This is a genomic window from Methylobacterium sp. 37f, from assembly GCF_023093475.1.
Classification (GTDB): domain Bacteria; phylum Pseudomonadota; class Alphaproteobacteria; order Rhizobiales; family Beijerinckiaceae; genus Methylobacterium.
The window spans coordinates 1-57,671 of sequence record NZ_JAGHKN010000021.1 but is presented as its reverse complement, the minus strand read 5'-3'; the positions used below and the strand labels follow the sequence as shown (position 1 = coordinate 57,671).

General features: G+C 64.9%; 33 protein-coding genes and 2 pseudogenes (1 of these 35 running past the window's edge). 18 read left to right on the top strand and 17 right to left on the bottom strand.

Translation table 11 applies throughout. The features are described 5' to 3' along the window. The 7 genes from J7U37_RS15150 to glgB all read left to right on the top strand — a co-directional run. Positions 1 to 426, top strand: the final stretch of a protein-coding gene (locus tag J7U37_RS15150) for a trehalose-6-phosphate synthase (protein ID WP_247636253.1). 996 nt of this gene lie to the left of the window's left edge; only the last 426 of its 1,422 coding nucleotides appear in the window; its start codon lies beyond the left edge, outside the window; the stop codon is at positions 424 to 426. 68 nt (positions 427 to 494) lie between these two features. After that, positions 495 to 2,594, top strand: a complete 2,100-nt coding sequence (gene glgX, locus J7U37_RS15145) for a glycogen debranching protein GlgX (protein ID WP_247636252.1) — start codon at positions 495 to 497, stop codon at positions 2,592 to 2,594. Positions 2,595 to 3,011: 417 nt separating this feature from the next. Then, a complete protein-coding gene (treZ, locus tag J7U37_RS15140; RefSeq protein ID WP_247636251.1) occupies positions 3,012 to 4,814 on the top strand; it encodes a malto-oligosyltrehalose trehalohydrolase in 1,803 nt (600 codons plus the stop codon). Further along, positions 4,814 to 9,715 carry a malto-oligosyltrehalose synthase gene (locus tag J7U37_RS15135; protein WP_247636250.1) on the top strand — a complete coding sequence of 1,634 codons (4,902 nt, stop codon included), beginning with the start codon at positions 4,814 to 4,816 and terminating at the stop codon, positions 9,713 to 9,715. Before treZ ends, J7U37_RS15135 begins: the two co-directional genes overlap by 1 nt. A 172-nt stretch (positions 9,716 to 9,887) precedes the next feature. Next, entirely contained in the window at positions 9,888 to 13,268 is a 3,381-nt protein-coding gene (locus J7U37_RS15130) for a maltotransferase domain-containing protein (protein WP_247636249.1), read from the top strand. A 172-nt stretch (positions 13,269 to 13,440) separates the two neighbouring features. Then, positions 13,441 to 16,698: a maltose alpha-D-glucosyltransferase gene (gene treS / locus J7U37_RS15125; protein ID WP_056188401.1), complete on the top strand. Its 3,258-nt coding sequence runs from the start codon at positions 13,441 to 13,443 to the stop codon at positions 16,696 to 16,698. Next, positions 16,699 to 19,005 carry a 1,4-alpha-glucan branching protein GlgB gene (gene glgB / locus J7U37_RS15120; protein ID WP_247636248.1) on the top strand — a complete coding sequence of 769 codons (2,307 nt, stop codon included), beginning with the start codon at positions 16,699 to 16,701 and terminating at the stop codon, positions 19,003 to 19,005. Between the two features lie 215 nt (positions 19,006 to 19,220). Here glgB and glgA read toward each other — a convergent pair whose 3' ends face one another. Continuing rightward, entirely contained in the window at positions 19,221 to 20,726 is a 1,506-nt protein-coding gene (glgA, locus tag J7U37_RS15115) for a glycogen synthase GlgA (protein ID WP_247636247.1), read from the bottom strand. A 948-nt stretch (positions 20,727 to 21,674) separates the two neighbouring features. On the opposite strand from glgA, the gene J7U37_RS15110 reads away from it, so the two are divergent. Continuing rightward, the gene (locus tag J7U37_RS15110) at positions 21,675 to 24,152 is read left to right on the top strand and encodes a glycogen/starch/alpha-glucan phosphorylase (protein ID WP_247636246.1); all 2,478 of its coding nucleotides are present in this window, start codon (positions 21,675 to 21,677) and stop codon (positions 24,150 to 24,152) included. Between the two features lie 144 nt (positions 24,153 to 24,296). Here the strand turns inward: J7U37_RS15110 and J7U37_RS15105 are convergent, their stop codons facing one another. From J7U37_RS15105 to coxB, 14 genes are all read right to left on the bottom strand, one after another. Then, on the bottom strand, positions 24,297 to 25,241 hold the full coding sequence (locus J7U37_RS15105; protein ID WP_056188389.1) for a hypothetical protein: 945 nt from the start codon (positions 25,239 to 25,241) through the stop codon (positions 24,297 to 24,299). Positions 25,242 to 25,303: 62 nt separating this feature from the next. Then, the gene (locus J7U37_RS15100) at positions 25,304 to 25,693 is read right to left on the bottom strand and encodes a hypothetical protein (protein WP_056486648.1); all 390 of its coding nucleotides are present in this window, start codon (positions 25,691 to 25,693) and stop codon (positions 25,304 to 25,306) included. Positions 25,694 to 25,779: 86 nt separating this feature from the next. Continuing rightward, the gene (locus J7U37_RS15095) at positions 25,780 to 28,611 is read right to left on the bottom strand and encodes a sensor domain-containing phosphodiesterase (RefSeq protein WP_247636265.1); all 2,832 of its coding nucleotides are present in this window, start codon (positions 28,609 to 28,611) and stop codon (positions 25,780 to 25,782) included. A gap of 274 nt (positions 28,612 to 28,885) precedes the next feature. Then, entirely contained in the window at positions 28,886 to 30,181 is a 1,296-nt protein-coding gene (locus J7U37_RS15090; RefSeq protein WP_056188381.1) for a pitrilysin family protein, read from the bottom strand. A gap of 6 nt (positions 30,182 to 30,187) precedes the next feature. Then, positions 30,188 to 31,600 carry a threonine synthase gene (gene thrC / locus J7U37_RS15085; RefSeq protein WP_247636245.1) on the bottom strand — a complete coding sequence of 471 codons (1,413 nt, stop codon included), beginning with the start codon at positions 31,598 to 31,600 and terminating at the stop codon, positions 30,188 to 30,190. 66 nt (positions 31,601 to 31,666) lie between these two features. After that, positions 31,667 to 32,083: a DUF4864 domain-containing protein gene (locus tag J7U37_RS15080; RefSeq protein WP_247636244.1), complete on the bottom strand. Its 417-nt coding sequence runs from the start codon at positions 32,081 to 32,083 to the stop codon at positions 31,667 to 31,669. Positions 32,084 to 32,167: 84 nt separating this feature from the next. Further along, complete coding sequence (locus tag J7U37_RS15075) at positions 32,168 to 32,932, bottom strand: SURF1 family protein (RefSeq protein WP_247636243.1); 765 nt, start codon at positions 32,930 to 32,932, stop codon at positions 32,168 to 32,170. Positions 32,933 to 32,934: 2 nt separating this feature from the next. Continuing rightward, the gene (locus J7U37_RS15070; RefSeq protein WP_247636242.1) at positions 32,935 to 33,303 is read right to left on the bottom strand and encodes a DUF983 domain-containing protein; all 369 of its coding nucleotides are present in this window, start codon (positions 33,301 to 33,303) and stop codon (positions 32,935 to 32,937) included. Positions 33,304 to 33,448: 145 nt separating this feature from the next. Then, positions 33,449 to 34,306, bottom strand: coding sequence for a cytochrome c oxidase subunit 3 (locus J7U37_RS15065; protein ID WP_056188364.1), 858 nt, complete (start codon positions 34,304 to 34,306; stop codon positions 33,449 to 33,451). Between the two features lie 136 nt (positions 34,307 to 34,442). Further along, positions 34,443 to 35,054 (bottom strand): cytochrome c oxidase assembly protein, encoded by a 612-nt coding sequence (locus J7U37_RS15060; RefSeq protein WP_247636241.1) that lies wholly within the window; start codon positions 35,052 to 35,054, stop codon positions 34,443 to 34,445. Between the two features lie 26 nt (positions 35,055 to 35,080). Further along, on the bottom strand, positions 35,081 to 35,254 hold the full coding sequence (locus tag J7U37_RS15055; RefSeq protein ID WP_056188357.1) for a hypothetical protein: 174 nt from the start codon (positions 35,252 to 35,254) through the stop codon (positions 35,081 to 35,083). Then, positions 35,251 to 36,201, bottom strand: coding sequence for a heme o synthase (locus J7U37_RS15050; protein ID WP_056188354.1), 951 nt, complete (start codon positions 36,199 to 36,201; stop codon positions 35,251 to 35,253). Before J7U37_RS15050 ends, J7U37_RS15055 begins: the two co-directional genes overlap by 4 nt. Before the next feature lie 165 nt (positions 36,202 to 36,366). Further along, entirely contained in the window at positions 36,367 to 37,998 is a 1,632-nt protein-coding gene (gene ctaD, locus J7U37_RS15045; RefSeq protein WP_056188350.1) for a cytochrome c oxidase subunit I, read from the bottom strand. An 88-nt stretch (positions 37,999 to 38,086) separates the two neighbouring features. Beyond that, complete coding sequence (gene coxB, locus J7U37_RS15040) at positions 38,087 to 38,926, bottom strand: cytochrome c oxidase subunit II (RefSeq protein WP_247636240.1); 840 nt, start codon at positions 38,924 to 38,926, stop codon at positions 38,087 to 38,089. Between the two features lie 314 nt (positions 38,927 to 39,240). Between coxB and J7U37_RS15035 the strand changes: the two genes are divergently transcribed. The 6 genes from J7U37_RS15035 to J7U37_RS15010 all read left to right on the top strand — a co-directional run bounded on the left by J7U37_RS15035 (position 39,241) and on the right by J7U37_RS15010 (position 46,457). Next, entirely contained in the window at positions 39,241 to 40,149 is a 909-nt protein-coding gene (locus tag J7U37_RS15035) for a LysR family transcriptional regulator (protein ID WP_056188346.1), read from the top strand. Positions 40,150 to 40,314: 165 nt separating this feature from the next. Next, the gene (locus tag J7U37_RS15030) at positions 40,315 to 40,788 is read left to right on the top strand and encodes a formate dehydrogenase subunit gamma (protein WP_056188344.1); all 474 of its coding nucleotides are present in this window, start codon (positions 40,315 to 40,317) and stop codon (positions 40,786 to 40,788) included. Continuing rightward, entirely contained in the window at positions 40,785 to 42,344 is a 1,560-nt protein-coding gene (locus J7U37_RS15025) for a formate dehydrogenase beta subunit (RefSeq protein WP_056188341.1), read from the top strand. Before J7U37_RS15030 ends, J7U37_RS15025 begins: the two co-directional genes overlap by 4 nt. A gap of 13 nt (positions 42,345 to 42,357) precedes the next feature. After that, complete coding sequence (fdhF, locus tag J7U37_RS15020) at positions 42,358 to 45,219, top strand: formate dehydrogenase subunit alpha (protein WP_056188338.1); 2,862 nt, start codon at positions 42,358 to 42,360, stop codon at positions 45,217 to 45,219. Beyond that, on the top strand, positions 45,206 to 46,075 hold the full coding sequence (gene fdhD, locus J7U37_RS15015) for a formate dehydrogenase accessory sulfurtransferase FdhD (protein ID WP_247636239.1): 870 nt from the start codon (positions 45,206 to 45,208) through the stop codon (positions 46,073 to 46,075). Before fdhF ends, fdhD begins: the two co-directional genes overlap by 14 nt. A gap of 91 nt (positions 46,076 to 46,166) precedes the next feature. Then, positions 46,167 to 46,457: a formate dehydrogenase subunit delta gene (locus J7U37_RS15010; protein WP_056188332.1), complete on the top strand. Its 291-nt coding sequence runs from the start codon at positions 46,167 to 46,169 to the stop codon at positions 46,455 to 46,457. Positions 46,458 to 46,517: 60 nt separating this feature from the next. On the opposite strand, the gene J7U37_RS15005 is transcribed toward J7U37_RS15010, so the two are convergent. After that, positions 46,518 to 47,411 (bottom strand): hypothetical protein, encoded by an 894-nt coding sequence (locus J7U37_RS15005; protein WP_247636238.1) that lies wholly within the window; start codon positions 47,409 to 47,411, stop codon positions 46,518 to 46,520. Between the two features lie 621 nt (positions 47,412 to 48,032). Here J7U37_RS15005 and gltB point away from each other — a divergent pair. Together gltB and J7U37_RS14995 are read left to right on the top strand one after the other, a co-directional pair. After that, a complete protein-coding gene (gltB, locus tag J7U37_RS15000) occupies positions 48,033 to 52,748 on the top strand; it encodes a glutamate synthase large subunit (protein WP_247636237.1) in 4,716 nt (1,571 codons plus the stop codon). A gap of 210 nt (positions 52,749 to 52,958) precedes the next feature. Continuing rightward, a complete protein-coding gene (locus tag J7U37_RS14995; RefSeq protein WP_247636236.1) occupies positions 52,959 to 54,389 on the top strand; it encodes a glutamate synthase subunit beta in 1,431 nt (476 codons plus the stop codon). Positions 54,390 to 54,555: 166 nt separating this feature from the next. Here J7U37_RS14995 and J7U37_RS14990 read toward each other — a convergent pair. Further along, a pseudogene (locus tag J7U37_RS14990) lies at positions 54,556 to 55,927 on the bottom strand (IS3 family transposase). A 91-nt stretch (positions 55,928 to 56,018) separates the two neighbouring features. On the opposite strand from J7U37_RS14990, the pseudogene J7U37_RS14985 reads away from it, so the two are divergent. Together J7U37_RS14985 and istB are read left to right on the top strand one after the other, a co-directional pair. Continuing rightward, positions 56,019 to 56,684 (top strand): annotated as a pseudogene (locus J7U37_RS14985) (IS21 family transposase); the annotation flags it as partial. Between the two features lie 11 nt (positions 56,685 to 56,695). Then, positions 56,696 to 57,427 (top strand): IS21-like element helper ATPase IstB, encoded by a 732-nt coding sequence (gene istB / locus J7U37_RS14980; protein WP_247636235.1) that lies wholly within the window; start codon positions 56,696 to 56,698, stop codon positions 57,425 to 57,427. Positions 57,428 to 57,671: the final 244 nt, after the last annotated feature.

The following is a 57,671-nucleotide window of genomic DNA, read 5'->3' as shown; positions in this document are numbered from 1 at the left end:
AACTGGACGCCGATCCAGTACGTCACCAAGGCCTATCCGCGCCCTGTCCTGGCGGGCCTCTATCGTGCGGCGCGGGTCGGGCTGGTGACGCCGATGCGCGATGGCATGAACCTTGTCGCCAAGGAATACGTCGTCGCTCAGACCGAGGAGGATCCTGGCGTCCTCGTGCTGTCGAAATTTGCCGGTGCCGCGCGACAGTTGCCCGAGGCTCTTCTGGTCAATCCCTACGACCGGTTCGAGGTGGCGGAAGCGATCCGGACGGCGCTCTACATGCCGCGTGGCGAGCGTCTGGAGCGGTGGAAGCCGATGTTGGAGCGCATGACGCGCGAGGATGTCGATTGGTGGGCCCGCAACTTCATGGTGGAGCTCGAGAATTTTCGGACGATCGAGCGTGAGCCACCTCGCACGGCGGCCGCTGCGGAATGATCATCCGGCGTCGTCCTTCGGCGCCTTGAACCCGGGACGGCACCAACTTCTTGATGGCTACGGATAACATGATCGGCGTCGAAGACGGCGTGCCGGCGCCGTTCGGCGCCCATTTCGATGGGCGCGGCGTCAATTTCGCGCTCTTCTCGCAGCACGCGACAGCCGTCGATCTCTGCTTGTTCGACCACGGCGAACGCCATGAGACGCGCCGCATCCGCTTGCCCTGTCGAACGGACGACGTCTGGCACGGCTACCTGCGCGGCGTCTTCCCCGGGCAACTCTATGGCTACCGCGTCCACGGACCCTGGGACCCGGCGAACGGTCATCGGTTCAATCCCGCCAAATTGCTGCTCGATCCCTATGCGCGGGACATTCAGGGACGAATCCGCTGGCACGATTCGCTCTACGGCCACCGGCGGGGGGTTCAGCGGCCCGACCAGATCGATCGACGCGACAGCGCGGCGTTCATGCCCCGGGGTATCGTGACACCGCCGGAAGTTCCCGACCTCGCCGTCAGCCCAGTCCGGCGACCCTTGTCGCAGACCGTCATCTACGAAGCGCACGTCAAGGCCCTCACTCAGACCCACCCGGACGTTCCGGAAGCGGCGCGGGGTACCTACGCGGCCCTGGCCCACCCGGCGATCATCGAGCATCTGCTGAAGCTCGGCGTCACGGCGATCGAGTTGCTGCCGATCCAGGCCTTCGCCGACGATCGGTTCCTGGTGGAAAAGGGGTTGGTCAACTTCTGGGGCTACTCGCCGCTGAACTACTTCGCTGCAGACCCGCGCTATCGCGGGCCAGCCGGCATCGGGGGCCTGCGCGCCGCCATCCGGGAACTCGCAGCCGCCGAGATCGAGGTGATCCTCGATGTCGTCTACAATCACACGGCGGAGGCCGATCACAGCGGCCCGTCCCTGTCGTTCCGCGGCGTCGACAACGCCAGCTACTACAAACTCGATCCGAGCAATCCTCGCGACACACTCGATTGCACCGGGTGCGGCAATACCCTGGACCTCGACCATCCGCGCGTCATGCAGTTGGTCCTCGATTCCCTGCGCCATTGGGTGACCGCTTACGGGGTTGCGGGCTTCCGTTTCGATCTCGCGAGCAGCTTGGCGCGCAACCCGCATGATTTCAGCGCAAAGGCCGCCTTCTTCCAGGCCGTCGCCCAGGACCCGATCCTGGCGCACGTCAAGATGATTGCAGAACCCTGGGACATCGGTGCCGGCGGCTATCAGCTCGGTGGTTATCCCCGAGGCTGGAGCGAGTGGAATGACCAATTCCGCGATAGCATCCGGGGTTTCTGGCGTGGGGATCGCGGAACGCTCGCAAAAGTCACACAGGGACTCTCCGGTTCACGCGAGATCTTCGCCGCCTCCGGTCGCTGGCCCCTCGCCAGCATCAACTTCGCGGCGTCCCATGACGGCTTCACCCTGGCGGATGTCGTCGCCTACGAGGAGAAGCACAACCTCGCGAATGGCGAGGACAACCGTGACGGACACGGGCATAACCTCTCTCGCAACTACGGAGTCGAGGGTGGAACTGACGATCTTGCCATTCTCAACCTGAGGAACCGCCAGAAGCGCAATCTCCTGGCGATGGTGTTCCTGGCTCAGGGTGTTCCAATGCTGCTGATGGGCGACGAGCGATCCCGCAGCCAAGGCGGCAACAACAATGCCTATGCGCAGGACAACGCCACCAGCTGGATGGATTGGGAGACCGATCCCGACCCGAGCCTCGCCACGTTCATCGGCAACCTGACACGGCTTCGCCGGGAGCAACCGGCGCTTCGCCGTCGGGCCTATCTCACCGGTGCGTTCACCGAGAGCGAATCCCTGCGCGACGTTCACTGGCTCGCGCCCCAGGGGGCAGAAATGGGGGATCAGGATTGGGTCGACCCTGAGCGCCAAACATTCGGGATGCAGATCGGCAATGATCTACCGCAGGCCGATCGGCTCCTGATCCTGGTGAACGCGGCCGATACGCCGTGCGACTTCACCTTGGCGCCGGTCATCGGCGGGCCGTGGACCCTGATCTTCGATACCACCCGTCAGGCTGGGTCCGTGCCCGCCGGACAGCCCCTGTTCCCAGTCGGCGCCGGCGTCCACCTCGAGGCTCAGGCGGTCTACGTTCTGCGGGCCCGCCCGGCATCGGCTTACCGGACTTAGGTCGGACAGCCGTCTTCTCGGCACAACTTTTGACCGGCGGAGCCAGTGAGGCACCGATTCCGACCGCCTCTGCTCTGGGCTCCGGCCTACCTGCAGAGAGGTCTCAGACGCTCATGCGCCGGAAAGCTGTGACGTCTTGCGCTTCTGCGGTGACGCACCCCACCGCCGCTGCGGCGCCGAAATTTCGATTCCTGCGCAGCCACTGAAGAGGCGCGGGCGCGGTCATCCGCAGACCCTGATGGTCTACCAACCGGTGCGGCGCACAAGAGATCGATGCCAGATGGTTGTCGCTTCCGGGCCACGCTTCGTCGCGCGGTCGAAGCCGAAGGGAACAAGAGGCGGCGGCCCGGCTTCTGCAAGGTGCGACGGACGCTCACTGACCCCTGGCGAACGCGAGACACGGAAGATGACAGTCTGATGCGGCGCGCCCACAGCATGGCCTTCGGCAGCGAAGTGATGAAGGATGGCGTCCGGTTTGCCCTGTGGGCGCCGACGGCGAAGGACGTGGCCCTCGTCCTGGACGGAACAGATCACGCGATCCCGGATGCTGGCGAGGGATGGCGTGAAGTGACGGTGCCGGGGACGCGAAGCGGCGCGCGATACGGCTACCGCATCGATGGCGACCTCGTGGTGCCGGATCCTGCATCGCGTTTTCAACCGGACGACGTTTCGGGGCTGAGCGAGGTCATCGACCCGCGAGCTTATGAATGGACCGATTCCGACTGGACCGGACGTCCGTGGGAAGAGGTGGTCCTGTACGAGGTGCATGTGGGCACCGCGACCCCCGAGGGCACTTATGCGGCCCTTGAAGCCAAGCTCGACGATTTGCGCGACCTCGGCGTCACGGCGATCGAGCTTCTGCCGCTCGCCGACTTTCAGGGCACGCGAAACTGGGGCTACGACGGTGTGCTCCCCTATGCACCGGACGGTGTTTACGGTCGTCCGGAAGATCTTAAGCGTCTGATCGACAAGGCCCACAGTCTTGGCCTGATGGTGTTTCTGGATGCGGTGTACAACCACTTCGGCCCGACCGGGAACTATTTGAACGCCTACGCGAAGACGTTCTTCACCGAGCGCCATCAAACCCCGTGGGGCGCGGGAATCAACTTCGACGGTGAGACGAGCGGTCGTGTGGTCCGCGACTTCTTCATCGAGAATTCAATCTATTGGCTGGAAGAGTTACACTTCGACGGCCTGCGCTTCGATGCCGTTCACGCCATTCTCGATGATTCCGATAAGCATTTCATCGGGGAGCTCGCGGAGACCATTCGCGCTCGACTTCCAGGGCGTCACATTCACCTGGTGCTGGAGAACGAGGCCAACCAGGCCCGGTGGCTGGAGCGGAACGCCGATGGGCAGCCGATCCAGCACACTGCCCAATGGGCCGACGACCTTCATCATTGCTGGCACGTGCTGCTGACCGGTGAGGATGCCGGCTACTATGCCAGCTTTGCCGACAAGCCGGTGGCGCATTTGGCTCGCTGCCTGTCAGAGGGCTTCGCCTATCAGGGGGAGCCGTTCCCGACACTCGACAATCACCCGCGCGGCGAGCCGTCCGCTCACCTGCCTCCCTCGGCCTTCGTCACCTTCCTGCAAAACCACGATCAGGTCGGTAATCGGGCGTTGGGCGAACGTCTCAACACTCTCTGCGACCCTGAAAAGCTTGCGCTTGCCCGGGCTGGGCTGTTGCTCAGCCCCCAGATTCCCATGCTGTGGATGGGCGAGGAGTGGTCGGCGACGGCTCCATTCCTGTTCTTCGTCGATTTCGCGCCGGACGAAGACCTGAACAAAGCCGTCCGCGAGGGGCGGCGTCGGGAGTTCAAGAGCTTTGCAGCCTTTGCCGACGATACGTCGGTGATTCCCGATCCGACGGAGGAAAAGACCTTCACGGATTCCCGCATCGATTGGGCCGAGCGTTCCCAGCCTCCGCATCGCGCTGTGCTCGCGGACACGCGAAACCTCCTCCAGATCCGCCATCAATCCGTCGTGCCTCTCACCAAAACCCGCTACCTCGGTGCCGAAGTGACGCTCCCTCGGCCTGACGTCGTCGACTGCACGTGGAGATACGAGGGTGGCTTCCTGCGGTTCGTCGCCAATGTGGGGACGGACGACTTCGCGGCGGAGCGCAATGGCGGCCAGGTCATCTGGTCGAGCGGGACCGGAAACGGATCGATCGAACTCCCGTCGTGGACGGGTGTCTTCCTGACGGGTGTGAAGTGATGAGCCGCGACCTCGAACGCCTCGCCGACCTCGTCGGCGTCGCCGCCGGCTACACCGATGCCTTCGGACAGCCCGTCGACACATCGATCGAAGTTCGGCGCGGCATGATTGCGGCCCTGGGTTTCCCGGTTGGGTCTGACGCGGAGATCGCCGCGAGCCTTGCCGACGTCGAGGCCGTGCGCCGTGGCTTGATCCCGCCATTGATACCCGCGGAGGCACGCCGCGCTGCCAATGTGCCGATCCAAGTGCAAGGTGCCGCCGGAACATTGTCCTGGCGCCTCGAAGATGAGCGAGGACATCACCGCGAGGGTCGCGTCGCCGTCACGGGTCCGAGCTTCGAGCTGCCTCCCCTGACGCCCGGCTATCACCGTCTGAGCGTTCATCTCGGCGACCATCGGGCCGAGTCCTGGGTGATCTCTGCGCCGCAGCGATGCTGGCGTCCCCGGGCTTACGCAGACGAGGGCGCGCGGGACTGGGGACTGGCGGCGCAACTCTACGGATTGCGATCCCCCCACAATCTCGGGATCGGGTCCTACGTCGATGCCGGGCGCGCAGCGCGCGACGCCGGACTGCGGGGTGCCTCGTTCCTGGGGCTCAGCCCCGTGCATGCGTTGTTCGCGACGGATCGCACCAAGATATCGCCCTACTCCCCGTCGTCGCGGCTGTTTCTTGAGACTCTCTTCATCGAGCCCGGCGCGCTTCCGGGCTTCGTCGGGTCGAAGGCTGCGGAACTGCTTGCGTCGATGGCGGACCGGGTCGAGGCCCTGCGCGAAGCCAAGCTCGTCGAACATGCGGGCATCTGGGGCGTCCTTTCCCCGGTCCTGCGCGCTCTTTGGCAGGAATCGGCGGCGCGCGACGGTACGGACGCCCGGTTCGCAGCCTTCCGTGCGGCGGGAGGCAAGGACCTCGAAGCGCATGGGACCTTCGAAGCTCTCGCCGAGCATTATCAGGCGGACGGTGCTCAATGGCTCGGAGACTGGCCTGAGGAGATGCGCCGGAACGGCACCGAGGCGGTGCGCGCCTTCGCGGCCGAGCGGGCGGACGCGGTCACCTATCATATCTGGCTGCAATATCTGGCGGATCGGCAGCTCGAAGACGCCGCCAACGCGGCACTCGCCACCGGCATGCGCCTGGGACTCTACCGGGACCTCGCCGTCGGCGCCGATCGCGGCGGCTCCGAGATCTGGTCGCATCCCGAGCGTTTCGCCAACGGCGTGTCGATCGGTGCGCCGCCGGATCTCCTTGCTCCGAAGGGCCAGGATTGGGGCTTGCCTGCCTTCCATCCGTTGGAGATGGAGCGTGACGGGCTCGCCGCCTTCCGTGCGCTGGTGGTGGCGAACATGCGCCATGCCGGCGCGATCCGCATCGATCACGCTTTCCAGCTCGCGCGTCTGTTCCTGATCCCGGTGGGACGTTCGGCGAAGGAGGGCGCGTATGTCACCATGCCGTTCGAGCCGATGCTCGCCGTCCTGCGCCTGGAGAGCCATCGGGCCAAGTGCCTCGTCATCGCCGAGGATCTCGGTACGGCCCCGGAGGGGTTCTCCGACGCACTGATGCTGGCTGGCATCCTGAGCTATCGTATCCTCGCCTTCGAGCGGGAGGAGGGTGGTCGCTTCAAGCCGCCGGCTGCCTACCCGCGCGACGCCCTGACGGCGATCACCACCCATGACCTACCGACCTTTGTCGGTTGGTGGCGGGGTGTCGATACCGATACACGGCAGTCCCTGGGCCTGTACGATTCCGAGCGCGCCGACGCTGAGCGTCGCGAGCGCGTGGAGGAGCGCGCCCGTCTGACGGAAGCTCTTGCCGGCGAGCAGTTGCTCCCGAGCTACGATCCGCCCGAGGCGGCACCCTTCGAGGCGGCTGCGCGCTATCTCGGCCGCGCGCCATCGATGCTGACGGCCGTGCAGTACGAGGACGTCGTCTCAGAACTGTCCCAGGCCAATGTCCCAGGCTCCACCGAGGGCTACCCCAATTGGCGGCGCAAGCTCGATCGCACGTTGGAGAGCATCGCGGCGCCGGGCGGCCCGCTGGCGAAGCTCGCGGCTTCGCTCTCGGCCGAGGAACGCGGCCCTCGGTCCGGTGCCGCACGGCTTGCCTCCGCACCACCGCGCGCGACCTACCGCCTCCAGTTTCACAAGGACTTCACGTTCGCGGACGCGGAGAAGATCGTCCCCTACCTCGCCAAACTCGGTATCAGCCACGTCTACGCGTCGCCGATCCAGAAGGCGCGTCCCGGCTCGACGCATGGATACGACATCGTCGATCATTCGACGATCAACCCGGAACTCGGTGGAGAAGAGGGGTTCGCACGGTTCAGCGACGCCCTGCACGGTGCCGGCCTGAAGCTCCTTCTCGATATCGTGCCGAACCACATGGGCGTTGGCGGTGCGGACAATCCCTGGTGGCTATCGGTGTTGGAATGGGGTGGCCTCTCACCCTCGGCCGAAGCGTTCGACATCGATTGGTCGCGCCTCGGTGCCAAGAACAAGCTCGTGGTGCCCTTCCTGGGCGACCGCTACGGCGAGGCCCTGGAGAAGGGAACGCTGGAGCTGAAGTTCGACGCCGACAAGGGCGCGTTCAGCATCTGGCATTACGAGCACGAATTCCCGATCTGCCCGTTGCAATACCCGACGATCCTGAATCGGTCGCTGGCGGCGCTGGGTGATATCGAGGATGCGGCGGCCCTGGAGGTTCTCGGGATCTCCGAACGTCTGCGCCTGATGGGCGAGGAGACCAACGACGAACGCCGTCGCGCCTTCCCGGCGGAAGCCGAAGAACTGAAGGAACGCCTCGTCGAGGCCGTCGAAGCCTCTCCGGCCATCGCGGCGGCCATCGGGCGAACCCTGAAGCTGCTGAACGGCGCCAAAGGCCACCCGGACAGCTTCGGTCCGCTGCACCGGCTGCTGGAGCATCAATCCTTCCGGCTCGCCCATTGGCGAATCGCGGCCAGCGACATCAATTACCGCCGTTTCTTCGACGTGAACGGTCTCGCGGGTCTCCGCGTCGAGAAGTCCGACGTGTTCCAGCGCTCGCACGAAACCATTTTCCGCCACATCGCGGCCGGACGCATCGACGGATTGCGCATCGATCACATCGACGGCCTCGCGGACCCTCTCGGATACGCCCGTGCCCTCCAGGCCGCCATCGGACCCGGCTTCTACGTGGTGGTCGAGAAGATTCTCGAGCCCGGAGAGCGCCTGCGCCCGTGGCCCGTGGCCGGCACCACCGGATACGACGTGCTCAACCATCTCGACGGCATCCTCGTCGACCAGGGCAAGCGCGCCGAAATTCGTAAGCTCTACGAGAGCCGGACGCAGTTCGACGAGCCGTACAAGTTCATGCTTCGGGCGGCGAAAGCGGAAATCCTGGAGATCAGCTTCGCCTCCGAGCTCGAGGTGATGACGTCCGATCTCAAGGCCGTGGCGGATGCCGACCGCCGCACCCGTGATTTCTCGGTCAACGCGATCCGCCGGGCGCTGATCGAGATCATCGCCCGCTTCCCGACCTATCGCAGCTACCTGCCCGGCGACCTCGACGAGAGCGATGTCGAGGACGAGGACGTCCGCCTGATCGAGACGGCCGTGAAGAAGGCTAAGCGCTGGAGCGCCCTGCCGGACCGCTCGGTCCACGACTTCGCCGCAGACGCCATGCTCGGACGCATCGACGTGACGGGGCCGGGTCGGCCCGATCCCGAGGTGATCCTGCGCTTCCGCCGTCGCTTCCAGCAGCTCACCGGTCCGGTCATGGCGAAGAGCCTGGAGGACACGCTGTTCTATCGCTTCGCCGAACTGCTCGCTCTCAACGAGGTCGGCGGCGACCCGGGCGAGTACGGTATCGATGCCGAGCACTTCCATGCGCTTCAGGCCGCGCGGGCTCGCGACTGGCCGAACGCGATGATCACCACCGCAACCCACGACACCAAGCGTGGCGAGGACGCCCGGTCGCGTCTGCTCGCCCTGTCGGAACTACCCGAGGACTGGGCTGCGGCCTGGGACATCTGGACGACGCTTGCCCAACCGAATCTCACCGTGATCGACGAGGAAGCGGTGCCCGATGCCAACGATCAGTGGATGTTCTTCCAAGCCATTCTCGGAGCATGGCCGCTCGAACTTTTGGAACACGACGATGCCGGCGCCATCGAGGACTTCCGAAGCCGCCTGGACGCCTACGCCGAGAAGGCGCTTCGGGAATCGAAGCGTCGATCGAGCTGGGTCAACGTCGATGAAGGGTACGAGGGGGCCGTCCACGCTCTCTTCGCCAAGCTGATCGCGCCCGGCTCTGCCTTCCTGACACAGATGCGCCCCTTCGCCGGTCGTCTGGCCCACCTCGGCATGATCGCCGGTCTGGGGCGGACCATTCTGAAGGTGACGCTGCCCGGCCTCCCGGATACCTACCAGGGCACGGAGTTCTGGGACTTCTCCTTCGTCGATCCCGATAATCGCCGCCCGGTGGACTATCCGGCCCTGTCCCGTGCGCTCGATCAGGAGACATCGGCGGTCGACCTGTTGGCGCATTGGCCGGACGGGCGCGTCAAGCAGGCGACGCTCGCCAAACTGCTGATGGACCGTACCGCGCGTCCGAGCTTCTACGCGGATGCCGATTATCAGGCGATTCAGAGTTCGGGCCCCCGTGCGGATCATGTCATCGCATTCATACGTTCCGATGCGACAACGGGGGAGGGTGACCTTGTGGTCGCCATCCCGCGCCTGATTGCGGGGTTCGTCGGCGATGCGGTTTGGTCGAGCGAGCCTTTTGCCGGCACGAGCCTTTCGGTGACGCCGGGATCGGCCTGGGTCGATCTCGTGACAGGTGACGAGATCGTCTCGGACGACGGCCGGATCGAACTCGGACGGGCCTTTGCGCGTCTGCCCTACGCGGTCCTGAAGCGGACCCGCTAAGGATCGATTCAGTGCGTCCCGCAAGCGTGGGGCGCACTGCACGGATGAATACGGGGAAGCGTTCGGTCTTCGCCGTCACGGTTGCGCATCCTTCGGACTCGCCTCAAGCGCGTCCCCAAGTCCCTTCACGATGGGGCCTGGATGGTGATCGCAGGAACGAAATGGAGCACGCATGAACGCACCGAGCCCCGCCACGACCGCCGCCGCGCGGACCGCAGCCGGTCAGGTGCCGCTACCCGCCAGCCTTGCGCCGCGTGCAGAGGGGCCGCGGATTTATAACCTGTTCCCCCTCCTCGTCGGGCACATCTCGGCGTGGACCGCAGAGCTTCCGCGCATCGCCGCCCTGGGATTTGACTGGGTCTATCTGAATCCCTTCCACCAGACGGGTGGCTCGCGGAGTCTCTACGCGGTGGCCGACCCGGACCGCCTCGACGAGCGTTTCCGCGCTCAGGACGGCACCTCGGACGATGAGCAGATCCGTCGCTTCTGCGCCGCGGCCAGCGCGCAGGGCCTGAGTGTGATGACCGATCTGGTCATCAATCACACCGCCATGGATGGTCCCCTGGCTGCCCAGCGGCCGGATCTGTTCGTCAAGGATGCGGAAGGCAACATCGAAAGTCCCTACGCCGTCGATCCGGATGATCCGTCGAAGCGCACGGTCTGGGGCGACCTTGCCGAACTCGATTACCACGCGGAGGCATCGCGCCGGGAACTCACCGGCCTGTGGTCGGCCTACGTCAACCGCCTGCAGGATCTGGGCGTGCGGGGCTTCCGCTGCGACGCCGCCTACAAGGTTCCGGCGACCGTCTGGCGCGACGTCATCGCGGCCGCGAAGGCGCTGGAATCCGATTGCCTGTTCGCTGCCGAAACGCTTGGTTGCACGTTCGAGGAGGCTCAATCGACGGCCGGAGCGGGCTTCGACTATCTCTTCAACAGCTTCGCCTGGTGGGACTTGAAAGCCTCGTGGGCCCTCGAGCAATACGAACGTCTTCGCGTTATCGCGCCGTCGATCGCTTTTCCCGAGAACCACGATATGGCGCGTCTCGCGGCCGAGCTTGGCGATGATCCGACCCTCATCGCGATGCGGCTGAAGGCGCGCTACGCCTTGTCGGCGTTCTTCTCGGCCGGCGTGCTCATGCCGATTGGGTACGAGTGGGGCTATCGTCGATCCCTCCACGTGGTTGAGACGACCCCGGACACCCGTGAAACCGATACCGGGATCGACATTTCCGGATATGTCGCGGCGATCAACGCTTTGCGCGCGGAACTTCCCGCCGCCAATGTCGAGGGCGCCCAGGCACGCATCTCATCGCCGGACGCGCCCTATGCGGCGCTGCTCCGCTTCGATACCGGCCATGGCGCGTCGGCCCGCAGCGCCACGCTGATGCTCTACAATCCGACCGACATCTCCGTGGCGGTCGAGCCCGGTGTGTTGCTTGCCCGCGTGGGCGGCGGGCTCGGCGATTTCATCGACCGCACACCGGAGGTGGCACCGATCACGTTCCAGCCCGGCGTCGCTATGGCCCTTGCGCCCGGAGAGGTCAGAATCCTGGCCGCCGATCTCGCTGGGGCGATTCAGGCCCCGGAGCTTTCTACGCCCACGGGTGAAGGGCGGGTTGTGATCGAGGCCGTGATGCCCGAGATCGATGGCGGTCGCTCCCCCGTCAAGCGTGTCGTCGGCGAGAGTGTCCAGGTCACAGCCGACATCTTCAGTGACGGACACGAGATCATTGATGCCGAAATCCTGTCCCGCGTGGTCGGTCAAAGCGATTGGCGCGCCGATCGGATGGTGTTCGTGGACAATGACCGGTGGGGCGGGCACTTTCCGCTCCTCCGTAACGCCCGCTACGAGTTCACCATCCAGGCATGGCGTGACGGGTACTCGTCGTGGGTTCGCGATACGCTGAAGAAGCGCAATGCCGGCGTGGACGTCCGCCTCGAGACGATCGAAGGCGTGACCTTCGTGATGGGCGCGGCGGAAAATGCGCGGGGCTCCGACGGCGACAGGCTGAAGGCCCTCGTCGCGGATCTCGATGCGCAGGAAAGTGGCTCAGCCGCGCAGCTCGACCTGATGCTGGAGCCTGAGAACGCCAGTCTGATCCGCCGCCATGCACCGCGGATCAATCTCTCGCGCTACCCGGTGAACGTGCCGGTGATTGCGGACCGTCTCGCTGCGCGGTTCTCGGCTTGGTACGAAATCTTCCCCCGCTCGCAATCGATGGACGTCACCCGACACGGCACCTTCGACGATGTCATCCGACGGTTGCCGGAGATCCGCGAACTCGGCTTCGATGTGCTCTACTTCACCCCGATCCATCCGATCGGAAAGACCAATCGGAAGGGCAAAAACAACACCCTGACGGCTCTGCCGGGCGATGTCGGTTCGGTCTACGCGGTCGGTTCGGAGGAGGGCGGGCATGAAGCTGTTCATCCGGACCTCGGCACGCTCGACGATTTCCGTCGTCTCGTGGCCGCCAGTCACGCCTACGGCATGGAGATCGCCCTCGATTTTGCGATTCAGTGTTCGCCCGATCATCCCTGGATCAAGAACCACCCGGAATGGTTCGAGTGGCGCCCGGACGGGACGCTCAAGTTCGCCGAGAATCCGCCTAAGAAGTACGAGGACATCTCGAACGTTCACTTCTACGGCGGTGCACTGCCGTCGCTCTGGATCGAGCTGCGCGACATCGTGCTAGGGTGGGCCAAGCTCGGAGCCCGTATCTTCCGGGTCGACAATCCGCATACCAAGCCGATCCCGTTCTGGGAGTGGATGATCGCCGAGGTCAATGCCCGCTATCCGGATGTCATCTTCCTGGCCGAGGCCTTCACCCGGCCGAAGATGATGAAGAAACTCGCCAAGGCCGGCTACCAGCAGAGCTATACCTACTTCACTTGGCGTGACACCAAGCCGGAACTCATCGCTTATTCGACCGAGCTTGCAGGCGACATGGGTGAGTATTATCGCCCGAACTTCTTCGCCAACACGCCGGACATCAATCCGATCTATCTCCAGACGAGCGGACGTTCGGGTTTCGTCATACGAGCCACCCTGGCCGCGACTCTCTCCAGTGTCTGGGGCATCTACAACGGTTTCGAGATGTGCGAGGCCGAGCCCTATCCGGGGAAGGAAGAGTACCTCAATTCCGAAAAGTACGAGCTGAAGGCCTGGGACTATCACCGGCCCGGCAACATCCGCGACCACATCATCAAGCTGAACCACATCCGGCGCGACAATCCGGCCCTGTGGGATTTCCGGAACGTTACGTTCACGGGCGCCTACAACGATCAGATCATCGGCTACGCCAAGACCACGCCTGACGGCGACAACTGCATCTTCGTTCTCGTCAACCTCGATCCGCGGAACCGGCAGGAATGCACCTATGAGGTGCCTCTGTGGCTGCTGGGCCAGCCCGACGACGGCACCGTCGAGGTCGAGGATCTGCTGCTCGGATACAAGTTCGAGCTGCGTGGGAAATCGCATCGGATCGCCCTCGATCCCGCCGAGCGTTCGACGGTGATCTGGCGCCTCCGGGCACCAACCCGGATCGCCTGACTCGCGTGGCGCCAACAGCAAAAAACCCGGCGATCGGATTCGATCGTCGTGGTATCGCCTCAGTGTCGGCGCCTACACACGCCGTGGACGGTACGCATGGTCGCCACCTTCAAGTGGCCGATGCGGAGACTCCGAAGACGCCCTTGAACTCGACGTATGAGGCAACGACGCGATGATCGATCGCAGCGATCCGCAATGGTACCGTGACGCCATCATCTACCAGATCCACGTCAAGTCGTTCTTCGACTCCAATAATGACGGGATCGGCGATTTCGAGGGCCTGACGCAGAAGCTTGACTATGTCCGTGACCTTGGCGTCACGGCCATATGGCTGATGCCGTTCTACCCGTCGCCGCTGCGTGACGATGGGTACGACATCGGCGACTATCGCGAGGTAAATCCCTCCTACGGGACGATGGAGGAGTTCCGGAAGTTCGTGGACGCTGCGCACGAGCGTGGCCTGCGCGTCATCACGGAGCTCGTCATCAACCACACCTCGGATCAGCATCCTTGGTTCCAGCGCGCGCGTGAGGCGCCGGCCGGCAGCCCCGAGCGCGACTTTTACGTCTGGTCCGATACCGATACGCCGTACTCCGACACGCGCATCATCTTCCTCGATACCGAGGTTTCGAACTGGACTTGGGACCCGGTCGCCAAGCAATATTTCTGGCATCGCTTCTACAGCCACCAGCCCGATCTGAACTTCGACAACCCGGCCGTTCTGGAGGCCGTGATCGAGGTCATGCGCTACTGGCTCGACATGGGTGTCGACGGCCTGCGTCTTGATGCGATTCCCTATCTCATCGAGCGCGACGGCACGAATTGCGAGAACCTGCCGGAGACCCACACGGTCATCAAGGCGATCCGCGCCGCCCTCGATGCGAGCTATCCGGATCGGATGCTGCTGGCGGAAGCCAATCAGTGGCCGGAGGAAACCGCCCAGTATTTCGGCGACGGCGACGAGTGCCACATGGCATTCCACTTCCCGCTGATGCCGCGCATGTACATGGCGATCGCCCGCGAGGACCGGCACCCGATCACCGATATCATGCGGCAAACCCCGGAGATCCCGGAGGGCTGCCAATGGGCGATCTTCCTGCGCAACCACGACGAGCTCACCCTCGAGATGGTGACCGCCGAGGAGCGCGATTACCTGTGGTCGTTCTATGCCGCGGAGCGTCGCGCCCGGATCAATCTCGGCATCCGGCGTCGTCTTGCACCCTTGCTGGAGAACGATCGGCGCAAGATCGAGCTGATGAAGTCCCTCGTCCTGTCGATGCCGGGCACGCCCGTGCTCTATTACGGCGACGAGATTGGCATGGGCGACAACATCTATCTCGGTGACCGCGACGGTGTGCGCACCCCGATGCAGTGGTCGCCGGACCGCAATGGCGGCTTCTCCCGCGCCAACCCGCAAAAACTGTTCCTGCCTTCGGTGCAGGACCCGATCTACGGCTTCGACGCCATCAACGTCGAGGCGCAGACCCAGTCGCAGACCAGCCTGCTGAACTGGACGCGCCGCATGATCGCGATCCGCAACAATTCGGTCGCCCTCGGGCGCGGCGGGATGCAGTTCCTGTATCCGTCGAACCGGAAGGTGTTGGCTTGGATTCGCGAGTTCGAGGGTGAGCGCGTGCTATGCGTCGCCAACCTGTCGCGCGCGCCGCAGGCGGTTCAGCTCGACCTGTCGGAACTGCGCAATGCCGTGCCGATCGAGTTGACCGGCGGTTCGGAGTTCCCGGCGATCGGCGAGCTGCCCTATCTGCTGACGCTGCCGTCTTATGGCTTCTACTGGTTCTCGTTGAGTGCCGCGAACACCGGCACCATCGGTCCGCAGCCGGAACTGCCGGAGTTGTTCACGCTGGTGCTGACGGGCGGCATCGAGACCCTGATGGCGGGACGCGAGCGGACCGCCTTCGAGCGTACGGTCGCGCCGCGCTTCATCGCCACCCGGCGCTGGTTCGCCGCCAAGGGTTCACGCATCAAGTCGGTTCAGGTCACGGACAGTGCGGCCCTGAAGGACAATGCCGGCGAGGCTCGGTTCCTTCTGCCGCGCGTTGCCGTCCATCTCTCGACGGGCGAGCGGCAGGATTATTTCGTGCCGGTCGCGGTCGACGAGGGCCGTGAGGAGGAGGCGATGCTGCAGCATGCCGTCGCGCGGGTTCGCCGCGGGCCGCGCACAGGCTTGCTGCTCGGCGCGGCCGCTTCGCCGTCCTTCGCCATCTCGATGATCGAAGGTATGCGCGAGGGACGCGAGATCGCCACCGAAACCGGGCGTCTGGTGTTCTCGACCACCTCGGCCTTCGATCCCGACATCACCTTCGAGGCCAGCGAGGTTCGCTCGCTGAATGCCGAGCAGAGCAACACGTCGATCGCCATCGGCTCGAAGATGATGCTCAAGCTCCTGCGGCGCCTGCAGACGGGTATCCATCCCGAGATCGAGGTCGGGCGCTTCCTCACCGAGACCGCGCATTTCACCAACACGCCCGCTTTGCTCGGCGTGCTCGAGCACGTCGATGCCAAGGGCACTCGGACGGCGCTCGCGGTGCTGCAGAAGTTCGTCCCGAACCAGGGCGATGCCTGGACGCTGATGCTGGAGGGCCTCCGGCGCGACTTCGACACGGTGGTGCTCGCGCCCGAGAGCGAGGCTCCGTCACCCGCCGAAGCCTTCGAGACGCATCTGCGCTGGGCGATCCTGCTCGGACGTCGGACGGCGGAGATGCACAACGCCTTCGCGGTCGAAACCGACGATCCGGCCTTCGCGGCCGAACCGTTCGACCATTCCGACCTGTACGCCCTCGGCGACGACACCCGTCGTCAGGCCGAGCGAGCGTTCCGCGGTCTGGATGCGCTCGCGGGACGCGCCTCGAACGCGGCCAGTACCGAATTGGCCGGACGTCGACACGAGGTCGAGGCTGCGATCGAGACCCTGACCGCGCGGCCTCCGCTCGGAGCGATGAAGACCCGCATCCACGGCGATTACCACCTCGGTCAGGTGCTGGCGGCCGAAGACGACCTCATCATCGTCGATTTCGAGGGCGAGCCCTCGCGGCCGTCCGAGGAACGCCGCATCAAGTCGACGCCCCTGCGCGATGTCGCCGGTATGCTGCGCTCCTTCGCCTACGGAGCCGAGACAGTCACCCGTGGCATCGCCGCCCGCTTCTCGGATTCCGAGGAGAGGGCGCGACGCGCCTCGATCGCATGGCGCGACATGATCGATGCGGCCTACCTGGACGGGTATCGCGAGGCCGTTTCGGTGAGCCGGGCTGCAGTCACCGATCCGGAAACCGAGAGCCGGCTCCTCAAGCTCTCGATCCTCACGAAGGCGCTCTACGAAGTCGATTACGAAGCCAACAATCGTCCGGACTGGATCGAAATCCCCGCCCGTGGGGTTCTCAACATTCTGGATGAAATCAAGAGAGGCGTTTGAATGATGGGCATCGACGAGACGTTCGCGAGCAGGACCGGCCAGATGTCCGGCACCTCCGGATCGACGGACGTTACGCCCGTTGCCACCCGGGCGCCGCACGCAGCGGCGTCTGATACAGGGTCTCTGCAACCGGACGCCATCGCCGCCATCATGGCGGCGAACCACGGCGATCCCTTCTCGATCCTCGGCCCACATCAGGCCGGAACCGGACAATGGGAAGTGCGCGCGGTTCTGCCGGAAGCCAAATCCGCGACCCTTCTCGTCGGGGGGCAGCGGATTCCCTTCGAGCGCAAGCACCCGGATGGCTTCTTCGTCGCGCGCGTTCCGAGCGAGGGTCGTCCGCTCTACGAACTGATCGTGGAGACGTGGGATGGTGTCCAGCGCTCGCGCCATGATCCCTACGGCTTCGGATCATCGTTGCGCCAGGAGGATATTGACAATCTCCGTGAGGTCGGCAGCAATGTCACCTACCGCATCCTCGGCGCGCAGCATCGCTCGGTCGATGGGATCGATGGCTTCCGTTTCGCCGTCTGGGCTCCAAATGCACAACGCGTCAGCGTCGTCGGCGATTTCAACAACTGGGACGGCCGGCGCCATCCCATGCGCCTGTGGCAGAATGGCGGAATTTGGGAATTGTTCATTCCCGGTCTGACCGCAGGCGTTCACTACAAGTACGAGATTCGCGGTGCCGACGGGTCGGTCCTTCCGCTCAAGGCGGATCCGGTCGCCTTCGCGGCGCAGAAACCGCCGGAGACCGCGTCCGTCCTTCAGGGCACGAATGACCCGGATTGGCAGGACGCGCATTGGATGGCGACCCGGGGCGAGAAAGACCCGCGCCATATCCCGATCTCGATCTACGAGGTGCACCTCGGCTCCTGGGCGCGGGTCGCCGAGGAGGGCAATCGCTACCTCACTTATCGGGAATTGGGCGAGCGCCTGATCCCCTACGTGAAGGAGATGGGCTTCACCCATATCGAGATGCTCCCGATCACGGAGTTCCCGTTCGACGGATCGTGGGGATACCAGCCGGTCTCGCTGTTCGCGCCGACCAGCCGTTTCGGCACGCCGGACGATTTCGCGGCCTTCGTAGACGTCGCTCACGCGGCCGGCATCGGCGTGATGCTCGATTGGGTACCGGGGCACTTCCCGCTCGACGCCCACGGGCTTGGCCAGTTCGACGGAACGCACCTTTACGAGCACGCCGATCCGCGCCAGGGATTCCATCAGGACTGGGGAACCTACATCTATAATTTCGGTCGGACGGAGGTTTCGAGCTTCCTGGCCGCCAATGCGCGGTTCTGGCTCGAGCACTATCACCTCGACGGACTGCGCGTGGATGCGGTCGCGTCGATGCTGTACCTCGACTATTCGCGCCGGCAGGGCGAGTGGATCCCGAACCGCTACGGCGGCAACGAAAACCTCGATGCCATCGAGTTCCTGCGCAAGACCAATGAGGCGACCTACGCCCATGCCCCCGGGACCCTGACGGTGGCAGAGGAGTCGACCTCGTGGCCGGGTGTATCACACCCGACCTATACCGGCGGTCTCGGCTTCGGCTTCAAGTGGAACATGGGGTGGATGCACGACACCCTGAACTTCGTGTCCAAGGAAACCATTCACCGGCGCTACCACCATCACGACCTGACTTTCGGTCTGCTTTACGCGTTCTCAGAAAACTTCATCCTGCCGCTGTCCCATGACGAAGTCGTCCACGGGAAGGGCTCGCTCCTCGGCAAGATGCCGGGGGATCGCTGGCAGAAGTTCGCGAACCTGCGTGCCTATTACGGCTTCATGTGGGGTCACCCCGGGAAGAAGCTCCTCTTCATGGGCTGCGAGTTCGGCCAGGAGAAGGAGTGGAACCACAACCAGAGCCTCGACTGGCATCTCCTGAACGATGGGATGCACCAGGGCGTCAAGGATCTGATCCGCGATCTCAACCACCTCTACGCCGCGACGCCTGCCCTGCACGAGCGTGACACCGAGGCGGGCGGATTCCAATGGTTGGTGGCCGATGACCAGGACAACAGCGTGATCGCCTGGGCCCGCAAGGGTCGGGAGCCCGATGCACTCGCGATCGTGGTGTCGAATTTCACGCCGGTGCCCCGTGAGGGCTATCGCATCGGCGTTCCCGCCTCGGGGTTCTATCGGGAAGCGATCAACTCGGACGCGGAGCGCTACGGCGGCTCGAACGTCGGCAATATGGGCGGTGTTCACGCCGAAGCGGTCGAGAGCCACGGTCAGCCTTTCTCCGTGACGCTGACGATTCCGCCCCTGGCGACCACGATTTTCGTGCGCGAGTCGGCTTAGGCCGAACCCAGGCGCCGGCCGGGTGTCCTGCGCCCGGCTGGCGTGTGACGTGTCGCTTCACGCGCCGGCGGACAAAACCGACACGGAGGACCGCCTGCCCCCGGTCGGTTGCAACCTGCGTCCGGTCTGCGGTCCTTTCAATGGAGGCTTTCCGCGCAAGCGAGAACCGGCGAAGGATATTCGCCGGTTCTCGCATCCATCCTGTTCTGAAAGGATCAGGCTGCGCGAAGTCGCAGGCCGACCGCGTTGCCGAATGCGCGCGCGTAGAGCGACGAGTAGTTCTGAGCGGCCTGGTCCCAGGTGAAGTCACGCGACATGGCGTGGCGACGCATCGCGTTCAGGCGCTTCTTCTGTGCGAAGGTGTCGAAGGCGCGTCGGATCGCACTGGAAAACCCACGCGGCGACGCCTCTCCGAAGGTGAATCCCGTCACGCCGTCCTCGACCGTATCGGCGAGGCCGCCTGTTCGATGGACGATCGGAAGCGAGCCGAAGCGCTGCGCGTACATCTGAGCCAATCCGCAGGGCTCGAAGCGAGACGGCATGAGTAGAAAGTCGCTGCCGGCAAACATGCGGCGCGCATCCTTCTCCGCGAAACCGACATGAACGCCGACGGATGACGGATGGCGGCGTGCCAGATCCCGCAAGGCGCCCTCGAACCGACCTTCGCCTTGACCGATGACCACCAGCTGGCCCCCTTCGGCGATGATCGACTCCGCAGCCCCCAGGCTGAGGTCGATTCCTTTCTGATGAACGAGCCGGGATACGATTGCGAAGAGCGGTCCCCGTGAGACGGCGAGCCCGAACTGACGGCGGACCGTCTCTGCATTGGCTCGCTTGCCCTTCCAGTCATCGACCTCGAAACGGGCTGCGAGGTGCGGATCGGTGCGCGGATCCCAGCTTTCGTCGATGCCGTTCAGGATACCGGCGAGGCGCCCCTGCGCCGCGCGGGTCCGCAGCAGGCCGTCGAGACCACATCCCGCTTCCGGTGTGATGATCTCCCGGGCGTAGGTCTGACTGACCGTCGTGACGTGGGAGGCGTAGTACAGGCCGGCTTTGAGGAAGGAGATCTGGCCGTAGAATTCGACCCCGTCCATCTGGAATGCGTCTTCCGGTACACCGAGGCGTGCCAAGCTTTCCCGCGGAAACACGCCCTGGTACGCCAGATTGTGGACTGTCAGGATGCTGGGCACCTGCACGCCGCCCCAAGCGAGATAGGCCGGCGCCAAAGCGGCCTGCCAATCGTTCAGATGAATCAGGTCGGCTGCCCAGACCGGATCGATCCCACGGGCGATCTCCGCGGCGGCGAGGCTCAAGCGCGCAAAGCGAATATCGTTGTCGTCGAAGTCACCCTGCGCAGTGCCGTAAGGGGTCCCGTCGCGCTGATAGAGATCGGCGTTCAAGATCACGTAAACTTGAAGTCCGTCCCCGGTTTCGACGAGGCCGAGTTCGCAGGGTGGAACGCCGGCATGACCTGGCAGGTGGGCGACGACAGGAATGTGTTCGAACTGATCGACAACCTGACGATAGCCGGGGATCAGTACGCGGACGTCGTAATGCTTGCGGAGAGCTCTCGGAAGTGAGCCGGCAACTTCGCCCAGACCACCCGTCTTGACGAAATCAGCCATCTCTGGCGTGGCAAAAAGAATACGAGGCTGAAGATGATGGCGGGATCGGAGATAAGCGTGGGCGTCGAAGTGATCGGAGCGATCCGATAGGTTCATAAAATCGTTCCCGCGTCGAGCGGTGGGCGGGAACGGACAAGAAGAGCCCAGCATCGACGTTACCCTCGCGAACGCCCGAGAACAGCCTTTGTTCCGTTGCGTCGCACAATTCAGGCCAAGTTCAGAAGTTATTTTGAACCTGCCGATGGATTCGGAGGAATACGGGGTCTTTCCCCATCGTGTCCCCTTCGGATGGAAGCGATGCAGGCACCGGTCTTAAGAAGCGGTTCACGGTCATAGCGTGCCGCTCCGAGGTGGATCTCACGATCGTTCCCACCGCTTTTCGGCGATGCAAACGGGTTTGCGCACGCCGGCGTGATGCACTGCATCGACGATCGCCAGCGTCCTGGTTCTTGCAGCCACGGTCGGGAATCCTGCCGGAAAAACGGCCCCTGTCGGACGATCGATCCGCGTCGCTTCCGGTGGTCTGCCGTGCTGCCCGGCGCAGGCCCGCGTCCGGCACCGCTGACCTCGTTCAGACAATATTCCAACGTTGTGTCGTCTCATTCCCATGCGGACTAAGTCTTGCCGACGCAGTGGGGGTCTCGCAGTCTCGCACGTGCGGTCTGGCCGGTAGGCTGGAGATCGGCATGGGACTGGATCGGACGTCATAGGGGGGCTGGATGAGGGCATGCTCGGACAAGCCACCGTCTGCATCCTGAGGGCTCAATGTCGGTGCTGTGTCTGAACAGGTCCGGGGAACCCCAGATGGCCGGATGCGCGCGGTTCTTCTCGCGTGGTCGACGAAATCGGGATGGATCATAGGACACGACGAAGGAACGAGGCCGCGCACAGAACGGGACGGGGAGGCGGCATGATGGCCACGGGCGTCGCGCCGAAGCCTCTGTCCCCTGTGAACGGCTAAGATGGGGGGCTAGACACGTGTTGAACGACAAATTGATCCGACGGGATACTGGTGAGATCGGCGTACCGGTCGACGCCAGAGAAATGACCGGCCGAACGGAGAGGACGGGCGTACCGGACCGCCGTTCGCCGACGGCGCGGCTTTCGGGCGATCCCGTCGCCGACCTGCGCGAGGCGATTCTCGCCAAGCTGACCTATGTCATCGGCAAGTCACCCCGGACCGCCCGCGACCGGGATTGGTTTGCGGCGACGGCCCTGGCGTTGCGTGATCGCGTCGTCGACGCGTGCATCGACGGTGAATCCAGCACGCCGAACAAGCGCGTCTATTATCTGTCGCTCGAGTTTCTCATCGGACGTCTTCTCTCCGACGCCATGAACAATCTCGGTCTCGTCGAGACGACGCGCGCGGCTTTGCGCGACCTCGGCATCGACCTCGGAGACGTGGAGGCGGCGGAGCCGGATGCCGCACTTGGCAACGGCGGTCTTGGACGCCTTGCGGCCTGCTTCATGGAAAGCATGGCGAGCCTGTCGATTCCGGCTATCGGCTACGGCATCCGCTACGATCACGGCCTCTTCCGGCAGACGTTGGAGGACGGCTGGCAGAAGGAGGCGCCCGAAACCTGGCTGGCCGAGGGAAATCCCTGGGAGTTCGCGAGGCCCGAGGCGACCTACACGATCGGATTCGGCGGCCATGTCACCATGTCGTCGATCTCCGAAGGGATGATCCGCCGCCAGTGGCATCCGGCCGAGACCGTGAGGGCCGTCGCGCACGACGTGCCGGTGGTCGGATGGCGCGGCCGTCACGTCAACACCCTGCGCCTGTGGAAGGCCGAGGCCGAAACCGCCCTCGAGCTCGAGCGCTTCAACGGTGGCGACCATGTCGGTGCCGTGGCGGGTCGTGCGCGGGCCGAGGCCATCTCCCGCGTCCTGTATCCGAGCGATTCGTCCGCCGAGGGACAGGAACTGCGTCTTCGCCAGGAATACTTCTTCACCTCGGCCTCGTTGCAGGATCTCGTCCGCCGCCACGTCGTCGAGCGGGGCGACGTGCGGTCCCTCCCGGATCATGCGGCGATCCAGTTGAACGACACGCATCCGGCCATCGCCGTACCGGAGTTGATGCGCCTCCTCCTGGAGGACCATGGTTTTAACTGGGAGGACGCCTGGTACGTCACCACCCATACGCTCGGCTACACCAACCATACCCTCCTGCCCGAGGCGCTGGAGACGTGGCCGGTGGAACTGCTGGAGCGTGTCCTGCCGCGTCACATGCAGATCATCTATCTGATCAACTGGATGCATCTCGAAGAGCAGGGCAAGCAGGGGCGCGGCAGCGCCGAGCAACTGGCCGCCGTCTCCCTCATCGACGAGTCCCATGGAAAGCGTGTGCGCATGGGGCATCTCGCCTTCCTCGGCGCTCGCCGCGTGAACGGCGTTTCGGCCCTTCACACCGATCTCATGCGCACCACGGTCTTCAAGGAACTACACGCCCTCGACACCGACAAGATCGTCAACAAGACCAACGGCATCACCTTCCGACGCTGGCTTCACAACGCCAACCCGGAGCTGACCGCGCTCGCTGTCGAAGCGCTGGGACCCGAGGTTCTCGACACGCCCGCACTCTTGTCGACGCTGGCCGATGTCGCTTCGGACGCGAATTTTCAATCGCGCTACAGCGCCATGCGCAGGGCCCGGAAGATCGCGCTCGCCCAGGTGGTCGCCGATCGCACCGGCATCGCGATCGATCCTTCGGCTCTGTTCGACGTTCAGATCAAGCGCATCCACGAATACAAGCGCCAACTCCTCAACGTGATCGAGACGGTGGCGCTCTACCAGGCCATCAAGGCCGATCCGAAGAAGGATTGGACGCCGCGCGTGAAGATCTTCGGCGGCAAGGCGGCGCCGAGCTATGTCCAGGCCAAGCTCATCATCAAGCTCGCCTGCGATGTCGCCAAGGTCGTCAACGCGGACCCGGACGTGGCCGGTCGCCTGAAGGTGGTCTTCCTGCCGAATTATTCCGTCAGCCTGGCCGAGACGATCATCCCGGCGGCGGACCTCTCGGAGCAGATCTCGACGGCGGGGATGGAAGCCTCCGGCACCGGAAACATGAAGCTGGCGCTCAACGGCGCGCTCACCATCGGCACGCTGGATGGGGCGAACATCGAGATCCGCGACCATGTCGGGCCCGAGAACATCTTCATCTTCGGGTTGGATGCGGCTGGCGTGCAAGCGCGCCTCGCCGAGCCCGGCTATGCCGCTGCGGCCATCGACTCTTCGCCGCGGCTCAAGGCAGCGCTCGACCTCATCGCGGGCGGGGCCTTATCTCCCGAAGAACCCGCACGCTTCCACCCGATCGTCGAGGATCTGCGCCACAACGACCGTTACCTGGTGACCGCGGATTTCGACGATTACTGGCGGGCGCAGCGGGCCGTCGACGGAGCCTGGAGCAATCCATCGCTCTGGTGGCGGACGGCGATCCTTAACACGGCCCGGATGGCGTGGTTCTCATCCGACCGTTCGATGCGGGAATATGCCGACGACATCTGGGGCATCCGCGTCCCTTGAGCCGCGTCCCCTGAGCCGTGTGCGTCCAGCCCTGCCACGCAGCGCTGGACGCGCAACCGCCGGATCGGCTCGTCTAACGCCACAGGGCGCATCCTTGCACGGGATGCGCCCTGTGGCGTTCAGGCTTCCGGATCGCGGCGCCGGTCAGATGCCGGCGTCGATCAGGATGGGATGACAGCGGGCGCCCATCTTGGCAGCCAGAACCTCGACCGCCCCGACCGTCGAGGCATCGCCGGCGACATGGACGACGTCCGTGCTGCGCAGCGAGGGCAGGTGCGCCGTCAGCGGACCGGGCCGCACTTCCGGGGGGCGTTGGCGGGTCCGGTCGGACACCGAAACGATCTGCGTGACTCCGGTGGCACGAAGCCAATCGAGCGCGGGGCGCATGTAGAGGTCGAGGGGATTGCGGGCACCGACGAGGAGAACGATGTCGCGGGCCGGCTCGATGTAACGAGCCGCATGCGCGATCGACCAGATCGGGCCGAAGCCGGTCTCAGCGGCCACAAGCACCAGACGTCCGCCGCCGGACCGGTAGAAGCCGCGCCCGACCGGGCCCTTGATTTTCACCGGCTGATCAAGCGCGAGGGCTTCGATCAGTTCATGCCCGAGGCCGAACCCATCCCGTTCCTGGCGGATGTGAAAAACGAGCTCGTTCAACTCGGCCGAGCCGTCGACGCGAAGGGTCGGGCTCAAGGTCACCGGGGCGAAGCCCGCGAAGGTGATCTCGACCCCGTGCCCCGGCTCCAGAGCCAGTCGGCGGGTGATCGTGACGACGACCTGGAAGGTCTGAGGACCGACGGCGGAGATCTCCGTCACGGTTCCGGCACGCTTCTGCACGGCGGCCGGTCGCGTCGGCAAGGCGAACCGTTGCGGTGGATCGATCGCGGCGGCGCGGGGCAGAGAGAGCTTGAGCGCCTCACCCCGATGCGCACGACTCTGGGCGCGACGCGGGGCGGGGCCTGCACCCTGACCGCCGAGCCCCGGGGCAGGGGCGATCATTCCATCGGCAAGGGCTGCTTCCAGCGGCGTATCACCCGTGGATACGCGGACGGACTTGCCGTTGACGACGAGCGAACAACGGGCGCTCATGGTCGTCCTTCGTTGAGAGAAATAGAGAGGGAGAGGCTTGGCGGGGTCCGCGAACCGACGCGTCAGCGTAGTTCGGTCAGGAGATGATCGACGAGGGCCGCCCAGCGATCACGCACGGCTTGCGCCTCCGGTGTGAGAGGCTCTGCGGCATCGATCCGGCTGATACAGGCGCGAAGCCGCTCGGCTTCGCGGCGCTCCGCGCCGAGAACCGCTTTCATCACCATGACTTCCGCCTTGAGCTGGGACGTTTCGGCGGAGGCCGAAACGCTCCTGCCCGCGGCCACGGCCGGGATGGACGTCGCAAGGGCTGGAGCGACGTCCTCGACGACGCGGATCGGACGCGCCATCAAGCGCCGAACGATGCCCGTGTCGATCTCATCGTCCACGATCCGCAACGCAGCTTGCGCCATCACGCCATCTCCTTCGGCTGGCTCATCGAGCTTCGCCGCCACTCTCTCGAGCGTGAAGGTGCCCGATCATGGTTAAAGGAGATTTAATTCGATCGGACGCATTTCGCGGAATTGAAATGCGGTTGTGATCAGGCTGCTTCTGGTGCGGCACCCAACAATTGTCGCGCCTGCAGCATCGACATCGGTTCACCGAAGGCGAAGCCTTGAGCGTATTCGCATCCGAGTTCGAACAGGACCTGTGTGTCCACTTCCGACTCGGCACCTTCTGCGACGATCGACAGGCCCAGCTCCTGTGCCATCTTGACGATCGAGCGCAGGATCGCCGTTTGCCCGGACGCGATCTGCCGCACGAACGACTGATCGATCTTGATGGTGTCGAAGGGAAAGCGCTGCAGGTAGGACAGAGCCGAGTAACCGGTGCCGAAATCATCGAGCGACAGACCGGCGCCGAGATCGTGGATCCGGTGCAGCATCTGGGCCGCGTATTCCGGGTTCTCCATCACCAGGCTTTCGGTCATCTCAAGCTTGAGCGAGCCCGGGATGACACCGGACCGGGCCAGGATCGTCTTGACGTCGTGCAGCAGGTCGTGCCGCAGCAGCTGACGCGAGGACACGTTCACCGAGGCGAAGATCGGTGGCTCGACGTCGAGCGAGCGTTGCCAGGCGGCAAGTTCGAGCGCGGTCCGCTCCAGGGCGAAGATGCCGAGATTGACGATGAAGCCGCTCTCTTCGGCGATCGGCAGAAAGGTCGCCGGCGTGATGCGACCGAGTTTGGGATGGTCCCACCGCAGAAGCGTCTCGAAGCCCGCGACGGTCCGATCTTCCAAGCGCACGATCGGCTGGAACAGCACCTTCATTTCGTTGCGTTCCAGCGACCGGCGCAGATCCGCTTCCAGCATCAAACGGTCGCTGCGCTCATTTCGCATCGTGGCGCGGAAGACCTCCGTGCGATCTCCGCCGCCGCGCTTGGCCTGGATCATGGCCATCTCGGCGTTCTTGAACACCTCCTCCCGCTTCAGGTTCGCCCCCCCCTCGTAGAGCGCGAGTCCCACCGACACCGTGAGGAAGATCTCCCGGTCGGCGTAGGTGATCGGTGTGGCGATCGCTTTGCGCAGCATTTCGGCGAACGCCAGAATGCGATCGGGTTCGCGCTCGGACAGCAGGATCAGGGCGAACTCATCGCCCGCGACCCGCGCCAGGGTGTCTTGCGGCCGCAGCAGACGCCCGAGCCTGCGGGAGAGCGTCAGCAGGATGGAATCGCCCGCCGAGAGACCGATCGCGTCGTTGATCGCCTTGAAGCGATCGATGTCGAGCACGATCGTGGTGGGGCGCAAGCGCGCATCCTGGCCCGCGAAGGCGAGGGCGGCATCGAGCCGGTCGTAGAACAATTCGCGGTTCGGCAGGCCCGTCAGACTGTCATGAACGGCATCATGGAGCAGGCGCTCCTCCGCGGTTTTCACCTCGGTGACGTCGCTGATGGTTCCGACGACACGGATGACCTCGCCGTCCGAGCCGATCACCGGGCGGGCTTTCAGGCGGTACCAGAAATACGGCCCGCCGGCGGAGCGGAGGCGAAAATCGTGAATGATCCGGCCGCGGCGCTCCTCGATGATCGTATCGAGGGCTGCGGAGTAGCGCTCGACATCGAACGGATGGACGAGGCCGAGCCAATTCGCGGCCGGACCTTCGAGCGTTCCGCGCTTGAGGCCGAGCTGCCCCTCCATTTCCTGCCCGGCGAAAACCCGGTCGCTCGACACATCCCAGTCGAAGACCACGTCACCTGCGCCCGTGAGCGCGAGGGCGCGACGCTCCGTATCCGAGACGAGCGCATGCGTCAGACCACCGCCCGCGAAGGCGTGCTGCATCACCGTGAAGCCGATCAGCATGACGATGAGGACGAGGCCGCCGATCAGCGCGGGCTGGACGAGGTCACTGCCGATCTGCCCCGTGATGGCAAAGCCCGCCGCCACCACCCAGACCATGAGCAGGCACCAGGTCGGGATCAGCAGGATGGCTCGGTCATAGCCGTTATGCGCCGCGAGATAGACGATCAGCAGCAGCCCGACGCCCGCCACGGCCGCGATCGAAATGCGCGCGACGCCGGCCGCCACGGGCGGATCGAACACCGCAAGGCCGACGAGGCAGGCGAGAAACAGGAGCCAGATGATTGCCACGTGGCTGTAGCGGACATGCCAGCGGCTCAAGTTGAGGTAGGCGAACAGAAACACCAGCAGGGTCGCGCCCAGGACGGCTTCCGTCGAGGCGCGATAAACGCGCTCTGCGACCTCGGTGATGGGGAAGACGCGCTGCAGAAATCCGAAATCGATGGACGCATAGGCCAGCACGGCCCAGGCCAAGGACGCTGCAGCCGGGAAGATAATCGCGCCTTTGACGACAAAAATGATCGTGAGAAACAGAGCTAGGAGACCGGCAATACCGATAATGATGCCCTTGTAGAGCGTCAGTCCGTTGGTCTTCTTGCGATAGGCTTCCTGGTCCCAAAGGTAGACCTGCGGGATGTTGGGTCCCTGGAGTTCGGCCACGTAGGTGACCGTCGCGCCGGGATCGAGCGTAATGACGAACTGGTCGGCTTCCGGGTTTTCGTCGCGTTCCGGCCGGATACCCTGACTGGCGGTGATCGCGGCGATGCGGGAGCCCCCGAGATCCGGCCAGATCACGCCCGAGCCGACGAGCCGGAAATGGGGCGCGACGAGGACCCGATCGACCTGCTCGTCGGTATCGTTGGTGAGCGCGAAGACCATCCAGTCCGGACGGGCGCCCGTGTCGCGGGCCTTCACGACGATGCGCCGAACGATGCCGTCCTTTCCGGGAGCGGTCGAGATCTGAATCAGATCGCCATCGGAGCGGTACCGCTCGATCATCGGTGTCAGATCGATCGCGGGTGCGTCGAGGGTCACCCGCACCGCCTCCACGGCGCATGCGGGCCCGCCCAGGATCAGAGCACCGAGGAGCGTCGCGACGAGAGCCGGAACGAAGGCGGCGAGGACAGAAGCGATTCTACGCAACGGGCGAGTGTTCCGGCCGGGCGAGGCATGATCGATGGAAGCAGGCGAAGGATTACGGCTCAGCTGTGCGTCCAGTCGTATCGGTGAGAACCTCGGCGAGCAAGGCGAGGAGCCGACCTGCGCGGAGGCGTTCACCGTTTCCTAACCGTGACGCCATGCGGTTTCGATCGCCCGTCTTTGCGGCCAAAACAAGCCGCACGGGGCGGGCTCATCCCGCCTTCAAGGCCGCGCTGATCTGCTCGAGCCTCGGCAGCTTCTTGATCGGTCCGATCGCCGCCAGGGTCGGCGCCCCTTCGAGCAGGCGCTTGCCGGCCCTGCGCACGTCCTCGACGGTGACGGCATCGACCTTCGCGATCACTTCGCTGGCGGGGATGACGCGCCCCCAAGCCAGGATCTGGCGCGCATTGCGCTCGATGCGCCCGCCCGGTGTCTCGAGCGCGGAGAGGAGCGCGACCTTGAGCTGCGCCTTGGCGCGCGCGACCTCGACGGTGTCGGCCTCGGCAGCGGTCTTGATCGTGGTCTCGACGGTGACGTTCATCAGGTCGGCAAGATCGCCGCTGGAAGTCCCGGCGCCGATGCCGAACAGGCCGCAATCGTAGAAGGACCAGTGGAAGGACTGGATTTCATAGGCCAGGCCCCGCGTTTCACGCACCTCGTGCCAGAGGCGCGAGGTCAGACCGCCGCCGAGCACCTGGGCGAACATGTGGAGCGCGTAGTAATCGTCGTCGCGAAAGGAGATGCCCGGCAGTCCGAGGACGACGTTGGCCTGCTCCAGCTTCTTCTGCAGCCGCTTCTCGCCGCCGCCGTAGATTCCCGGCACGGTTTCGGGCGGCTGGCTCGCTTTCAAACCCCCGAAGTAGCGCTGGGCGGATTCGACGACCCGCTCGTGCCCGATCGCGCCGGCGGCGGCCAGCACGATCCGGTCCGGGGTGTATTCGCGCGCGAGATACGCCTCGATCGCGTTGCGATCGAAGCTGTTGATGGTCTCGGGCGTGCCGATGATGGGACGACCCATCGGCTGATTCGGAAAGGCAGCCTCGGTGAAGGCCTCGTAGACGACGTCGTCCGGCGTGTCCTCGATGGCCGCATATTCCTGCAGGATGACGCTCTTCTCGCGCTCCAGCTCGCCGGCATCGAACACCGAATCCGTCAGGATGTCGCCGATCACATCGAGGGCGACGCCGGCATCCTCGCCCAGCACACGCGCGGTGTAGCTCGTGCCTTCGGCGCTGGTGGCGGCGTTGATGTCGCCGCCCACATTCTCGATGTCTTCGGCGATGCGCCGGGCCGACCGTGTCTTGGTGCCCTTGAAGGCCATATGCTCGATGAGGTGGCTGAGGCCGCCCTCGTCGGCGCGCTCGTGGCGCGAGCCGGCGCCGACCCAGACCCCGAGGGTGGCGGTCGCCACGCCCGGCATCGCCTCGGTCACGACGGTGACCCCGTTCTCCAGCTTGGTGATCTTCAGGTCGGGAGAGGCGCCGTGCGTGGCGAAGTGCTGGTTCATGAGCGCTCAGGCTCCCCTGGTGATGCGGGCACTCTCGCGGATGAATGTCTCGACCGCAGCCTGATCGTTGGCCACGCGGGAGAAGCTTTCCGGGCGGTCCATGAGATCGGCCAGATGCGGCGGCAGTTCCGGGCGCCGGCCACCGATCGCCTCAGCGACCGCGTCCGGAAACTTGGCCGCATGCGCGGTGGCGAGCGCCACCACCGGTGTCCGGGGATCGTTGCGGAGCAATCCGCGGGCCGCATGGACGCCGATGGCACTGTGCGGGTCGAGGACGTGGCCGGTCTCCGCATGGGTGCGGGCGATCTCGGCCTTCACGTCGGGCTCCGATACCGCCGTCGCGTCGAATTCCGCGCGTACCGTCTGGAGCACACCCGGATCGAGCTGGAACCCGCCCGACTGCTTGAGACCGGCCATCAGCCGGCCCAGGCTGGACGAATCGCGCCCGAGGGCTTCGAACAGCAGGCGCTCGAAATTCGAAGAGATCTGGATGTCCATCGACGGCGAGGTGGTCGGATGAACGCCTCGGACCTCGTAAGAGCCGTGCTCCAGGGTACGGGCCAGGATATCGTTGGCGTTGGTTCCGATCAACAGGCGTTCGATGGGCAGGCCCATGCGCTTGGCGACCCATCCGGCCAGGATGTCGCCGAAATTCCCGGTCGGGACCGCGAAGGAGACCGGCCGGTGCGGCGCGCCGAGGGCGACGGCGGCGGTGAAGTAATAGACCGCCTGTGCGGCGACGCGGGCCCAATTGATCGAATTGACGCCGGACAGCCGGACCTCGTCGGCGAAATCGGCGTGCTGGAACAGCGCTTTGACGATGTTCTGGCAATCGTCGAAGTTGCCGTCGATGGCGATGGCGTGGACATTGTGCGCCCCCACCGAGGTCATCTGCCGACGCTGCACCTCAGACACCCGGCCCTCGGGGAACAGGATGAAGACGTCGACCTGATCGAGGCCGCGGAAGGCCTCCACGGCAGCGCTGCCGGTATCGCCCGAGGTCGCCCCGACGATGGTCGCCCGCGCGCCGCGTGCCCGGAGCACGTGGTCCATCAGGCGCCCGAGCAGCTGCATCGCCACGTCCTTGAACGCGAGCGTCGGGCCATGGAAGAGTTCGAGCAGGAACAGGTTGTCGTCGAGCTGCACCAGCGGGCACACGGCCGGATGCCGGAAGGTGGCGTAGGAATCCTCGATCATCCGATCGAGATCCGCGTCGGCGATCTCCCCATCGATGAGCGGACGCAGCACGGTCTTTGCGGCGTCGGCATAGCGGACGCCCGCGAGACCCGCGATGGTCGGTCGGGCGATCTGCGGCCAGGTTTCCGGCACGTACAATCCGCCGTCGCGGGCGAGGCCGGCGAGCAGGGCATCGGAAAAGTTGAGGGGCGCCGCGGCGCCGCGGGTCGAAACGTGAAGCAAGGGGGCCTCCGGGAAGGCGCCCCGTCTACACGATGTCGGCGGGCGTGTCGAAAGGGGCCACGGCGGTCAGGCCCGGCTGCCGGGCACTTTCAGGAGGCGGCAACCGGTGATGCGCCACGCGCCGTCCGGCTGTTTCTCGAGACTGTACAGAGCAGCCCAGTCGACGCCGTCCTGATCCTGCAGGCTGACCCCGACGGAGAGACCGGCGTCACCCGCGTCCTCGATGCGGTCCACGCTGTAGCGCCGGGCGCGGTAGATCGCAGCGTAACCGTCCCGGACCATCGCCACGAAGGTGTCGGACGACGGGAACAGGCCTTGGATGGCGGGCGCGGCCTGGGCGTAGGCCGTGGCCGCATCGTCGCGCCGGAAGGCGTCGATCTGGCGCTCGACCGTCGCTTTGGCGGCCTCGCGCGCCGCGTCGTCGGCGGCCTGCGCGAAGCGCGGCATCAGCAGGAGGACGGCTAGCAACAGGACGCAGCGCATGACCCACCCTCCGGATCGTGATCGACCCACCGGATGCTAGACCGAATCGTCGGGGCCGACGAAGCGGGTTCTGACCCGCTCCGGTCACGATCGTGCGGGCTGCGGATCATCGTGGAGGCGCCGCCAGGCGAAGACGCCGAAGACACCGACGAGGCAAGCGGCGATGCCGAACCACGTGAAGGCGTATTGCAGATGGTTGTTCGGCAGGTCGACGCGCAGCTGCCCGCCCTTCGGCCACCCGCCCGGATTGGGCGTCGCGTCGGCCTCGACCAGGTAGGGCCGGGGATCGGCGATCCCGCGCGAGGCGCTGATGCCGGCGATGTCGCGATTGAACCATTCGTTGCGGACAGGGTCCGGCGCGGGAACGAACATCGTCCGCGGCTCCGAGCCGCGCAGGATGCCGGTGACGGTCGTCTCCCCCTCGATCTGTCCGGCGGCGCGGCTGGCGGGCGCCTTCAGGGCGGTCGGTACGAACCCGCGGTTGATCAGGACGGTGCCGCCCTCCGTCAAACCGAACGGCGTCAGAACGTAGTAGCCCTGCAGGGCCCGGCCCGGAACTTCGCCGGCCGCAAGGCCGTGGACCAGCGTCTCGGCCTCATGCTGGAAGGTGCCGGTGATCCGGACACGCCGGAACTCGTCCCGTGCCGGGTCCCAGATCTGAGGTCCCGGGAGGGGCGCCGGTGGCTCGACCTTCGAGCGCTCCAGGATTCGGGCGATCAGCGCCTCTTTCTCGCTCTTCCGTTCGAGCTGCCAGACGCCGAGGCCGAGGAGGATCGCGAGGCAGATCAGGGAGACGAGACCGGGCGCCAGGATGCTGCGCCAGGCACCGGGGCGGAGGGTCGAAGCCATGGCTAGCGGAAACGTCCCTGTTCGGCTTTGTTGGTATATTGCAGCGCTGCCAGGACACCTTTCAGAGGGCGCACGAGCGCGAGACTCAACCCGATCGACAGGGTCCCGGCCACCAAGGCGTGAACCCAGATCGGCGGCTCGTAGGTGATCTCGAGCCAGAGGGCGAGGCCGACCACGATGATGCCGACGATCGACATGACGAAGAAGGCAGGTCCGTCCCCGGAGTTGAAGCTGCCGTAATCCAGTCCGCAGACCTCGCAGGACGGCCGGAAGGTCAGGAACCCGTCGAACATGTGCCCCTCGCCACAGCGCGGGCAGCGGCCCCGCAAGCCGACGGAAACAGGGGATGGCGTCGCCCGCGATGCGTCCAAAACTGCAACTCCTCGACCGACTGGATGCCGGTCATCACGATATGGGCAGCGGGGACACAGCCGAAACGCCGGAGCCATGAAAAAGGGCGGCTCGCGCCGCCCCTTCAACCCAGGCATGCAGCCGGTGACCGGCTCAGGGACCGTCTTAGTGAGCCGCGTGTCCGACGCCGGCGCCCCAGACGTAGATGGACGCGAACAGGAACAGCCAAACGACATCGACGAAGTGCCAGTACCAGGCCGCAAACTCGAAGCCGAGGTGCTGACGGGTGGTGAACTGGCCGAGATAGACGCGATAGAGGCAGATCGCGAGGAAGATCGTCCCGATGATGACGTGGAAGCCGTGGAAGCCCGTCGCCATGAAGAAGGTCGACGAGTAGATGCTGCCCGAGAAGCCGAAATGCGCGTGGGCGTACTCGTAGGCCTGGCAGGCGGAGAACAGGACGCCGAGGGCGATCGTCAGCCAGAGGCCGTACTTCAGGCCCTTCCGGTCATCGTGCAGCAGGGCATGGTGAGCCCAGGTGATGGTGGTGCCCGAGGTGAGCAGAATGAGCGTGTTCAGCAGCGGCAGGTGCCAGGGATCGAAGGCTTCGATCCCCTTCGGCGGCCATGTGCCCCCGGTGAAGTCGACGCGCGAGGCCTGGATCGGATCGGCGGTGTAGAGGGCGGCCTCGAAATAGGCCCAGAACCAGGCGACGAAGAACATCACCTCGGAGGCGATGAACATGATCATTCCGTAGCGATGGTGCAGCTGAACCACGCGGGTGTGATCGCCGGAATTGGCCTCGTGCACGACGTCTTTCCACCAGGCGAACATGGTGTAGAGCACGCCGAGTGTGCCTGCGCCGAAAATGTAGGGACCGGGAGTCAGCGTGCCGATCTGGAGGCTCTTCATCCAGAACACGGCGCCGAAGGCCATCAGGAAGCCCGAAAACGCGCCGATCAGCGGCCACGGACTTGGGGCCAGAATGTGGAAGTCGTGATTTTTGGCGTGCGCCTCGGCCATTGAACTGTTCTCCTACCCCCGACCGGAGGGCCGCTGCCGGCCCTCGATCCACTGAATGGCGATCTCGACCGGGTAGCCCCGGATTGTTGTGCCCCACCCTTAGCCAGGGTCGCGCGCTGTTGTCACGCTTGCGCGGTCAAAAATTCGACTTCGTCCCCGTGCCACCCGTTGTCGCAAGCGCGGCCGTAGGCTGGCCGTTCTTCGACGCGAAGTAGGTGTAGGACAGCGTCATCTCGGAAAGATGCGCCGTGTTCGAATCCTTGCGGACCTCGGGGTCGATGTAGAACACCACCGGAAAGTCCATCGTCTCGCCGGGCTGAAGCGTCTGCTCGTTGAAGCAGAAGCACTGCACCTTGACGAAGAAACCGCCCATCAGGCCCGGCTGGACGTTGAAGGTCGCAATTCCCGTCGACGGGGTGGATCCGGTATTCTTCACCCGGAAGAACACGGTCTTGGTTTCGCCGAGGCGCGCCTCGACCTTCGGCGACTCGGCCTGGAAGCGCCACAGCAGGCTCGACGACACGTTGGTGTCGAAGCGAACCACCATGCTGTCGTTGATCGCGGCCGCGGTCGGCGCGAGGCCGGTACGGGGCGTACCGTCGTAGCCGGTCGCCTTGCAGAACATGTCGTAGAGCGGCACCGACGCGAAGGCGAGACCGATCATGCCGAACGCGAAGCCGGCGCAGGCCACAGCCGTGATGCCGGCTCGGCGGCCGGGTCCGCGCGGCGGATGTCGGGGGTCGACCATCAGAGGCGTCTCCGTGTGTGACGCGATCAGATCGGACGGTTCAGGACCTGGGGCCCGAGCTTCGCGATCGTCAGCACGTAAAAGATGGTCACCAGCGCGAACAGGACGGCCGCGATCGCGATGGAGCGCTTGCGGCGGCGCTGTGCCTCCTCCGGCGTCAGGGGGCGGGGCGTACCGGGAAGGCCGGGTCGTTCGCTCACAGGCTCACCGCGCGGAACAATCCAAGGCTCTGCTCGGCGAGAAGGGCTGCGAACATGAGGAACAAGTGCAGGATCGAAAAGCCGAACATGCCCATGGCGGCCTTACGCTCGGGCTCGCCGTCACGGTTGCGGAACACGTGAAGGCTGAAGGCGAGCATGCCCAGGCCCCCGAGGAAGGCGGTGACCGCGTAGAGCCATCCGCCGAAGCCGAGGGCGACCGGGGCGAGGCCGAGGGGGAACAGGACGGCCGAGTAGGCGATGATCTGGCGCCGGGTCGAGTCCGGGCCGGCCACGTTCGGCATCATCGGGATGCCGGCCTTGGCGTAATCGGCGGACTTGATCAGCGCGAGCGCCCAGAAATGCGGCGGAGTCCAGATGAAGATGATCAGGAACAGCACCAGCGATTCGATGCCGATCGTGCCGGTGACGGCGGCCTGGCCGACCATCGGGGGGAGGGCGCCGGCGGCGCCGCCGATGACGATGTTCTGCGGCGTGGCCCGCTTCAGCCACATCGAATAGACGACCGCATAGAACACGATGGTGAAGGCGAGGAGCCCAGCCGCGAGCCAGTTCGACGCAAGTCCCAGCACCAGCACCGAACCCACCGACAGGACGATGCCGAACGTCAACGCCTCGTCGGGACGAATCCGGCCGTCCGGGATCGGGCGCTTGGCCGTGCGGGTCATGACCGCATCGATGTCGGCGTCCCACCACATATTGAGGCAGCCGGAAGCGCCAGCGCCGACCGCGATCATCAGGAGCGAGATCGATCCGACAACGGGCTGGATGTGGACGTTCGAGACCACCATGCCGACCAGCGCCGTGAAGATGACGAGCACCATCACGCGGGGCTTGAGCAGGGCGAAGAAGTCCGAAACTTCGCCGCCCACCGGCGACAGAACTTGCGGCTCGGCGCCAGCGGATAGGCTGTTCGACAGGCTCGTCATGGGTACCTGAAAGGGTTTCGTGCTCGGGGGGGCTTCGGATCGCGCCGTCTGGCGCCGCCCTTTGCGGGAGGTCACGGTCTCGCTCGATGGAGCGAGATCGGGGTCTCCGGGAAAGAGCGAGGACCGCTCGCGCGGCCCTCGCAATCCATGAAGCGACTTCGTGTCTTAGTGGTGGCCCGGCTCGTCGATGATCCGGGGAAGGGTCTCGAACTGGTGGAAGGGCGGGGGAGAAGACAGCGTCCACTCCAGGGTCGTCGCACCCTCGCCCCACGGATTGTCGGCGGCGCGCTTGCTCGAACGGAGCGCCAGAACGACGCCGATGAAGAACACCACCATGCCGAGCGCGAAGATGTGCCCGCCCCAGGTGGAGACCTTGTGCCAGCCGGCGAACGCCTCCGGGTAGTCGGCGTAGCGGCGCGGCATCCCGGCGAGGCCGAGGAAGTGCATCGGGAAGAACAGGACGTTCGCGCCGATGAAGGCGAGCCAGAAGTGCAGCTTGCCGGCCCACTCAGGGATGATGTGCCCGGTCATCTTCGGGAACCAGTAGTAGACACCGGCGAAGATGATGAACACGGCACCGAGCGAGAGCACGTAGTGGAAGTGCGCCACGACGTAATAGGTGTCGTGCAGGTACTTATCGACTGCGGAGTTCGCCAGCACCACGCCGGTGACACCACCGACCGTGAAGAGGAAGATGAAGCCGACCGCCCAGTGCATCGCGGCCGTGAAGCGGATCGAGCCGCCCCACATCGTGGCGATCCACGAGAAGATCTTCACACCCGTCGGCACCGCGATGACCATGGTGGCGAAGACGAAGTACGACTGCGTCTGGAGGCTCAGACCGACCGTGTACATGTGGTGCGCCCACACGACGAAGCCGACGACGCCGATGGCGACCATGGCGTACGCCATGGCCAGGTAACCGAACACCGGCTTACGCGAGAAGGTCGAGATGATGTGGGAGACGATGCCGAAGGCCGGCAGGATCATGATGTACACTTCGGGGTGACCGAAGAACCAGAACAGGTGCTGGTAGAGGATCGGGTCGCCACCGCCGGCCGGATCGAAGAACGTCGTGCCGAAGTTGCGGTCGGTGAGCAGCATCGTGATCGCGCCGGCAAGGACCGGGAGCGAGAGGAGCAGCAGGAAGGCGGTGACCAGCATCGACCAGGCGAACAGCGGCATCTTGTGCAGGGTCATGCCCGGCGCGCGCATGTTCAGGATGGTGGTGATGAAGTTGATCGCACCGAGGATCGAGCCGGCACCAGAGAGGTGCAGCGCGAAGATCGCGAAGTCGACCGACGGTCCCGGGTGGCCCGAGGTCGACAGGGGCGGGTAGACGGTCCAGCCGGTGCCGGCGCCGTTCGCGCCGGGCGCACCCTCGACGAAAAGCGAGCAGACGAGGCTTAGAAAGCCCGCCACCGTCAGCCAGAACGACACGTTGTTCATGCGCGGGAACGCCATGTCGGGCGCGCCGATCATGAGGGGCACGAACCAGTTGCCGAAGCCGCCGATCAGCGCGGGCATCACCATGAAGAACACCATGATGAGGCCGTGGCCGGTCACGAACACGTTGTAGGTGCCGGGATTGGCGAAGTACTGCAGGCCCGGCTCTTCCATCTCCATCCGGATACCGAACGAGAGGAACGCGCCCATGATGCCTGCGCAGAAGGCGAACAGCAGGTAGAGGGTGCCGATGTCCTTGTGGTTCGTCGACAGGAACCAGCGGGAGAAGAAGGACGGCATGTGGTGGTCGTGGGCATCGTGGTGCCCCGTATGTGCAGCGGCATTCGCCATGGATTGCAGACCTTAGTCCAGGTTTCTCGTGATCATCTCGAAGGAAGCGCCGGGCGCCGCTCAGGGCCCGGCCGCGCGGTCCGCGCCCTTACCGGGCGTCGGCGAACTTGGAAGGGTCGTCAATACGGGCGAACTTCGTCTTACCCTCGGCAAGCCACTTGGCGTAGGCCTCCTCGCTAACGACCTGGACGGTGATCGGCATGTAGGCATGACGCGCGCCACACAGCTCCGAGCACTGACCGTGATAGGTGCCCTCGCGCTCGGCCTTGAACCAGAACTGGTTCAGACGGCCCGGGATGGCGTCGATCTTGAAGCCGAAGGACGGCATCGCCCAGGAATGCATCACGTCGGCGGCGGTGACCTGGATCTTCACGATCTTGTTCACCGGGACGACCATGTCGTTGTCGGTGCCGAGAAGCTTCGGCTGCTTGTCCTCGTCGAGGTTGGCGTCGAAGGTGAAGCCGCCACCGTTCTCCACGGCCGGGTACTCGTAGGACCAGTACCAGGCATGGCCGATGACCTTCACCAGGACGTCGGCCTTCGGATCGGAGAGCTGGGTGCGGAGCAGGCGGAACGACGGGATCGCCACGGCCACGAGGATGAGCACCGGAACGATGGTCCAGGCCACTTCGATCATGGTGTTGTGGGTGGTCTTCGAGGGCGTCGGGTTGGCCTTCTCGCTGAACCGGAAGACGCAGTAGAGAAGCAGCCCGAGCACGAAGAGCGAGATGCCGAACGACAGCCAGTGCATGCCGTGCTCGAACGAATGGATGTCCCGTGCGTTCTCGGTGACGGCGACCTGACGGTCCATCTGCCACGGAACCGGCTGGCCGATGCCGGCAGCGAGCGAAGACGACGTAGAAACGAGGAACGCGCCGAGCGCGGCAAGCCCCCATGATGACCGGTGTTGCGCCTGCGACGTCCGCATGTGCCTCTCTTGGCTCCCCGTGATAATGATCGCCGATGCCGCGCGTCTTGCTGGGTTTGGTCTAAATCGCAAGTGCATTTCGCGGATCGCGGGCCGTTCGCGGGTTTGAGCCCACGTCTGGCCGATTGGCGTGTCAGACCACAAGGCCGGGAGGTGTGCAACCGCAACAGCGTCGCATCACACGGCTTCTTGGACGCGACCTGCCGGTTTTCCCATCGCTCTGCGGTCGCATTGCCGATGATTCAGAGTGATGCCGTGGATGGCCGCGGAGATGCTACAGGCTCCCGGCTCGCGTGGTGAGGTGAGGTTTTCGCGTGATCGACCGGTTGGAGTTCATCCTCGCCCTGGCGCGCGAACGTCACTTCGGACGAGCGGCACAGGTCTGCAACGTGTCGCAGCAGACCCTGTCGGCCGGCGTCAAGCAGCTCGAGGAACGACTGGGCGTGCTCCTCGTGCAGCGCGGCTCCCGCTTCCAGGGGTTCACGCCGGAGGGCGAGCGGGTTCTCGAATGGGCACGCCGCATCGTCGGCGATGCCCGCGCCATGCGGGAGGAGGTCACGAGCCTGCGCCGTGGCCTGTCGGGAAATCTCCGGCTCGCCGCGATCCCGACCGCGACCCCCATCGTGGCCGCGTTGACGACGCCGTTCCGGGCCCGCCACCCGAACGTGCGCTTCTCCGTGCAATCGACGACGTCCGGCGAGATCGGGCGCCTCATCGCCGACCTCGAGATCGATGCGGGCATCACCTACCTGGAGAACGAGCCGCTCGGCCGGTTGACTGCGGTCCCGCTCTACCGGGAGCGCTATCGTCTGCTGACGGCCGTCGATGGCACCTTCGGGTCGCGGGACACCGTCACCTGGGACGAGGTCGCGAGCCTGCCGCTCTGCCTGTTGACGCCGGACATGCAGAACCGCCGCATCATCGACCGGCAATTGCTGAAGGCCGGGACGGAATCTGCGCCTTTGCTCGAATCCAATTCGATGATCGTCCTCCTGACCCACGTGCGTACGGCCAAATGGGCGAGCATCATGCCGGCGGTTCTCGCGGATACCTTCCGGCTGAGCGACCGCGTCCGGGCGGTGCCGATCGTCGACCCGGATGTGAGCCACCTCGTCGGCCTTGTCGTCCCTGAGCGCGAGCCGATGACGCCGCTCTGCGCCGGCCTCATCGTGGAAGCCAGGAACGCGGCGACCGGCATCGAGCAGATGATCGACGACCTCTAGAAAAATTTGAGACGACTCGCAAAACTTTTCAGTCGCTATGAATTTTTGCGTTGCAGCATCGGCTTCTGACAAAAAATCGTTGTCGGCCGACCGAACAGGGCGATTGATCCTCGGGTGGCGATATACCACCTTGGAACCAGAACAAGATAAGTCTGGGTAGGAACAATGGTGCCGAACGAGCCCTGGAGCGAGCCCCGCGCCGCCGGGATCATCGCCGAACATGTCCACCTCGAAGGTGCGACGCTCCCCATCCTGCACGCTCTGCAGGAAACCTTCGGCTACGTCGACGAAGGGGCGGTTCCGCTGATCGCGGACGCCTTGAATCTGTCGCGCGCCGAAGTCCACGGCTGCATCACCTTCTATCATGATTTCCGCAGAGCGCCGGCCGGGCGGCACCAGGTGAAGCTGTGTCGGGCCGAAGCCTGCCAGGCGATGGGATCGGACGCGCTGCACGCGGAGATTCTCGGACGGCTCGGGATCGACTGGCACGGGACCACCCCGGACGGACAGATCACCGTCGAGCCGGTCTACTGCCTCGGCCTCTGCGCCAACGGTCCGGGCGCTTTGGTCGACGATGAGCCGGTCGCCCGGCTGACGGCCGATTCCCTCGAAGCTGCTCTCACGGAGGTGAAGTCGTGAGCATCACGATCTACGTTCCGCGGGATGCGGTCGCGCTCGGTCTGGGCGCCAACCGGGTCGCGCGCGCGATCTTCGCCGGCGCCGAACGCCGCGGCCTCGACGTCACCATCGTGCGGACCGGCTCGCGCGGGCTGCTCTGGCTCGAGCCGATGGTCGAAGTCGCGACCGACGAGGGCCGGGTTGCGTACGGGCCGGTCACGGTTTCCGATGTCGACGCTCTGCTGGATGCCGGGCTGGCGACCGGCGGCGACCATGCGCTTCGCCTGGGCGACCCGGAGAAGATCCCCTATCTGGCCCGCCAGCATCGTCTCACCTTCCAGCGCTGCGGCGTGGTCGATCCGGTCTCGGTCGACGACTATCGGGCGCATGGCGGTTACAAGGGCCTGGAAGCCGCGCTGAAGCTCGATGCGGCCGGCATCGTCGCCGAGGTGCGGGAATCCGGTTTGCGTGGACGCGGCGGCGCGGGCTTCCCCGCCGGCATCAAGTGGAACACGGTGATGCTGGCGCAATCGCACCAGAAATACGTGGTCTGCAACGCCGACGAGGGCGATTCCGGCACATTCGCCGACCGCATGATGATGGAGGGCGATCCCTTCAATCTCATCGAGGGCATGACCATCGCGGGGATCGCGACCGGGGCCACCCGCGGCTACATCTATCTGCGCTCCGAGTATCCCCAGGCCTTCGCGACCCTCAAGGAGGCGATCGCCAACGGGATCAAGGCCGGATTCCTGGGCGACAACGTCATGAACTCGGGAAAGGCCTTCCACCTGGAAGTCCGTCTCGGGGCAGGGGCCTATATCTGCGGGGAGGAGACGTCGCTGCTGGAGAGCCTGGAAGGCCGTCGCGGCATCGTCCGCGCCAAGCCGCCCATTCCGGCTCTGAAGGGCTTTCTCGGCCAGCCGACCCTCGTCAACAACGTGATGACCTTCACGGCGGTGCCCTACATCCTGGAGCACGGCGCCAAGGCCTATGCGGAGTACGGCATGGGCCGCTCCCTCGGCACGCTCGCGATCCAGCTCGCCGGTAACATCAAGCATGGCGGTCTGATCGAGTACGCGTTCGGCATCACGCTGCGTGAGATCATCGAGGATTTCGGCGGCGGTACGCAGAGCGGCCGTCCGGTCCGCGCCGTGCAGGTCGGTGGCCCGCTCGGGGCCTACTTCCCCGACCACCTGCTCGACACGCCGCTCGATTACGAGGCGATGGCGGCGAACAAGGGCCTCGTCGGACACGGCGGCATCGTGGTGTTCGACGACACCGTGGACATGGCCAAGCAGGCCCGCTTCGCCTTCGAGTTCTGCGCGGTCGAATCGTGCGGCAAGTGCACGCCCTGCCGCATCGGCGCGACCCGCGGCGTCGAGACCATGGACAAGGTCATCGCCGGAATCCGGCCGACCGAGAACCTCGCTGTGGTCGCCGACCTCTGCGACGTGATGACCGACGGTTCGCTGTGCGCCATGGGCGGTCTGACGCCGATGCCCGTCATGAGCGCGATCACCCACTTCCCCGAGGATTTCCAGCAGCGCGGACCGATGTCCGTCGCCGCTGAATAAGGAGGCGCGATCCATGGCCCTCATCAAAGAGATCGACTACGGCACCCCGATCCGGGTGAACGAGCAGACCGTGACGCTCACCATCGACGGGATGAGCGTGACGGTACCGGCGGGCACGTCCGTGATGGCGGCCGCCATGCATGCCGGCACCCAGATCCCCAAGCTCTGTGCTACCGATTCGCTTGAGGCCTTCGGCTCCTGCCGTCTCTGCCTCGTGGAGATCGAGGGACGGCGTGGCACGCCGGCCTCGTGCACGACGCCGGCCGAGAACGGCATGGTGGTCTCGACCCAGACGGACAAGCTGGCCAAGCTCCGCAAGGGCGTGATGGAGCTCTACATCTCCGATCACCCCCTGGACTGCCTGACCTGCGCCGCCAACGGCGACTGCGAGTTGCAGGACATGGCCGGCGCGGTCGGCCTGCGGGACGTGCGCTACGGCTATGACGGGGCCAACCACGTCAAGCCGACCTCCGAGCAGTACCTGCCGAAGGACGCGTCCAACCCGTACTTCACCTACGACCCGTCGAAGTGCATCGTCTGCAATCGCTGCGTCCGTGCCTGCGAAGAGACGCAGGGCACCTTCGCGCTGACGATCTCGGGGCGCGGCTTCGACAGCCGCGTCGCCGCCGGCCCGACCGATTTCTTCAACTCGGAATGCGTCTCCTGCGGCGCCTGCGTCCAGGCCTGCCCGACCGCGACCCTCCAGGAGAAGTCGATCATCGAGCACGGTCAGCCGGACCACTCGGAGATCACCACCTGCGCCTATTGCGGCGTCGGCTGCTCGTTCAAGGCCGAGATGCAGGGCACCCGCATCGTCCGCATGGTGCCCTACAAGGGCGGCAAGGCGAACGAGGGCCATTCCTGTGTGAAGGGCCGGTTCGCCTACGGCTACGCCACCCACAAGGACCGCATCACCAAGCCGATGATCCGCGACAAGATCACGGACCCCTGGCAGGAAGTCTCCTGGGAGGTCGCGATCGATCGCGCGGCGTCCGAGTTCAAGCGCATCCAGGCCAAGTACGGCAAGGATTCGGTTGGCGGCATCACCTCGTCCCGCTGCACCAACGAGGAAGCCTACCTCGTTCAGAAGCTGGTCCGCGCGGCCTTCGGCAACAACAACGTCGACACCTGCGCCCGCGTCTGCCACTCGCCGACCGGCTACGGCCTGATGTCGACGCTCGGGACTTCGGCCGGCACCCAGGACTTCGCCTCCGTGGCGCATTCCGATGTCATCCTGGTCATCGGCGCGAACCCGACGGACGGCCACCCGGTCTTCGCGTCCCGCATGAAGAAGCGCCTTCGCGAGGGTGCGAAGCTCATCGTCGCCGATCCGCGTAAGATCGACCTGGTGAAGTCGCCTCACATCAAGGCCGATTATCATCTGCCGCTGAAGCCGGGTTCGAACGTCGCCTTCATCAACTCGATGGCGCATGTCATCGTCACCGAAGGCCTCGTCGACGAAGCCTATGTCCGTGAACGGTGCGATCTCGGCGACTTCGAAGCCTGGGCGCGCTTCGTGGCCGACGAGCGTCATTCCCCCGAGGCGCAGGCCACCTATACCGGCATCGATCCGGCCGAGTTGCGCGCCGCCGCCCGGCTCTATGCCAAGGGCGGTGCCGCCGGCATCTATTACGGCCTCGGCGTCACCGAGCACAGCCAGGGTTCGACCATGGTCATGGGCATGGCCAACATCGCCATGGCCACCGGCAACATCGGCATGCTGGGCGCCGGCGTGAACCCGCTCCGCGGCCAGAACAATGTCCAGGGCTCCTGCGACATGGGTTCGTTCCCGCACGAGCTGCCGGGATACCGCCACGTCTCGGACGATGCCACCCGCGAGACCTTCGAGGCGCTCTGGGGCGTGTCCCTCGACCAGCATCCGGGCCTGCGCATCACCAACATGCTCGATGAGGCCGTCGATGGCGCCTTCAAGGGCATGTACATCCAGGGCGAGGATATCGCCCAGTCCGACCCCGACACGCACCATGTGACGGCGGGCCTGATGGCGATGGAGTGCATCGTCATCCAGGACATCTTCCTGAACGAGACCGCGAAATACGCGCACGTCTTCCTCCCGGGCGCTTCGTTCCTGGAGAAGGATGGCACCTTCACCAATGCCGAGCGCCGCATCTCCCGCGTGCGCAAGGTGATGCCGCCGCTGTCCGGCGTCGGCGACTGGGAGGGCACGATGCTGCTCTCCAACGCTCTCGGCTACCCGATGAACTATAGCCACCCGAGCGAGATCATGGACGAGATCGCGTCTCTGACGCCGAGCTTCTCCGGCGTCAGCTTCGCCAAAATCGATGAACTCGGCTCGATCCAGTGGCCGTGCAACGAGGCCGCGCCGCGCGGGACCCCGATGATGCATGTGGACCGCTTCGTGCGCGGTCTCGGCAAGTTCATGATCACCGAGTACGTGCCCACCGAGGAGCGGACCGGACCGCGCTTCCCGCTGATTCTGACGACGGGCCGCATCCTGTCGCAGTACAATGTCGGCGCGCAGACCCGCCGGACGGAGAACTCGCGCTGGCACGAGGAGGATGTGCTGGAGATTCACCCCTTCGACGCCGAGGTTCGGGGCATCGTCGATGGCGACCTCGTCGCCCTCGAAAGCCGGTCGGGCGATATCGCCTTGAAGGCCATCGTCTCCGAGCGCATGCAGCCTGGCGTCGTCTACACGACCTTCCACCATGCCAAGACCGGCGCCAACGTGATCACCACCGATTACTCGGATTGGGCCACCAACTGTCCCGAGTACAAGGTCACGGCGGTCCAGATCCGGCGGACGAATCGCCCGTCCGATTGGCAGGCGCGATTCTTCGAGGAGGACTTCTCGTTGACCCGGATTGCGACCCAGCTGAATGCGGCCGAGTGATCCGCAGGGCCTGACGGCGAACGAAGAGGACGTGCCGGTCGAGACTGCCCGGCGCGTCCCCACCCTGGTCGTCGCCTACGACGATCCGGAACCCCGGACCGGAACCCGTCCCCTCGCGGTCGAGATGCCGGTCAATCTCGTCTACGGCACGGTGCCCTATGCCGTGATGATGACGACGCCGGCCGACCTCGTGGATTTCGCCTACGGGTTCAGCCTGACCGAGGGCATCGTCGCCTCGGCTGACGAGATCCGCTCGGTACGGGTCGAAGCGGACACGGCGGAAGGCGGCATGCGCCTTCTCGTCGACCTGGTGCCCGGGCGCTTGCGCGAACATCTCTCGCGCAAGCGCGCCATGTCGGGACGCACCGGCTGCGGCGTCTGCGGGATCGACGATCTGGCCTCGCTGCCGAAGGCCGATGCGCCTCTGCACGGGGCCGGACAGGTCACGATCGCGGCGATCCAGCGGGCGCTGCTGGCCATGGGCGACGCGCAGGTGCTGAACGCCGAAACCCGGGCGGTTCACGCGGCCGCCTGGGCCGACCTCGACGGCACCCTCGTGGCCCTCCGCGAGGATGTCGGGCGCCACAACGGCCTCGACAAGCTGATCGGCGCCCTGATGCAGCGGGGGACTGATCCGGCGGACGGCTTCGTCGTGATCACAAGCCGCTGCTCCTTCGAGATGGTGGAGAAGGCGGCGAGCCTCGGTGCCACGGTGCTGGTGGCGATCTCGGCGCCGACCTCTCTCGCCATCGACCGCGCCCGCCTGCACGGCATGACGCTCTGCGCCATCGCCCGCTCCGACACGCTGACGGTGTTCACCGGCCACGAACGCCTCGTCCTATCCGCGCTGCCCTGAAGGCGCGAGAATCTCGTTCCTTCGCGCATTCTTTCCTTCGCGAATCCCAGCCCTCACCGAATTCCGTGCCCCCGAGAGAGTTGCCGACCCCATGAGCGCCCTGACATCCGACCAGAAGCTGGTTCGCATGGCGAACCAGATCGCCACCTTCTTTCGGTCCTACCCGGACGAGGAGGCGGTCGCCGGCATTCACAAGCACATCGTGGCGTTCTGGACGCCGAAGATGCGCGCCGCTCTCGAGGCCTTCGGCCCGAAGCCGGAGAGCGGACTCGACCCGCTCGCGCTGCGCGCCCTTCAGGATACGCCACAGGCCGAGAGCCCGGTCCGTGCCGGCACCCGCGACCCTCATCTGCAGGGAGCGGGCGCCAGCGACGCCGGCTGAGCCGCCCTTCGCGTCCGTGCTCCCGAAGGCCGGCGGATCCGAGTCCCGTTGGCCCGGAGCCTATTCGGGCTCCTTGGCGGTGGTGCCGGGAACGATCGTCGCGCCACCGATGACCCGGACCGGGCGCTTGGCGTCCGATGGAACATCCTTCCAGTTCTGCGCCACCGGCTTCTCGGGCGGCGGTGGCTGAACGGAGGCCGGCGTCAGGCTGCCGGGTGCTTCGACCTTGGGCGGTGTGGCTGCAGCTGATGCGGGAGCCCCGTCCGACTTCGGCTCGTTTTTCGCCGCCGCCGGCGGCACCTCCGAAAGCTTGGGCGAAAGCTTGGGTGCGTCCGGCATCGCGACGGGAGCGGCGGCCTTGGGCGGAGGGCTCAGGCGCACCACCCGTCGCGGACCGTCGGACTTCGGCTTCGCTTCGGACCCACGGGCATCGGGATTCAAGCCCATGATGTTGGAGTCCACCGATTCGGGTCGCACCCGTCGGATAAACTGCTGTCGTTCGGCCGGATCGGGGCGCAGCCGACGCGCCGGCTCCTGCGGGAAGGGGATATCCCCGGGTGGAATGATCCGCTCGGCCTCCCGGATCGGGCGGCGGGGGGACTCGTCCTCCTCGGTCCAGCCATAGCCCGGCGTCCGGCGCACGATTCGGGCAGGCGCTTCGGGGGCGATGTCGAGACGCTGCCGACCGAGAATCCGGCCGTCCCGCGCATCGACGAACAGACGCAAACGGTCGCCATAGGGATTCGAGGCTTCGACGATATACGCCTGCCCGTCGAATCGCGGCCGCGTCACCGCCGTGAAGCCGCGGTCGTTGAGGCGCCAGACGACGGCCCGTGGTGGCAGGAGAATGTCGGGCTCGTAGGCATATTGCGCCCGCGCCGTGTCGGCGCCCGTTATCGTGATGAGAATCGCCAGGCCCGCGAATCGAGCACGCAGGGATGGGGATGCACGCATGGAAGTCCTGCGAGACGAAACCATCGATCTGAGATCCCGAGTGAGGTCGGTTCGGAGGCCTGCTGTTGGCGCAGGTCCTCCGCTCCACGATCCGCCAGGGTCCAGGGAACCCGCATGCCGCTTGTGCTCGGCCCACTGGGTAGACAGCCGGATTGGGGCAAGATTGCGGGCTCGTCGCCGATCAGTGATCGCAACGATGCAATGGTCGTGTCATCATCGTGGTATACAGCGGCATGGCGGCACCGACGCGGGCAGGGAACCGTGCGCTGGAAAACCGCAGCGCGGGCACGGACGCGCTCTTGCTGGAGCCTTTAAAATCTGTCACTTTCTGCGGGTAGGACAGTAGAGCTGTCCCATTCCCGGCGGGATACCTGTCCGGAAGGCTGTGAGGATCTCGCTCAGGTGACGTTGCCGGCGACCAAACGAGATTCGAAGCCGGTCGCCATCGCGGCGATCCGGGCCCGCACGGCTTGAGATCAAGCCGGCGTCGAGCCCGCGAGTTGCGGGCGCTTCCTGACCGAAGAACCCGCCAAGAGCCGACGCTGTCGAGAGATGAAACCCGGATCCTTTCAGGATTTGGGCATGAAACATGCTCGCATGCGAGCAGGTCGGAGGCGAGAGATGGTGGACGTGGTCGCATCTTCTGAGTTCGGGGCACTCCAGGCGTCGGTTCCTGCGACCCGCGACGGTACCAAGCCGCTGATCGTGCGTGATACTGCTCTGGCGAAAGCTCAGGGCCTCTACGATCCGGCCCGCGAAAGCGATGCGTGCGGCGTTGGTTTTGTTGCCGACATGCACGACCGTCGCACGCATGCCATCGTCCAGCAGGGTCTGCAGATCCTGAAGAACCTCGACCATCGTGGCGCCGTTGGTGCCGATCCCAAGATGGGCGACGGCTGCGGCATCCTTGTCCAGATCCCCCACGCCTTCTTCAAGGCAGAGTGCGAGGCCCTTGGCATCGCACTCCCGGAGCCAGGTCACTACGGCGTCGGTCAGTTCTTCATGCCCAAGGACGCGGAGGCGCGTTCGCTGGTCGAAGACATCGTGGAGAAGGCCCTTGCCGACGAGGGCTTACCTTTCCTTGGATGGCGCGATGTACCGGTCGATCCAAGCGATCTCGGCGTCATGGTCAGAGAGACAGAGCCTTGCCACCGGCAAATTTTTATCGGCCGACCGGCATCGGTGTCCGAGGAAGACGCCTTTGAGCGCCGCCTGTTCACCGCTCGCAAGGTCATCTCGAACAAAGTCTACGGACTGAAAGACGAGCGCGCGAACACCTATTATCCGGTTTCGCTCTCGACCCGGACCATCGTCTACAAAGGCATGGTACTGGTCGACCAGCTTGGCGAATATTACCGCGACCTTCAGGATGAGCGCTTCGTCTCGGGGCTCGCCCTGGTGCACCAGCGCTTTGCGACCAACACCTTCCCGACTTGGCGCCTTTCGCATCCCTACCGCATGGTCGCGCATAATGGCGAGATCAACACCCTGCGGGGCAACGTCAACTGGATGGCGGCTCGTCAGGCCAGCGTCGATTCGGAGCTGTTCGGCAACGACATCTCGAAGCTTTGGCCGATCTCCTACGAGGGTCAGTCCGATACCGCGTGTTTCGACAACGCTCTCGAGTTCCTCGTACAGGGCGGGTACTCGCTCGCGCACGCGATGATGATGCTCATCCCCGAGGCTTGGGCCGGCAACCCGCTGATGAGCGAGGAGCGGCGTGCCTTCTACGAGTACCACGCCGCTTTGATGGAGCCATGGGACGGCCCGGCCGCCGTATGCTTCACTGACGGCCGGCAAATCGGCGCTACGCTCGACCGCAATGGTCTGCGCCCAGCCCGCTACCTCGTTACTGACGATGGTCTCGTGGTGCTTGCCTCCGAGATGGGCGTGCTGCCGATCCCGGACGATAAGATCGTCGAGTCCTGGCGCCTGCAGCCGGGCCGGATGTTGCTTATCGACCTCGAGAAGGGCCGGATCGTCTCGGATGAGGAAATCAAGAGCGAGCTCGCAGCGGCGCACCCCTATGCCGAGTGGGTGAAGAACACACAAATCGTCCTGGAGGATTTGAAGCCGGTCATCCCGCGTGCGTCGCGCTCGGACGTGTCGCTCCTCGATCGCCAGCAAGCCTTCGGATATAGCCAGGAAGACTTGAAGCTGCTCATGGCGCCCATGGCGGTGACCGGGCAGGAGGCAGTGGGCTCCATGGGCACCGACACGCCACTCTCAGCGCTGTCTGACAAGCCGAAGTCGCTATACTCGTACTTCAAGCAGAACTTCGCGCAGGTCACCAACCCGCCGATCGACCCGATCCGCGAGGAGGCCGTAATGAGCCTCGTCTCGTTCATCGGTCCGCGTCCGAACCTGCTCGACATGGAGGGGGCCTCCCGCAAGAAGCGCCTCGAGGTCCGCCAGCCGATTCTCACCAATGGCGACCTCGAGAAGATCCGCTCCATCTCCCATTTCGAGGATCGGTTCGACACCAAGACCCTCGACATGACTTTCCCGGCCGAGACTGGCGCGGCAGCCATGGAGGGTGCCGTCGACCGCCTATGCGATCGGGCTGAGGTTGCCGTGCGTGGTGGCTATAACATCATCATTCTGTCGGACCGCGGCATAGGACCCGACCGCATTGCGATTCCGGCTCTCCTGGCAACGGCCGCCGTGCATAATTACCTGATCCGGAAGGGACTTCGCACCTCCGTCGGACTCGTAATCGAATCGGGCGAGCCACGGGAGGTGCATCATTTCGCGTGCCTTGCCGGCTACGGCGCAGAGGCGATCAACCCCTATCTCGCCTTCGAGACGCTGATCGCGATGAAGGATGAGTTCCCGCCTGACCTCACGCCCGACGAGATTGTCTATCGCTACATCAAGTCGATCGATAAGGGGTTGCTGAAAGTGATGTCCAAGATGGGCATCTCGACCTATCAGTCCTACTGCGGTGCGCAGATATTTGACGCCATCGGTCTGAACTCATCGTTTGTCGCGCGGGATTTCTTCGGTACGGCAACGACCATCGAGGGCATCGGTATGGCCGAGGTCGCGCAAGAGACTGCGCGGCGGCACACCGATGCTTTTGGTGACTCGCCGATCTATCGCACAGCCCTCGATGTCGGTGGCGAGTATGCCTACCGCTTGCGCGGCGAGAGCCACACCTGGACTCCGGATTCGGTCGCGACCCTTCAGCATGCCGTGCGCCTCGGCCTGCCCGATCGCTATCGCGAATATGCCCGGCTGGTGAACGAGCAAGAAAATCACCTCAAGACGATCCGCGGCCTGTTCCGCATCAAGCAGGCGGCAGAACTCGGTCGGCCGCCGGTGGACATCGATCAGGTCGAGCCAGCAGCCGACATCGTCAGGCGCTTCGCAACCGGTGCCATGTCCTACGGGTCCATCTCGAAGGAGGCGCACGAGACCCTCGCCATTGCGGTGAATTCGTTCGGTGGCCGGTCGAACTCGGGAGAAGGCGGCGAGGAGGTCGAGCGCTTCAAGCCGATGGCGGACGGCCGCTCGCGCCGCTCGGCCATCAAGCAGGTGGCTTCAGGCCGCTTCGGCGTCACAACGGAATACCTCGTCAATTCCGATATGATGCAGATTAAGGTCGCTCAGGGTGCCAAGCCCGGTGAGGGCGGTCAGTTGCCCGGTCACAAGGTCGACGCCAAGATCGCCAAGGTCCGCTACGCCACTCCTGGCGTCGGCCTGATCTCACCGCCGCCGCACCACGACATCTACTCGATCGAAGATCTGGCTCAGCTGATCTTCGACCTGAAGAACGTGAACCCCGAAGCGGACGTTTCGGTGAAGCTCGTCTCCGAAGTCGGCGTCGGCACGGTGGCTACCGGCGTCGCCAAGGCGAGAGCCGACCACATCACAATCTCGGGCTTCGATGGCGGTACCGGTGCCGCACCCCTGACTTCGATCAAGCACGCGGGCGGTCCCTGGGAGACGGGTCTTGCCGAGACCCAGCAGACTCTGGTGTTAAGCCATCTGCGTGGGCGCGTCGTGCTCCAGGCCGATGGCGGCATCCGGACGGGTCGTGACGTCCTCGTAGCAGCGCTGCTCGGTGCCGATCAGTTTGGCTTCTCGACAGCTCCGCTGATTGCGGCCGGCTGCATCATGATGCGGAAATGTCACCTGAACACCTGCCCGGTTGGCGTGGCAACGCAAGATCCAGTCCTGCGCAAGCGATTCAAAGGCACGCCCGAGCATGTGATCAATTACTTCTTCTTCGTAGCCGAGGAACTGCGCGAACTGATGGCCTCCATGGGATTCACCAAGCTCGAGGATCTCATCGGCCGGGCCGACTTCCTCGACACGCTGGAGGTGATCAATCACTGGAAGGCGCGCGGCCTCGATTTTTCAAAGCTGTTCCACCGTCCGGAGGTGCCCGAGCACGTCGCCATTCGCCATACCGAGAAGCAGAAGCACCCGATTGACACGGTTCTGGACCGTCGCCTGATCGCTGGCGCTCAGTCGGCTCTCGATGGGGGTGAGGCGGTCGTGGTGCAGGACGTGATCAGGAACTCGGACCGTACGGCCGGTGCCATGCTTTCCGGCATGGTCGCTAAGCGCTATGGCCACGAAGGCTTGCCAGACGACACGATCCGGGTCGAACTCGCCGGCACTGCTGGCCAGAGCTTCGGTGCCTGGCTGGCTGCCGGCGTAACCATCGTGCTCACGGGCCATGCCAACGACTATGTCGGCAAGGGGCTGTCCGGCGGCAAGCTGATCATCCGGCCATCCGACGCCTTGAAGGCACTGGGCTCACACCTGATCATGGCGGGTAACACGGTGTTGTACGGAGCGATTGCAGGAGAGGCCTACATCCGTGGTTCAGCCGGTGAGCGTTTCGCGGTTCGCAACTCGGGCGCCATCGCGGTGGTCGAGGGCATGGGCGACCACGGCTGCGAGTACATGACGGGCGGTGTCGTCGTGTCGATCGGCGAAACTGGACGCAACTTTGCGGCCGGCATGTCGGGGGGCATTGCTTATGTGCTCGACGAGGACGGCTCGTTCTCCGCCCGCTGCAACCTCTCCATGGTCGATCTGGAGCCTGTTGAGGAGGAGGACGATCTCATGCGCCGCTTCCATCAGGACGGTGACCTGGAGACGAAGGGACGCGTCGACATCCTCGCTGACATGTCCGGCCATGACGAAGAGCGACTGTCTCAGCTCATTACTAACCACCTGAAATACACCGGCTCTCCGCGTGCCAAGGCGATCCTCGATGACTGGGCCGGTTACCGTACCAAGTTCGTCAAGGTGATGCCGGTCGAGTACCGCCGGGCACTGAGAGAGATGGAAATGGCGCGGATGCCAGTGGCAGCCGAATAGGGTTGAATCTTAGGCCGGTACACGAGGCTACGAACCGGTAATCAGAACGGGCTTCCAGGCTGGCGGTCGGCACTAAGACGCAGTCTCGCACGGGTAACTAGAGGGTGGATCGGACGATACGGCCGATCAATCCTGTTCAATAGCGGAATAGGCCGATCCGGCTGCCTTCCGCGCGACGGACCAGACAGACTCGCGAAAGACAGTCAGACGATGGGCAAGGTCACGGGTTTTCTCGAATTTGACCGGCAAGAGCAGAAGTATCAGCTCGCCGCCGATCGCGTGCGGCACTTTCGCGAGTTCACGCTGCCGCTCGACGAACATGATCTGAAGAAGCAGGCGGCTCGCTGCATGGATTGTGGCATTCCGTTTTGTCACGGCCCAACCGGTTGCCCGGTCCACAATCAGATCCCGGACTGGAACGAACTCGTTTACCAGTCGGATTGGGAGGAGGCGGCGCGCAACCTCCACTCCACCAACAACTTCCCTGAATTCACTGGCCGCATCTGTCCGGCGCCGTGCGAGGAAGCTTGCACCCTGAATCTTGAGAACCAGCCGGTGGCGATCAAGACCATCGAGCAGGCAATTGCCGATCGTGCTTGGAACAATGGCTGGGTGAAGCCTGAGCCAGCTGAGCACAAGACCGGCAAGAAGATCGCGGTCATCGGGTCCGGTCCCGCGGGCATGGCAGCTGCGCAGCAACTTGCCCGCGTCGGACACGAGGTTCACGTCTTCGAGCGAGAGCCGAAGGCTGGTGGTCTGCTTCGCTACGGCATCCCCGACTTCAAGATGGAGAAGCGCCACATTGATCGGCGTGTGAAGCAGATGGAAATAGAGGGCGTTCGGTTCCACTACGGAGTGAATGTTGGAGTAAACAAGCCGCTCCACGAAATTTCCGCCGAGTTCGACGCAGTGCTGTTCGCTGGTGGCGCTGAGGATCCGCGCAATCCGCAATTGCCTGGTCAAGAGCTTCAGGGCGTGCATTACGCCATGCCGTTCTTGGTACAGTCGAACCGCCGGGTTGGCGCCGAGCCAATGCCGGGGAATGGCGAACCACCAATCCTTGCGACAGCCAAGAATGTAGTCGTCATCGGCGGCGGCGACACAGCCTCGGATTGCGTGGGAACCTCGTTCCGGCAGGGCGCCCTCTCGGTGACCCAACTTGACATTCGTCCGCGTCCACCGGAGCGCGAGGATAAGCTTTCGGTCTGGCCCTACTGGCCCACCAAGATGAGAACCTCATCGAGTCAGGCAGAGGGTGCGGAGCGCGAGTTCCAGGCCGCGACACTTCGCCTTGAGGGCAAGAAAGGTAAGCTGACCGGCGTGGTCTGTACCCGCGTCGATGAAAAGCGTCAGCCAATCCCGGGAGGCGAATTTATCTTGCCTGCGGATCTCGTCTTCTTAGCGATTGGCTTCGCCGGCTCGATCCGCCAAGGGTTGTTGGAAGAATCTGGCGTTGTCATGGACAGGCGTGGCAACGTAACCGCCAACGAACTGGACTATCGGACTTCAAACGAGAAGATCTATGCGGCTGGTGATATGCGCCGTGGCCAGTCACTTGTGGTTTGGGCGATCCGCGAAGGCCGTCAGGCTGCCCGCTCGATTGACGAGGCGCTGATGGGCGCAAGTATCCTGCCGCGTTGACACAGGAGCGCCTTGCCTCACCAACGATGGTGTTTTGGGCAATGACGGCTCTGCCGACTCAGTCTGGAACACCTTTGAAAATTTCGCTATTACTTGGCGTCGCCAGATGATTTGGGACAGTCTGCGGAGTTCAGGAGGGGAGGCTCTGGTCCATCTGGGTATGAGGTTAGGCGGCCTGCGCGTGGTGGCGTAAGCGGCGATCCATCAGGGTCTGGCGCTTGATGCGTTCGCGCTCGGCCAGGATCCCTTCGCCGCGTCCAAAGTATACGTCAGCGGGCGTGAGGTTGCTCAGGCTCTCATGGGCTCGGGCATGGTTGTAGTGTTCGACGAAGTCGGCAACCTGCGTCTCCAGCTCGCCGGGCAAGTCGGCGTGTTCGAGCAGGATGCGGTTCTTGAGCGTCTGATGCCAACGCTCGATCTTGCCCTGCGTTTGAGGATGGCATGGCGCACCGCGGATGTGGGTCATGCCCCGAATGCCGAGCCAGTCAGCCAGGTCGCTGGCGACGTAACTCGACCCGTTGTCGGAGAGCAGGCGTGGCCGCTGCATCACCCGCGCCTGATCGAGTCCAGCCGCACCCAGCGCCAGGTCGAGCGTGGCGGTGACGTCGCTGGCCTGCATCGTCGTGCACAGCTTCCACGCCACGATGTAGCGTGAGAAGTCGCTACGCGGTCCTTCGGTTCGTCCAGCACCGTCGACAAGTAGTACCAGCCCCAGCCAACGACCTTCAGATAGGTGAAGTCCGTCTGCCAAAGCTGGTTGGGCGCGGTGGTCTTATCGTGGAACTCGTCGGCGGCCTTGATGACGATATAGGCCGGGCTGGTGATCAGGTCCTGAGCCTTGAGCAGCCGGTAGACGGTCGCTTCCGAGACGAAGTAGCCCCGCTCGTCGGTGAAGCGCACCGCCAGCTCACGCGGGCTGAGTTCAGGCTGCTCCAAGGCCAGGGCAACGATCTGCTCGCGGATCTCCGCAGGTAGGCGGTTCCAGACCCGGCTCGGCCGCGAGGGATGGTCGCTCAACGCCTTGGGGCCGCCGCGCTGGTAAGCGTCGTACCAGCGGTAAAACGTCGAGCGCGTGATGCCGAGCTTGTCCAGGGTGGCACGCACCGGCAGGTGGGATTGCTCGACGAGTTGGATGATCTCCAGCTTCTCGGGGGCCGGGTACCTCATGCCTCGTCGCCCCCAGCCCCGCTCATGCTTTTTCTAAGCAGACGGTTCTCCAGCACGAGATCAGCCACGACCTCCTTGAGCGCCGCCGTCTCGCGGCGCAGTTCTCGCACCTCGTCCGTCGTTGCCGCGCGCGCCGTGTCGCCGGACAGGCGCTTCTTGCCCGCCTCCAGGAACTCCTTGGACCGGCCGCAGTACATCGGGGCGGCGATCCCCTCGCGCCGGCACAGCTCGGCGATGCTGTCCTCGCCGCGCAAGCTTTCCAGTACGACGCGGATCTTCTCCTCGGACGAGAACTGTCGACGTGTGGCCCGGCGGATGTCCTTGATCACCGCTTCTGCCGGCTTCTTGGCCGGTCCGGATGTCTGCTTCATCTTCGCTCCTCAGGGGCTACGATGAACCAGCCATCCTCCGTTCGTGAAGACCCTCAATCTGTCCCACAGGTGCTGACGTCGGACAGATCAGGTAATCGCCTACGCCAAGGCCCATCCCCATCCTGAGGAGCGCGAGCGCACCGTCTGGGAGCGGTTCGAGGCCGAGCGAGCAGCCCTCGTTCCCTATGCCGGCCGCTTCGATGGCTTCCACGCCGTCACCGCTTCGGTATCCACGACCTGCCTCGTGCGCTTCGACAACAACCGCTACTCGGTCATGGCCTCCGCCATCGGCCGGCCGGTCGAGGTGCGGGCCTACGCCGAGCGCGTCGAGATCCGGCAGGACGGGTGCGTCGTCGCCGAGCACGAGCGCGCCTTCGGGCGGGATCAGACCGTGTTCGATCCCTGGCACTATGTCCCCGTGCTGGCCCGCAAGCCCGGCGCGCTCCGGAATGGCGCACCGTTCAAGAACTGGGTGCTGCCTCCCGCCCTTGACCGGGTCCGACGCAAGCTCGCCGGCAGTGCCGGAGGTGACCGGCAGATGGTGGAGATCCTCACCGCCGTGCTCGGCGACGGGTTGCCGGCGGTCGAGGCGGCCTGTGCCGAGGCGCTGCGCGAGGGCGTGCACTCGGCCGACGTCGTCCTCAACATCCTTGCCCGGCAGCGCGAGCCGACCGCGCCCGTCACCATCCTTACCCCCGAGAGCCTGCGGCTGCGCCACGAGCCGGTCGCGGATTGCGCCCGCTACGACAGCCTGAGGAGCCCCCCATAATGGAACGCCAGAACATCCTCGCCACCATGGGCGATCTGAAGCTCTTCGGGATGAAGGCCGCCTACGACGAGATCATCAAGGTCGCGCTCAAAAGCACCCACGAACCGCAGCAGATCGTCGGCGACCTGCTCCAGGCCGAGATCTCCGAGAAGCAGGCACGCTCGATCCGCTACCAGATGGCGATCGCCAAGCTGCCCCTGGCCAAGGACATCGCCGAGTTCGCCTTCGACGGCACCCCGATCAACGAGGGCTTGGTGCGCGACCTCGCCGGCGGCGAGTTCCTGGCTCACCAGCGCAACGTCGTGCTCGTCGGCGGCACCGGGACCGGCAAGACCCACCTCGCCATCGCCATCGCACGAGCCTGCATCCGAGACGGGGCGCGGGGCCGGTTCTACAACGTCGTCGACCTCGTCAACCGGCTCGAAGCCGAGGCACGCGCCGGCCGCCAGGGCCGCATCGCCGACCATCTCGCCCGGCTCGACCTCGTGGTGCTCGACGAGCTCGGCTACCTGCCGTTCGCGCAGTCGGGCGGCCAGCTCCTGTTCCACCTCATCAGCAAGCTCTACGAGACCACCTCGATCGTGGTCACCACCAACCTCGCCTTCGGGGAGTGGCCCAGCGTGTTCGCCGGCGACGCCAAGATGACCACGGCGCTGCTCGACCGGCTCACCCACCATTGTGAGATTGTCGAGACCGGCAACGAGAGCTGGCGCTTCAAGAACCGCGCTTGAGGCCGGCACACACGTCGCGCCTGCTGGAGCCCTGATCAGCCCGGCTGCGCCACCCCGACCCGCTTCGCCGGGCTGATCAGGGGCGTCCCGCCATACCCATCCGGGGGTCAAAGTTCGGGTTCATCCGCACTTCTGGTGCTGATGGGCGATTGAGGGGTGATGAGTAAGGTTACGCCGGCTCCTGGGCCTTGATCAGGCCGCATGGAGCACCCTCTGCTGCAGGAGGTCGAAGCCGGCACGACCG

Excerpts from the sequence above, each read along its gene's own strand:
- glgX (WP_247636252.1), top strand. The coding sequence starts at position 495 with ATGATCGGCGTCGAAGACGGCGTGCCGGCGCCGTTCGGCGCCCATTTC.
- treZ (WP_247636251.1), top strand. The coding sequence starts at position 3,012 with ATGCGGCGCGCCCACAGCATGGCCTTCGGCAGCGAAGTGATGAAGGAT.
- J7U37_RS15135 (WP_247636250.1), top strand. The coding sequence starts at position 4,814 with ATGAGCCGCGACCTCGAACGCCTCGCCGACCTCGTCGGCGTCGCCGCC.
- J7U37_RS15130 (WP_247636249.1), top strand. The coding sequence starts at position 9,888 with ATGAACGCACCGAGCCCCGCCACGACCGCCGCCGCGCGGACCGCAGCC.
- treS (WP_056188401.1), top strand. The coding sequence starts at position 13,441 with ATGATCGATCGCAGCGATCCGCAATGGTACCGTGACGCCATCATCTAC.
- glgB (WP_247636248.1), top strand. The coding sequence starts at position 16,699 with ATGATGGGCATCGACGAGACGTTCGCGAGCAGGACCGGCCAGATGTCC.
- glgA (WP_247636247.1), bottom strand. The coding sequence starts at position 20,726 with ATGAACCTATCGGATCGCTCCGATCACTTCGACGCCCACGCTTATCTC.
- J7U37_RS15110 (WP_247636246.1), top strand. The coding sequence starts at position 21,675 with ATGACCGGCCGAACGGAGAGGACGGGCGTACCGGACCGCCGTTCGCCG.
- J7U37_RS15105 (WP_056188389.1), bottom strand. The coding sequence starts at position 25,241 with ATGAGCGCCCGTTGTTCGCTCGTCGTCAACGGCAAGTCCGTCCGCGTA.
- J7U37_RS15090 (WP_056188381.1), bottom strand. The coding sequence starts at position 30,181 with ATGAACCAGCACTTCGCCACGCACGGCGCCTCTCCCGACCTGAAGATC.
- J7U37_RS15080 (WP_247636244.1), bottom strand. The coding sequence starts at position 32,083 with ATGCGCTGCGTCCTGTTGCTAGCCGTCCTCCTGCTGATGCCGCGCTTC.
- J7U37_RS15075 (WP_247636243.1), bottom strand. The coding sequence starts at position 32,932 with ATGGCTTCGACCCTCCGCCCCGGTGCCTGGCGCAGCATCCTGGCGCCC.
- J7U37_RS15065 (WP_056188364.1), bottom strand. The coding sequence starts at position 34,306 with ATGGCCGAGGCGCACGCCAAAAATCACGACTTCCACATTCTGGCCCCA.
- J7U37_RS15060 (WP_247636241.1), bottom strand. The coding sequence starts at position 35,054 with ATGGTCGACCCCCGACATCCGCCGCGCGGACCCGGCCGCCGAGCCGGC.
- J7U37_RS15050 (WP_056188354.1), bottom strand. The coding sequence starts at position 36,201 with ATGACGAGCCTGTCGAACAGCCTATCCGCTGGCGCCGAGCCGCAAGTT.
- ctaD (WP_056188350.1), bottom strand. The coding sequence starts at position 37,998 with ATGGCGAATGCCGCTGCACATACGGGGCACCACGATGCCCACGACCAC.
- coxB (WP_247636240.1), bottom strand. The coding sequence starts at position 38,926 with ATGCGGACGTCGCAGGCGCAACACCGGTCATCATGGGGGCTTGCCGCG.
- J7U37_RS15030 (WP_056188344.1), top strand. The coding sequence starts at position 40,315 with ATGGTGCCGAACGAGCCCTGGAGCGAGCCCCGCGCCGCCGGGATCATC.
- fdhF (WP_056188338.1), top strand. The coding sequence starts at position 42,358 with ATGGCCCTCATCAAAGAGATCGACTACGGCACCCCGATCCGGGTGAAC.
- fdhD (WP_247636239.1), top strand. The coding sequence starts at position 45,206 with ATGCGGCCGAGTGATCCGCAGGGCCTGACGGCGAACGAAGAGGACGTG.
- J7U37_RS15010 (WP_056188332.1), top strand. The coding sequence starts at position 46,167 with ATGAGCGCCCTGACATCCGACCAGAAGCTGGTTCGCATGGCGAACCAG.
- J7U37_RS15005 (WP_247636238.1), bottom strand. The coding sequence starts at position 47,411 with ATGCGTGCATCCCCATCCCTGCGTGCTCGATTCGCGGGCCTGGCGATT.
- gltB (WP_247636237.1), top strand. The coding sequence starts at position 48,033 with ATGGTGGACGTGGTCGCATCTTCTGAGTTCGGGGCACTCCAGGCGTCG.
- J7U37_RS14995 (WP_247636236.1), top strand. The coding sequence starts at position 52,959 with ATGGGCAAGGTCACGGGTTTTCTCGAATTTGACCGGCAAGAGCAGAAG.
- istB (WP_247636235.1), top strand. The coding sequence starts at position 56,696 with ATGGAACGCCAGAACATCCTCGCCACCATGGGCGATCTGAAGCTCTTC.